Below are 57671 nucleotides of genomic sequence, written 5' to 3' on the forward strand. Positions count from 1 at the left end.
GCCCTGAATTTCCCCCACCCCCGCAATCCGATGCAACGACTCACCCAACCCGCATCACTCGCTTCAGGAGCCTTCGATGGAATGGTTGCATGAGATTTTCCAGAAGTCGCCCGAATCGGCGCTGTTCCTTACGCTGTCGGTCGGCTACGCCATCGGCAAGATCACCTTCGGGCGCTTCCAGCTAGGCGGCGTGGCTGGCTCGCTGCTCGCCGCGGTGGTGATCAGCCAGGTCGGCGTCGAGATCGACAACGGCGTCAAGGCCGTGATGTTCGCGGTGTTCATCTACGCGGTGGGCTATGAAAGCGGTCCGCAGTTCTTCAACTCGCTGAACCGCGGCTCGCTGCGCGAGATCGCCATGGCGGTGTTCATGGCGGTGTGCGGCCTGGTCACGGTGGTGGTGCTGGCCAGGCTGTTCCACCTCGACAAGGGCCTGGCCGCTGGCCTGGCCGCCGGCGGCATGACCCAGTCGGCGATCATCGGCACTGCGGGTGATGCCATCACCAAGCTGGGCTTGCCGCCCGACCAGGTCAAGACGCTGCAGGCCAATGTGGCGATCGGCTATGCCGTGACCTATGTGTTCGGCTCGCTGGGCGCGATCATCGTGTGCGTGAATATCCTGCCGCGCTTCATGAAGTCGGACCTGAAGACCGACGCCAAGAAGATGGAAGCCCAGCTCAGCGGCGGCCTGCCGCAGTACGGGCCGGGCCAGCGCGGCGCCCTGCCGCGCCTGGTGGGCCGGATCTTCCGCGTGACGGGTGCGGCCGGCAAGACCGTGTCGCAGATCGAGATCGGCGGCGAGGACCTGGTCACCGTGGAAAAGGTGCAGCGTGGCGGCAAGCCGCTGGACGTCAAGCAGGACCTGGTGCTGCAGGCCGACGACCTGGTGCTGCTGGTGGGCCGGCGCGATGCCATGGTGCCGACTGCCGCGCAAATCGGCGAGGAAGTGGCCGATGCCGAGGGCATGGGCGTGGTGATGCAGTCGCGCAACCTGGTGTTCACGGCCAAGGGCATGAACAACATGACCGTGGCCGAGATCGTCGACACGGTCGGCCGCGACGTGCGCCACGGCGTGTACATCGAGCGTATCGAGCGCTTCGACCATCCGCTGCCACTGCTGCCGGACCTCAAGCTGCAGCACGGCGACATCATCACGCTCTACGGCACCCCCGCCGACACCAAGCGTGCCGCCGAGATCGCCGGCTATGAGCTGGTGCCCAGCGAGAAGACGGACTTCGTCTACTTCGGCGCCGGCGTGCTGGTGGGCCTGCTGATCGGCCTGCTGGTGTGGCGCGTGAGTGCGATCCCGCTGACGCTCGGCGCCGGCGGCGGCGCGCTGCTGTCGGGCCTGGTGTTTGGCTGGGCGCGGTCCAAGCACAAGATGTACGGAGCGATGCCGACCGCGGCCTGCCAGCTGCTGAAGGACTTCGGCCTGGCCGCGTTCGTGGCCATCGTCGGCATCAACTCCGGCCTGCAGGCGGTGACCACGCTGCGCCAGAGCGGCCTGACCATCTTCCTGCTGGGCGCGGTGGTGACGCTGCTGCCGCTGTTCCTGACCATGCTGTTCGGCCGCTACGTGCTGAAGTACGACAACGCCGCCGTGCTGGCTGGCGCGCTGTCAGGCTCGCGCAGCGCCAACCCGGCCTTCGGCGGCATCCTGGACAAGGCCGAAAGCCCGGTGCCGACGGTGCCGTTCGCCATCACCTATGCCCTGGCCAACGTGCTGCTGACGCTGCTGGGACCACTGGTGGTCGGGCTCGTCTAGCGCGCGTTTCCTTCGATATCCCTCCTGCTGCGCGGGCATTCCCTCTCCACCGGCCCGCCAGCCCTACCGACAAGCGTCCACACAGGAGCAAGCCATGAGCAAGTTCGATATCTCCAAGCTGTCCAGCCTCTCCCCCTTCGAGCTGAAGGACGAGCTGATCAAGCTGGCCAGCAGCGACGCGGAACGCCTGATGCTGAACGCCGGCCGCGGCAATCCCAACTTCCTCGCCACCGTGCCGCGCCACGGCTTCTGGCAACTGGGCCTGTTTGCCATGCGCGAGTCCGAGCGCTCGTTCTCCTACATGCCCGAGGGCGTGGGCGGTTTCCCACGCCGCGAAGGCATCGAGGAACGCTTCAACCTGTTTGCGCGCGAGTTTGCCGACACCCCGGGGGTGAAGTTCCTCGCCGGAGCGGTGTCGTATGTGCGCGACCAGCTCGGCCTGAGCGCGGGTGATTTCCTCTATGAAATGTGCGAAGGCATCCTGGCCTGCAACTACCCGGTGCCGGACCGCATGCTGAAGCTGTCTGAGGTCGTGGTCGGCCAGTACATCCGCAAGGAAATGATCGGCGACCATCCGTTCATCGGCGATTTCGACCTGTTCGCGGTTGAAGGCGGCACCGCGGCGATGACCTACCTGTTCAAGTCCATTCGCGAGAACCACCTGCTCACGGCCGGCGACACCATCGCGCTGGGCATGCCGATCTTCACGCCGTATATCGAGATCCCGGAACTGAACGACTACCAGCTGGTGGAAGTGTCGGTCAATGCCGATCCAGAGTCGCACTGGCAGTATTCGAAGAAGGAGCTCGACAAGCTGCGCGACCCCAAGGTCAAGGCCTTCTTCCTGGTCAACCCGAGCAACCCGCCCTCAGTGCGCATGAGCGACGAAAGCCTGGAGTACCTGGCCTCGATCGTCAAGGAGCGCCCGGACCTGATCATCCTGACCGACGACGTCTACGGCACCTTTGCCGACAACTTCGTCTCGCTGTTCGCGATGTGCCCGAAGAACACCATCCTGGTGTACTCGTTCTCCAAGTACTTCGGCGCGACCGGCTGGCGCCTGGGCGTGATCGCCACGCACCGCGACAATATCTTCGACCTGCAGCTCGGCAAGCTGCCCGACGTGCAACGCCAGCAGCTGAACCAGCGCTACAGCTCGATCACCACCGAGCCGCAGAAGCTCAAGTTCATCGACCGCCTGGTGGCCGACAGCCGCACGGTGGCGCTGAACCACACGGCCGGCCTGTCGACCCCGCAGCAGGTGCAGATGGTGCTGTTCTCGCTGTTCTCGCTGATGGATACGCCGGACAACTACAAGAACGCGATGAAGCGGCTGATCCGCAGCCGCAAGGCCGCGCTGTACCGCGAGATCGGCATCGCGCCGGAAAGCGACGACCCGAATGCCGTGGACTACTACACGCTGCTCGATATCGAGCAGCTGGGCGGCAAGGCGATCGGTCCGGACTTCGTCAAATGGGTGATGAACTCGGTCGAGCCGAACGAATTGCTGTTCCAGCTGGCCGATGAGGCAGGCGTGGTGCTGCTGCCGGGCCGCGGCTTCGGCACGCGCCACCCGTCAGGGCGGGTGTCGCTGGCCAACCTGAATGAAGCTGACTATGCCAAGATCGGGCGCTCGATCCGCAAGTTGTTCGAAGCGTATGTGGAGAAGTACAACGCGGCGACGGGGAGCAAGGCCGACAAGAATGTCGTGAAGAAATAGGCCTTCGCTGGCGTGGCTCGCAGCCCGGCTTCAGGCCGGGCTTTTTTGTTCAGTGTTGCGTTATGCCGGGGCCGAGATGCGATCAAACCCTCAAGCGGATCCTGCGCCCGATGACACCGCAACGTTTTCCAGAATCCCCAAGCGATAACCTGAGGTAAATCGGAGATTCGATCATTTGATTAGAAGCATATTCCAGCCATTGCTATAGTTGTCTCCACTTTCCTGCGCGCAGGCCATTGGCTCTGCAGCAGGCTCAAGCCGCATTCTGGTTGCGCGGCGCCGCCAATTACCCATTCCAATAAGATCACCGCCCTTTGAAAGGGCGGATGGAGACATTCGGTCATGCAAGCTGCTGTCCCACTCAGTTCAGGCGTATCACACGCGGCGCCGTTGCTGGCCGCCGCAACCGCCATCTAGCTGCGCCCGTCCCGCCAGACAAGGGTGACGGCACAACACCGGCCACAGCGTGTCGCCAGCACGCGGGCGATCCCGGTATAGCGAAACCTCGCCACCGCTATCCACCCTCTGTCCCATTCAAAGGAATTCTCCGCGCATCAGGAGATCGGAAATGCCACCTGCGCTTCCCGCGGCCGTGCGCCGGATATTGCCGCTCGGCCTCACGCTTTGCCTCTGCATTCTCGGCGCGCGGGCCGCGCCCGGCTGGCCCGCGCAATGGCTGAGCCGCCCGATTTCCGGTACCGCCGCCGCGCACCACGTCGTGCCCTGGGTAGCCTGGCATGGGCGCCTGATGGTGCTCAGCTGGGGACTATTGCTGCCGCTCGGCATCCTGGTCGCCCGCTTCTTCAAGGTGACGCCGTCGCAAGCCTGGCCTGCCGTGCTCGATCGCAAGACCTGGTGGCGCGCCCACTTGTGGATGCAGGGCAGCGGCGTTGCGCTGATGTCGGTGGGCGTGCTGCTGGTCCTGGGCCACGGCGGCGGCATGCCCGATACGCTGGCGCGCTGGCACCACCTCGGCGGCTGGGCACTGGTAGCCTGCGCCGCGCTGCAGGTGGGCGGCGGGCTGTTGCGCGGCAGCAAGGGCGGGCCCACCAGCAACTGCCTGCGCGGCGACCACTACGACATGAGCGCGCGCCGGGTGGTGTTCGAGTGGCTGCACAAAGTCATTGGCTGGAGTTCGCTGCCGCTTGCCATCGCAACCATCGGCATCGGCCTCGCGCTGGCCGATGCGCCGCGCTGGATGCCGCTGCTGCTGGGCGCCTGGTGGCTGACGCTGGCGGCGCTCGCGCTGGCATTGCAGCGCGCGGGCTTCTGCATCGACACGTATCAGGCGATCTGGGGCCCCGATCCCAGGCACCCGGGCAATCGACGACGGCCCATCGGCTGGGGCATCACCAGCTTTCCCTCACAGCCGGCATTGTCGTCCGGCACGCACCGGCCGCAGGCGTGGCCGGCTGAACACAAGGATTAGACGTGGCAATACTGATATTCGGCGGTGCGGCAGCGATCCTGCTGTTGCTCGCCCTGATCCTGATCGCAAAGCTGCACCCCTTCCTGGCACTGATCCTGGTGGCCACGGGCGTCGCCGTCGTGGCCGGCGTACCGGTGAGCCAGATTGCCGATGCGGTGGAAGGCGGCCTGGGCAAGACCCTGGGCCATGTCGCCGTGATCATCGCCTTCGGCGCGATGATCGGACGCATGATTGAATTGTCGGGCGGCGCGCAGGTGCTGGCCAACCGGTTGATCGAGCGCTTCGGCGACAAACGCGTGCCGCTGGCCATGGCCTGTACCGCATTCGGCGTCGGCATTCCGGTGTTCTTTGAAGTCGGCGTCATGATGCTGATGCCGCTGGTCTACGGGCTCACGCGCACCCGCGGCATTCCGCTGGTGGTGATTGGCCTGCCGGTGTGCGCCGTGTTGCTGGTGGTGCATGCCCTGCTGCCGCCGCACCCGGGCATGGTGGCAGTGGCCGGGGAACTCGGCATCGAGATCGGCCGCCTGCTGCTGATCGGCCTGCCGGTCGCGCTGGTCACTGGCCTGATGACTTTCCTGGCATCGCGGCGACTGACCAGGCGGCCGTTCCATATGGCAGCCGATATCGCCGCCGAAGTGGGCCAGGCCACAGGCAGCGCCCCAAAGGTCCACGCGGCATCCGCCAGCCTGGGCAGCGGTGCGCCGCCGGGCGCCCGTCTCGTCGCCGGGCTGATCGCGCTGCCGATCGTGCTGATCCTGGCCGGGACGCTGGCCCAGGTGCTGTTGCCGCAAGGCTTCTTCGGGCGCTCGGCGCTGATGTTTCTCGGCATCCCGTACGTCGCGCTGTTGCTGGGCCTGATGCTCTGTGCCTACCTGCTGGGCACCCGTCGCGGCGCGCCGCTGGCGACGGTGTCCGAGGTGGCCGGCGCCGCCATCCCGACCGTATCGGTGGTGATCCTGATCACCGGCGCCGGCGGCGCTTTCGCCAAGATCCTGGTGTCGACCGGAATCGGCCCCGCGCTGGCGACGTCGCTGCAGTCTTCGGGTCTGCCGCTGGCCGTCCTCGCGTTCCTGCTGGCGATGCTGTTGCGCGCGGCACAGGGGCCCACCACCGTGGCGCTGATGACCACGGCCGGCATCATCGCCCCGCTGGTCGCGCAGGCTTCGCCCGGTCCCAACCATCTGGCCCTGATCGGCCTGGCGATGGGCGCGGGCGGCATGGCGGTCTCCCACGTCAACGATGCGGGCTTCTGGATCGTGACCCGGATGCTGGGCCTGAGCGTCGGCGATGGACTAAGGAGCTGGACGGTGCTGACGACGCTTGCCGGTAGCGCAGCCCTTGGCCTGATCCTCTTGCTGTGGCAGTTCGTGTAAAGACTGCTTGGGTGTCTTTGCAACGGGATAAAGGAAGACCATGGATACAGTCCGGATATTCGATGAGCGCGCACGCGAGCTGCCGCTGGCGGGCGAACGGCTCGAGCAACTGGCATGCAGGGCAACCTGGAGCGAGGGGCCGGTGTGGTTGCCCGACGAGGATGCGGTGCTGTGGAGCGACATCCCCAACGACCGCATCCTGCGCTGGAGCGCCGCGGATGGCATGTCGGTCTGGCGTACGGGCGCCGGGTTCACCAACGGCCACGCACTGGAGGCGGACGGCTCGCTGCTGCATTGCTCGCACGGAAAGCGGGCCATCGTGCGGACGCATCGCAGCGGTGCCCGCCTTGGCGAGGACGAACTGGTCGTCAGCCACTATCAGGGGCGGCGCCTGAATTCGCCCAATGACATCGTGGTCAAGCGCGATGGCACCTTGTGGTTCACCGATCCGCCGTATGGGATCCTGTCGGACCGCGAAGGCCACCGGGCCGATCCCGAGCTGCGACACAACTATGTGTTTCGCTACGATCCCGCCGTCGGTGCGCTGGAAGTCGCCAGCGACTTGATCGAGGAGCCGAACGGGCTGGCATTCTCGCCCGATGAAGACGTGCTTTATGTCTCCGATACCTCGGCGGCATTGCGCGACGATGGTCATCACCATATCGTCGCCTTCGACGTCGTTGCGGGAAGGGTGCTGGCCAACCCGCGGGTCTTCGCCGTCATCGCGCCCGGACTGCCGGACGGATTTCGCGTGGACCGGCGCGGATGGCTCTTTACCAGCAGCGCCAGCGGCGTGCAGGTTTTCCATCCGGACGGGACGCGGCTTGCGCATATTCCCGTGCCGGAGAAGGTCGGCAACCTCGTTTTCGGCGGCGCCGAGGGCGATGCCTTGTTCATCGCCGCCAGCACTTCGCTCTACCGCCTGCGGCTTGGTCAGCGCTTGACGTGAGCTGGCAGCGCTGCGCGGCAGCCATCGTGCCGCGCCAGCGCCTTAGCGCGTTTCGACGAACTCCAGCACCGTCGCCAGCATCCCTCGCAAAGCCGGCTGCAACGCCGCCGCACGCGCCTCGTCGTAGGCGAACGGATACGTCTCGCTCATGTAGGCGACTTGCGACAGCTCGAGCTGCACCGCATGCACGCCGTCCTGCGGCTTGCCGTATTGGCGCGTGATATAGCCGCCCTTGAAGCGCCCGTTGAGCACCGCGGTATGGCCGGCCACCGCGCCAGCCTGCTCAAGCAGCTGATCCGCAAGCGACGCGTCGCAGCTCTCGCCGTTGGCCGTGCCGAGGTTGAAGTCGGGCAGCCTGCCTTCGAAGAAGCGCGGCAGCACCGAGCGGATCGAATGCGCATCCCACAGCGCGATGGTGCCGTGCTCCGCCTTCAGGCGGGCCAGTTCCGCGGCCAGCGCCTGGTGGTACGGGCGCCAGATCGCATCGCGGCGCGCGGCGATTTCGGCATCGTCGGGGCCGTTGCCGTCGACGTACAGCGGCGTCTTGTCGAAGGTGTCGACCGGGCACAAGCCCGTGGTGTCCTGGCCGGGATACAGGTTGGCGTTATCGGGCGGTCGGTTCAGGTCGACCACGTAGCGCGAATGCGTGGCCACCAGCACCGACGCACCCAGCTCGCGCGCGAAGCTGTAGAGGCGTTCCAGGTGCCAGTCGGTGTCGGGCACGGTGCGCGCTTCGGCCGTCAGGCGCTGCGAGACCGAAGCCGGCAGGTGCGTGCCGACGTGCGGCATCGATACCAGCAACGGGCGCGTGCCGCGATGCAGGGTGAAGGCGGGGGTATCGGTGGAGAAGGACATTGTCTTTGCGATGCAGTGGGCGTGCGCCCGGTTTCAGTCAGTCGGCCAGCAGGCTGGCGCGCGCCGCGATGAACAGGCGCCCCGCATCCGCCTGCAGCGGATGCGCGCCATGCTGCACGCGGCTGCGCCCGGCGGTGCGGACATCCGCTAGTGTCTCATGACCATGACAGGCAAACACATGCGTGGCCAGCGCCTGCGGCCCGTCGAGGCCCGCCAGCGTCGGATGGGCGCCATCCAGCACCACGAAATCGGCCTGCTGGCCTGGCACAAGCCCCGCCACGGCGCGGCCGCTGGCACGCGTGCCGCCAGCCACGGCTTCGAGATACAGCCGGTCGGCCACCTGTGCATGCGTGTCGGAGGCCAGCACATTGCGCCGCTGCAGGCCGAGCCGCTGGCCGTATTCGAACAAGCGCAGCTCCTCGGCCACGCTGACGCTGGCATGGCTGTCGGAGCCGATGCCCCATGCGCCCTGCTGCGCCAGGTAGGGCGCGGCCTCGAACACGCCGTCGCCCAGGTTGGCCTCGGTGGTCGGGCAGATGCCGGCCACCGCGCCGCTGTGCGCCAGGCGCCGGCGCTCGTCCCAGTCCATATGGGTGGCGTGCACCAGGCACCAGCGCGCGTCGACCTCTACATGGTCGAACAGCCAGGTCACCGGGCGCGTGCCCGACCACGCGATGCAATCGTCGACCTCTTTCTGCTGCTCGGCGATATGGATATGGATGGGCGCCTGCGGGTCGATCGCCTGCAGTCCCGCCAGTGCGTGGGCGAGGCTTTCCTCCGGCACCGCGCGCAGCGAGTGCGGTGCCAGCCCCAGCCTCGCGCCGGACTGCGCGCACGCGGGGGCCAGCCGTTCCAGCAGCCGCAGCATCGCGTCGGTGTCGTGCAGGAAGCGGCGCTGCTCGGCCAGCGGCGGCTTGCCGCCAAAGCCGGCGGTCTGGTACAGCACCGGCAGCAGCGTCATGCCGATGCCAGTACGCTGGGCCGCGCGCAGCAGCCGCAGCGACATCTCGGCGGCATCGGCATAGGGCGTGCCGCCGGCATCGTGATGGACGTAGTGGAACTCGCACACGCTGGTGTAGCCCGCACGCAGCATCTCGATATAGAGCTGGGTGGCGATGGCCTCCAGCGTGTCGGGCGAGAGCCGCTGCGCGAAGCGGTACATCAGCGTGCGCCAGCTCCAGAATGAATCGGCACCCGCCGGATCGTCGCCCTGCGGGCGGCTGCGGAATTCCGTCAGGCCGGCAAAGCCGCGCTGGAACGCATGCGAGTGCAGGTTGGGCATGCCGGGCAGCACGGGACCGGCCGCATGCGGCACGCCTGCAGCTGGCTCCGTGCCGGGCTGCACGGTGGTGAAGCGGCCCTGCTCATCCCAGGCCAGCAGCACATCGCGCGCCCAGCCGGCCGGCAGCAGCGCAAACGGAGCGAAGAGTTGCGAGCCACTCATGCCGAGGCTCCTTCGTGCGCATGCACACGCCCTTGCCGCACCACCGTCGCGACCGGGTTGCGGCCGAACCAGTACGCCAGCTCGGCGGGCGAATCGATGCGCCACAGCGCGAAGTCGGCCACGCGCCCTGCTTCCAGCCGCCCGTGGCGATCCGATGCGCCCAGCGCACGCGCGGCGTGCACGGTCACGCCGGCAAGCGCTTCGGGCACGGTCAGGCGGAACAGGGTGCAGGCCATATTCATCATCAGCAGCAGCGAAGTGACCGGCGACGTACCCGGATTGTGATCGGTCGAGATTGCCATCGGCACGCCGTACTGGCGTAGCAGCGCGATCGGCGGCAGGTTGGTGTCGCGCAGGAAGTAGTAGGCGCCGGGCAGCAGCACCGCCACCGTGCCGGCCTCCGCCATCGCCGCGACGCCGGCCTCGTCGAGATGCTCGAGGTGATCGGCGGACAAGGCGCGGTGGCGAGCGGCGAGCGCGGCGCCGCCGAGGTTGCTCAGTTGCTCGGCATGCAGCTTGACGCGCACGCCATGGCGCGCCGCCGCCTCGAACACGCGCCCGGTCTGTGCAATCGAGAAACCGATCGATTCGCAGAAGGCATCGACGGCGTCGACCAGTCCTTCCCCGGCCAGTGCCGGCAGCATGGTGTTGCAGACCAGGTCGATATAGTCGTCGGCACGGCCCGCGTACTCCGGCGGCAATGCGTGCGCGCCCAGGAAGGTCGTGTAGACCGAAATCCCGAAGTGCTCGCCAAGCCGGCGCGCCACGCGCAGCTGCTTGCGCTCGGCTTCCAGGCTCAGCCCGTAGCCCGACTTGATCTCGATGGCGGTGACGCCCTCGGCCAGCAGCGGCTGCAGGCGCGCGGCGGCCTGGGCAAACAGCGTGTCTTCATCTGCGACACGCGTGGCGCGCACGGTCGAGACGATGCCGCCGCCGGCGCGCGCAATCTCTTCGTAGCCGGCGCCGGCCAGCCGCATCGCGAACTCGTCGGCGCGCTGGCCGCCGTAGACCAGGTGCGTATGGCAGTCGACCAGCCCGGGCGTGATCCATGCCCCGTGTGCATCATGGCGCGCCGCGCCGCGATAGGCATCCGGCAGGTCCGCCGTGGCACCCAGCCAGGCGATGCGCCCATGCTCCACCACCAGCGCGGCATCGCGGATCGCGTGCGCCGGATCGGCATCGGGCAGCAGGTGGCAGTTGTGCCAGACGCCGTCCGCGCTGGGCGCGGACGATACAGAGGGCAGCGTCATTGACCGGGCTCCGTCTCAAGGGTGACGCACAGGCACAGGGCCGCGTCACCCACAGGTTCAAACGATGGCGTGGATGGGGGTTCCGCAGCGCCGCAGAGCGCTCCTTCGCCCGCTTGCAGCAGCAGGCCGGCATCCTGCGCCTGCCATGCGCCGCTGACGGCCAGCAGGCAGACGGCATGGCCGCCGGTGCCAGGCACGAACCCCTGCCGGAACACCTCGACGCGCGCGCGGCAGTGGCCGCGCCGCGTCATCACGTTGAAGTCGCGCGTGACGCCGTCGATCAGCGTCGCCTGCAGGCTGGTATCGCCGGAGAAGGCGAACGGCTCGCCGATATGGTCAAGGCGATGGCTGAAGCTGGCGTCGTCCGCACGCAGCGTCACGCCGGCGCCCTCCAGCAGCACGATCTGGCGATCGATGCCGGGAAACGCCGAGAACGGCCCGTCCTGCCCGATATCGGCCACGCTCAGGCGCCACATGAAGTCATCCATGCCGGCGCCCGGCGGCCACACCGCGATCTCGCGCGTGTTGCCGCCGCCGTTCTTCCAGCGCGTGGGCGCGATCTCGGCCAGCGCGAACCGTTGAAATAGCGTCAGGCTCATGCGCCCTTCACCATCGGCAGGTTCAGGCCCTTCTCGTGCGCGCATTCGATGGCGATGTCATAGCCCGCGTCCGCATGGCGCATCACGCCGGTGGCCGGGTCGTTCCACAGCACGCGCTCGATGCGCCTGGCCGCGGCATCGGTGCCGTCGCACACGATCACCACGCCCGAATGCTGCGAGAAGCCCATGCCGACGCCGCCGCCGTGGTGCAGGCTGACCCAGGTGGCGCCGCCCGCGGTGTTCAGCAGCGCGTTGAGCAGCGGCCAGTCCGACACCGCATCCGAGCCGTCGCGCATGGCCTCGGTCTCGCGGTTGGGCGAAGCCACCGAGCCGCAGTCCAGGTGATCGCGGCCGATCACCACCGGCGCCTTCAGCTCGCCCGACTTGACCATCTCGTTGAAGGCCAGGCCGGCGCGGTGGCGTTCATCCAGCCCCACCCAGCAGATGCGCGCGGGCAGGCCCTGGAAGGCGATGCGGTCGTGCGCCATGTCGAGCCAGCGGTGCAGGTGCTTGTCCTCGGGGAACAGCTCCTTCATCTTGGCATCGGTCTTGTAGATATCTTCCGGATCGCCCGACAGCGCGACCCAGCGGAACGGGCCCTTGCCGCGGCAGAACAGCGGACGGATATAGGCCGGCACGAAGCCCGGGAAATCAAAGGCGTTCTTCACGCCCTCGTCGAACGCGACCTGGCGGATATTGTTGCCATAGTCGACCGTCGGCACGCCCATCTTCTGGAAGTCGAGCATGGCCTGCACGTGCTTGACGATGGATGGGCGCGCGGCGGCTTCCACCGACTTGGGATCCTGCGTGCGCGCCGCTTCCCATTGAGCGACGGTCCAACCGGCCGGCAGGTAGCCGTTGACCAGGTCGTGCGCCGAGGTCTGGTCGGTAACGATGTCCGGGCGCATGCCGCCGGCCTGCGCGCGCTTGACCAGTTCCGGCAGGATCTCGGCGGCGTTGCCGAGCAGGCCGACCGAGATCGCTTCCCTCTTCTGCGTGGCCTCGGCGATCATCGCCAGCGCTTCATCCAGCGTGGTGGCCTTCTTGTCGACATAACGCGTGCGCAGGCGGAAATCGATGCGCGACTCCTGGCACTCGATCGCCAGCACGCAGGCGCCGGCGAGCACGCCCGCCAGCGGCTGCGCGCCGCCCATGCCGCCCAGGCCGGCGGTCAGGATCCACTTGCCCGACAGGTCGCCGTTGTAGTGCTGGCGGCCGGCCTCGACAAAGGTCTCGTAGGTGCCCTGCACGATGCCCTGCGTGCCGATGTAGATCCACGAGCCCGCCGTCATCTGGCCGTACATCATCAGGCCGGCGCGGTCCAGCTCGTTGAACTTGTCCCAGTTGGCCCAGTGCGGCACCAGGTTGGAGTTGGCGATCAGCACGCGCGGCGCATCGGCATGGGTGCGGAACACGCCCACCGGCTTGCCCGACTGCACCAGCAGCGACTCGTCCTCACCCAGGCGGCGCAGGCTGTCCAGGATGGCGTCGAAGCACTCCCAGTTGCGCGCCGCCTTGCCAATACCGCCGTAGACCACCAGGTCCTGCGGACGCTCGGCCACGTCCGGGTCGAGGTTGTTCTGGATCATGCGGTAGGCGGCTTCGATCAGCCAGTTCTTGCAGTGCAGCTGGCTGCCGCGCGGGGCGCGGATTTCGCGCTGGCCGCGCTGGATGAATTGGTTTTCGTTGGCGTTCATGTCTTGTTCTCCTGCTGCGGGTCTGGTCTGGCAGTGTCGGCGCGGGGCGCGTTACGACAGGTTGGTCGGCAGGATCGCGCGCACGGCATCGGGCCAGCCGGCGCCGGCATCGCCCTGCACCACCCATTGCTTCATCGCTTCGATATCCGGTGCCAGGTAGCGGTCCTCTTCGACAAAGGCCACGCGCGCACGGATGCGGGCCAGTTCCTGCTCCACCAGCGGCGACGACTTCAGCGGGCGGTGGAACTCGATGCCCTGCGCCGCGGCCATGGCCTCGATGCCGACCACGACTGCGGTGTTGGCGGCCATCTCGCCCAGGCGGCGCGCACCGTAGGTGGCCATCGACACATGGTCTTCCTGGTTGGCCGAGGTCGGCAGGCTGTCGACGCTGGACGGATGCGCCAGCGCCTTGTTCTCGGAGGCCAGCGCGGCCGCGGTTACCTGCGCAATCATGAAGCCCGAGTTCAGGCCGCCGTCGCGCACCAGGAACGGCGGCAGGCCCGACAGCCCGGTATCGAGCAGCAGCGCCAGGCGGCGTTCGGAAATCGCGCCGATCTCGGCAATCGCCAGCGCGATGATGTCGGCGGCAAATGCCACCGGCTCGGCGTGGAAGTTGCCGCCCGAGACCACGTCGCCCTGCGCGGAGAACACCAGCGGGTTGTCCGAGGCGGCGTTGGACTCGATCTGCAGGATGCGCGCGGCGTGCTGCAGGTTGTCCAGGCACGCGCCCATCACCTGCGGCTGGCAGCGGATCGAGTACGGGTCCTGCACGCGGCCGCAGGTCTTGTGCGAGTCGACGATCTCGCTGCCGTCCAGCATCGCGCGCACGGCGCCGGCCACGGCGATCTGGCCGGCCTGGCCGCGCGCCTCATGGATGCGGGCGTCGAACGGCTTGACCGAGCCCTTGATCGCTTCCAGCGACAGCGCGCCCGCCACCAGTCCGGCGGCAAAGGCGTCTTCGGCGGCGAACAGGCCGGCCAGCGCCAGCGCGGTCGACACCTGGGTGCCGTTGAGCAGCGCCAGGCCTTCCTTGGGGCCCAGCTCGAAGGCCTGCAGGCCGGCGTGCGCCAGGCCCTCGGCGGCGGGCACGCGCTTGCCGTCGACCAGCACGTCGCCCACGCCGATCAGCGTGCACGACATATGCGCCAGCGGCGCCAGGTCGCCCGAGGCGCCGACCGACCCCTTGGCCGGGATGCACGGCGTCACGCCGTGGTTGGCCAGCGCCAGCAGCGCCTCGATCAGTTCCGGGCGCACACCCGAATGGCCGCGCGCCAGACTCACGGCCTTGATCGCCAGGATCAGGCGCACCGTGTCTTCGGCCAGGTCCGGGCCGGTGCCGACGCTGTGCGACAGCACCAGGTTGCGCTGCAGCTGCGCCAGCTTGTCATTGGGGATGCGGGTCTGCGCCAGCTTGCCGAAGCCGGTATTGATGCCGTAGACCACGGCATCGGCGTCGATGATGTCCTGCACCGTGGCCTGCGCGGCGCGCACGCCGGCCCAGGCCGATTCGGCCATGGCCAGGCGCACTTCGCCGCGGTAGATGCGGCGCAGGTCGGCCAGGGTGACTTGGCCCGGCTGCAGGGTCAGCAGCGGGCGGGAAGCTTGGTCGTCGTGTTGGCTGGCGCTCATTTGTATGTTCCTGTCTATACAGCTTAGAGTAAAAAGTTGAACCATGCGGCCGGATCCTGTGGATTCAGCCGAAAGCAGGGTTGCCGTCGGCGCGGAAGCGGCTGCCGAGGCGGTAGCGGTTGCCCGGATGCAGGCAGCGCACAAAGGTCACCGGCACGCCGTTGGTCCAGGTGCGGCGCGTCAGCATCAGGCAAGGTTGCGTGGGCGGCATTTCCAGTTGCGCGGCCTGCTCCGGCGTCGCGGCAATGGCATCGACCACGTGCTCTACCTGATCGTAGGGCACATGGCGCAGCAGGTATTCGCCGGGCTGGGTCTCGCTGAAGTCCTGGCTGATGAAGTCCGGCGCCACGCGCGCATTGACGTAGCGGTCCTCCAGCTGCACCGGCACGCCGTCCTCGCGATGCACGCAGACCGAGTGGTACACCGACTCGCCGGTGCGCAGCTCCAGCGCGGCGGCCACCTCGATCGATGCCGACACACGCTCCACCAGGATCACGTCGCAGGCATAGTCATGGCCGCGCATGCGGATCTCGTCCTGCAGGTTGACCACGGACAGCAGCGTCGACTGCGGCTTGTGCTCCGCCACGAAGGTGCCCACGCCGGCAACCCGCACCACCCGGCCCTGCTCCTGCAGCTCGCGCAGCGCCCGGTTGACGGTCATGCGCGAGACGCCGAAGCGGTTCACCAGCTCCTGCTCCGACGGCACCCGGTCGCCCGGCTGCCACGCGCCGCTCTGGATCTGGCGGGCAATGTACTCCTTCACCTGCTGGTAGAGCGCGGTGGGAGAGGCAGAAGCGGAAGAGGCGGTGCCGGCGGCGTGGTTCATGGCGTTGGTTGGATGCCTAGTGCTCGGCCGAGGCCATGGCCTCGGCGCGGATCTCCTCGGTCAGCCGCGCCTTGAGCGCGGAGAACTCCGGAGTGGTCTTGACGGTGTAATGGCGCGGATGCGGGAAATCCACCGCGATCTCGCTCTTGATCCGACCCGGCCTGGCAGAAAACACCGCCACCCGGTTGGCCATGAAAATGGCCTCGTCGATATCATGGGTCACGAATAATACCGTCTTGCGCGACGCCTCCCATATTCCCAGCAGCAACTCCTGCATCAGCACGCGGGTCTGGTTGTCGAGCGCGCCGAAGGGTTCGTCGAGCAGCAGGATCTTGGGATCGTTGGCCAGCGCGCGCGCAATCGCGGTGCGCTGCTGCATGCCGCCCGACAGCTGCTTGGGGAAATGGTGCTCGAAGCCGCGCAGTCCCACACGCTGGATAAAGAAGTCGCTGCGCTCCTTCTGCTCGGCGGCGCTCATGCCGCGCTCGCGCAAGCCGAAGCGCACGTTCTGCTCGATCGTCAGCCACGGGAACAGCGTGTACGACTGGAACACCATGCCGCGGTCCGCGCCGGGGGCGGACACCGGCTGGCCGTCCAGCAGCACGCGGCCGCTGGAGGGCGTATCCAGCCCCGCGACGATGCGCAGCAGCGTGGACTTGCCGCAGCCCGAAGGCCCGAGGATGGTGACGAAGTCATTGTCGCGGACCTCGAAGTCGACCGGCTGCAGCGCCAGGGTCTGGCCGCCGCGCGGGTTGGAGAAGGTGCGCGAGACCTGCTGGATGGACAGTGCGCTCATTGGATCGAACTCCACGGGAACAGGCGCTGGTTGGCGCGCTTGAAGACAAGGTCCGAGACCAGGCCGATGCAGCCGATCACGATGATGCCGAAGATGATCTGCCCGGTATTGAGCAGCGCCTGGCTGTCGGTGATCATGTGCCCGATGCCCGACGACGAGCCGATCAGCTCGGCCACGATCACGTAGGTCCAGGCCCAGCCCAGCACCAGCCGCAGGATCTCGGCAATCTCGGGCGCGGCGCCGGGGATCAGCACGCGCCGCACGATGCCGGCGCTGTTGGCGCCCAGCGTGTAGGCCGCCTCCACCAGGTCCTTGCGCGCGCCGCCGACGGCCACCGCCACCATCAGCACGATCTGAAAGAACGAGCCGATGAAGATCACCAGCAGCTTCTGGGTCTCGCCGATGCCGGCCCACAGGATCAGCAGCGGGATAAAGGCCGACGCGGGCAGGTAGCGGCAGAACGACACGAAGGGCTCGAAGAACGCCTCGGCCGCCTTGTACGCGCCCATGAAGATGCCCAGCGGCACCGCCAGCACCGCCGCCAGCACGAAGCCGCCGACCACGCGCCACACGGTCATGCCGATGTCGCCGATGAAGTTGTGCTCGGTGAACAGGATGAAGCCCTCTTTGGCCATCGTCATCGGATCGGCCAGGAACGTGCGCGGCACGAAGCCGCCCAGCGTTACCACGGCCCAGATGCCGAAGAACAGCACGAAGAAGGACAGGCCCAGCATCCAGCGCGTGTTGGGCGCCACCGGCACCAGCGGGGCCAGCCACGGGTGGCGCCGGCGCACCGGCGCCGCCGCTGCGGCAGGGACCGCCGCGGCAGCGGCCGGGGCGGGTGTTCCAAGTCTGGCTTGCGTCATGACGTCACGCCTCCTGAAGACTGTCGGTTACTTGAGGAAACGCGCGTCATACAGCGCCGTCACGTCCGGCACCTGGCGGATCACGCCGATTTCCAGCAGCACCGCCGCAGCTTCCTTGCTGAAGCTGGCAAGCTCGCCGGCAAAGAACTTGCGGTTGGCCTCGCGGTCCTGCCAGCGCAGGTAGGCGGAGGACTTGGCGAACTGCTCGCCGGTCTGCTTGACCGCAGCGCCCATGATGTCGTTGGCCTTGGCCGGCTCCTTCCGGATCATCTCCAGGGCCTCGAAGTAGCTGTCGACCAGCGCCTGCGCGGCCTTGGGATTCTCTTTAAGCCACTTCGGCGCGCAGCCCAGCGTATCGGTCACCATCGGGTAGTCGAGCGTGGTCGCCAGGATCTTGCCCTTGTCCGGGTTCTGGCGCACCGTCGACAGATACGGCTCATAGGTCATGGCGCCGTCGTTCTGGCCGGCCACGAAGGCCTGCGCGGCCGCCTGCGGCGACAGCGTGGTGGTCTTGATGTCCTTGAGCGTCATGCCGTTCTTCTTCAGCATCCAGGCCAGGCCGAAATACGGCGCGGTGCCCGGCGCATCGACGCCGATGGTCTTGCCCTTCAGGTCGGCAAAGCTCTTGACGTCGCTGCGCACGGCCAGGCCGTCGGCGCCGTAGGACTTGTCGAGCTGCACGATCTGGGTGATGGGCACGCCGTTGGCGTTCCAGGCCACATGCGTTTCCACCGTGGTGGCCGCGCACTGGATCGCGCCCGAGGCCAGCGCCAGGTGGCGGTCCTTCTGCGGGATCATCTTGATGTCGACGTCCACGCCATGCTTCTTGAAGATGCCGGCCTTGTCGGCCAGCGTCAGCGGCGCGAAACCGGTCCAGCCGCTCATGCCCAGCGTGACCTGGGCATTCTGCGCCTGGGCCGCACCGGCCCCCAATGCCGCAACCAGCACCGCGGCCTGCACTGCCATCCGACCGCGAATCCTGCTGTGATTCCTCATCTGTACGCTCCTTTGGTGTGTCCGTCGACGGCAGGCCATGCGTGTGGCCGCGCTCGTTTTCGGACATTAAACAGTACCTGTATATACAAGTCAACGTAGGGCTTCCACCAAGCATCCAGGCGGATAAACACCTTGAAAGGCGCTTTCCAGCGGAGATTTCTCAACAGACCTCGCACCGGTCCGGTTCACGGATGGTGGTGCCGGCACCAGGCCGGGGCAGCGAAAGTGTTGTTGTATAGACAGGAGTAAAACGACGCACAGGGGCAGCAAGCCCCGTGCCAGCGGCACGAGCCCATTGGCCAGGTGGTCAGGCGTCGAAGAAGGAAGTGACGGTGGGATAACGCAGCCGCAGGCGCAGCTCGCGTTTCAGGCGGCGGTTGTCAAGGCGGCGCGATTCGCTCATGAAGCTCAGCAGCGTCTTGTCGATCACTTCACGCGCCTCGCCACGCGTGATCCGCGGCGGGCGCGGCAGGCCGCGGCGGTCCGCGACCAGGTCGAAGTAATCGGCCATGCGCAGCTCGGTGTCGTCGCTGGCATGGACCACGCGCTGCGCGCGGCCGCGGAACAGCGCCGCGACCATGGTGCGCGCCAGGTCGTCGGCATGGATATGGCTGGTGTAGACATCGTCCTGCGGCACCAGCGCGGGCGTGCCGCGGTGCAGGCGCGCCAGCGGCAGGCGGTCTTCGGCATAAATGCCGGGGATGCGCACGATGCTGGCACGCCAGCCGGCATCGCGGCCGAAGCCGCGCACTGCCTGCTCGGCGGCCACGCGGCGGCGCGCGCGGGCGGTCTGGGGCCGCACGGCGTGGAATTCCGAGACCCGGGCGCCCTGCCGGTCGCCGTACACGCCCGACGTGCTGGCGTAGACAAACGCAGCGCGGGGCCTGCCCCGGTCGGGTAGAATGGCGGGCTCGCCGGGAAGCATGCCGGCCGACGTCCTGGCCTTGCGCCAGGCCGCCCGGCGCAAGGCGGCGAGCAAGGCACGCGTGCGCGGATCGCCTTCGCCCTGCCCGGGCGGCGGCGCCAGGTCCAGCACCTGCGTGGCCAGCCCATGCAGCCGTGCCAGCGTGGCCGGCCGGTCCAGGTCCGCCACCAGCGGCACCGCGCCGGCGGCGCGCAGTTCAGCCCGGCGCGCCGGCTGTGAGGTCACGGCAAAGACACGCATGCGCGACGACAGGATTCGCAGGCAGCGCGTCCCCACATCCCCGCAGCCGACGATCAACAGGCGCGGGCGGCCCAGCCGGCGCGAAGGCGCCGGCAGCCGCGGGACTTGTGGGAGGCGCGAGGGCTGCAGCTTCGACAGAATTTGGCTCATAGACCGATTATGGCTTATCAAGTAACCGTCATGCCCAGCGGCCACAAGTTTGAAGTGGCAGCGGACGAAACCATCCTCGGCGCGGCCCTGCGCCACAGCATCGGGCTGCCCTACGGCTGCAAGAACGGCGCCTGCGGCTCGTGCAAGGGCCGCGTGCTCGAAGGCACCATCGTGCAGGGCGACCACGCCCCGGCGGCACTGACCGCGCAGGAGAAAACCGAGGGCCGCGCCCTGTTCTGCTGCGCCAACGCCGCCTCGGACGTCACCATCGAGTGCCGCGAGGTCCACGGCGCGGGCGACATCCCGATCAAGAAGGTGCCGTGCCGCGTGACCGCGATCGAGCGCCTGGCCGACGACGTGATCGCCATCAAGCTGCAGCTGCCGGCGACCGAGCGCATGCAGTACCTGGCCGGCCAGTACGTGGAATTCCTGCTGCGCGACGGCAAGCGCCGCAGCTATTCGATCGCCACGCCGCCGCATGAAGACGGCCCGATCGAACTGCATATCCGCCATATGCCCGGCGGCGCCTTCACCGACTATGTTTTCGGCGCCAGGGAAGGCCAGCCGGCCATGAAGGAGCGCGACATCCTGCGCTTCGAGGGCCCGCTGGGCAGCTTCTTCCTGCGCGAGGAGTCCGAGGCCCCGATTATCCTGCTGGCTTCCGGCACCGGCTTTGCGCCGATCAAGGCCATCGTCGAGCACGCCGCCTACACCGGCATCCAGCGCCCGATGACCCTGTACTGGGGCGGCCGCCGGCCCAAGGACCTGTACATGCACGCGCTGTGTGAGCAGTGGGCGCGCGAGCTGCCCAACTTCCGCTACGTGCCGGTGATCTCCGACGCGCTGCCTGAAGACAACTGGCAGGGCCGCACCGGCTTTGTCCACCAGGCCGTGATCGCCGACCATCCCGACCTGTCGGGCCACGAGGTCTATGCCTGCGGCGCCCCGGTGATGATCAATGCCGCGCGCGGCGACTTCACTCGCCAGTGCAAGCTGCACGAGGACGCGTTCTTCGCCGACTCGTTCACCTCCGAGGCCGACATGCACCCGGCCACTCCCGCGGCCTGAGGCCGCCCGAGAGCCGTTCCCTCAGCGCAACAATGCCCGGGCCAGCCAAAATTCGTTTTGACACCCGGGCGCATGCGCCTTATATTTGCCCGCATGCACATGACCTTCAACCGACGCCGCAGCTTCCGTACGTCGCTCCCCGCTGGGGTGCCGCGCGGCTGACCGTCGACTGCGTCTGTTCATGTCAACGAGCCACGGGCAACCCCCGTGGCTTTTTGTTTTTGTCCCGGTTGTTACGCCCGTCCGTCCATCGTTTAAAGCCGACCCCTGGAGTCCGCCATGGCATTTGCTGAGTATCCCGTCCAATCCCTGATGTACATCACCAACCGGCCCGAGCTCGTGTTCACCGAGGGCAAGGGCTCCTGGCTGACGGATCACAACGGCAAGCGATACCTGGACTTCGTGCAGGGCTGGGCAGTGAACTGTCTGGGCCATTCCAACCAGGGCATGATCGACGCGCTGGTGGCCCAGTCGCACCGGCTGATCAACCCGAGCCCGGCCTTCTACAACGAGCCGATGCTCAAGCTGGCCCGGCAGCTGACCGACCACAGCTGCTTCGACAAGGTCTTCTTCGCCAACAGCGGCGCCGAGGCCAACGAAGGCGCGATCAAGCTGGCGCGCAAATGGGGCCGCAAGCACAAGGACGGCGCCTTCGAGATCATCACCATGGACCACAGCTTCCATGGCCGCACGCTCGCCACCATGAGCGCGTCGGGCAAGGCCGGCTGGGACACCATCTTTGCGCCGCAGGTGCCGGGCTTCCCGCGCGCCGATCTCAACGACCTGGCCTCGGTGGAGAAGCTGATCACCGACAAGACCGTCGGCATCATGCTGGAACCGGTGCAGGGCGAAGGCGGCGTGATCCCCGCCACGCGCGAGTTCATGCAGGGCCTGCGCGCGCTGGCCGACAAGCACAGGCTGCTGCTGATCGTCGATGAAGTGCAAACCGGCTGCGGCCGCTGCGGCACCCTGTTCGCCTACGAGCTGGCAGGCGTGGAGCCGGACATCATGACGCTGGGCAAGGGCATCGGCGGCGGCGTGCCGCTGTCGGCGCTGCTGTGCAAGGCCGAGGTCGCCAGCTTCGAGGCCGGCGACCAGGGCGGCACCTACAACGGCAACCCGCTGATGACCGCGGTGGGCAGCGCCGTGATCGAGCAGCTGACCGCGCCGGGGTTCCTCGACGACGTCAAGGCCAAGGGCGAATACCTGCGGGAACAGCTGCTGGCGCTGTCCGCCGAGTTCGGCCTGGCCGGCGAACGCGGCGACGGCCTGCTGCGCGCGCTGATGCTGGGCAAGGACATCGGCCCGCAACTGGTGGAAGAAGCCCGCGACATGGTGCCGCAAGGCCTGCTGCTGAACGCACCGCGCGCCAACCTGCTGCGCTTCATGCCCGCGCTGAACGTGACGCGTGAAGAGATCGACCAGATGATCGGCATGCTGCGCACGCTGCTGAAGAAGCTGGCCTGAGTCCTGGTCATTCGCCAGACGGAAAAAAAGCCTCGCGCGCGCGAGGCTTTTTTCTTTGTGGTGCCGCAGAGGAGTGAGGGAGAGAGCCAGCGCCGCAGAACCCGCGCACACCAGCCTGAGCAGGCGTTGCGCGGGGCCCCGCGGCAAGGGGAAAGGCCTTGCGCCTGCGTGCGCCTGCCCTCTCCCTCACCCCTCTTGCGGCGGGGTGGGAGGCGGCAGCGCGCCTTACTCGCCCAGGTAGGCGGCCCGCACCTTGGGATCGTCGAGCATCTGCTTGGCGTCCCCGCTCATGGTGATCAGGCCCGACTCCATCACGTAGCCGCGGTGGGCAGCCTGCAGCGCCAGGCGCGCGTTCTGCTCCACCAGCAGCACGGTCACGCCCTGTGCCGAGATGTCGCGCACGACCTCGAAGATCTTCTCGACCATGATCGGCGACAGGCCCATCGACGGCTCGTCCAGCAGCAGCACCTTGGGCTGGCTCATCAGCGCGCGCGCCATTGCCAGCATCTGCTGCTCGCCGCCGGACATGGTGCCCGCCAGCTGGTTGGCGCGTTCCTTCAGGCGCGGGAAGATGCCGAACATGCGCTCGACGTCGGCCTTGATGCCGGCGTCGTCGTTGCGCGTGTAGGCGCCCATCTGCAGGTTCTCGGTGATGGTCATGCGCGCGAACACGCCGCGGCCTTCCGGCACCATCGCCAGGCCCTGCTTGAGCAGCGCGTAGCTGGGCACGCCCTTGATCGACTTGCCCATGTATTCCACGTCGCCGCTGGCCCAGCCCTGCAGGCCGGTGATGGCCTTCATGGTGGTGGTCTTGCCGGCGCCGTTGGCGCCGATCAGCGTCACCAGCTCGCCGTCCCGGATTTCCAGGTCAATGCCCTTGACGGCCTGGATGCCGCCGTACGCGACCTTGAGGCCGGAGATCTTCAGTACTGTCTGTGTCATTGCTTGTCCTCCGGCCATCAGTGTGCCGATGCGCCGAGGTAGGCCTCGATCACCGCGGGGTTGTTCTGCACTTCGTGCGGCAGGCCCTGGGCAATCACCTTGCCGTAGTCCAGCACCGTCATGCGGTTGCACAGGCCCATCACCAGCTTCACGTCGTGCTCGATCAGCAGGATGGTCTTGCCATCGTTGCGGATCTTGTCGAGCAGTCCGCGCAGCTCCACCTTCTCGGTCGCGTTCATGCCCGCGGCCGGTTCGTCCAGTGCCAGCAGCTTGGGCTCGGTCGCCAGCGCCCGCGCGATCTCGAGCCGGCGCTGGTGGCCGTAGGAGAGGTTGCGCGCGGTGAAGTTGGCGTACTTGCCGATGCCGACATAGTCGAGCAGGTCGTGCGCCATGTCCTCGATGCCCTCTTCCTCGCGGCGCACCGCGGGCGGGCGGAAGATCGCGCCGAACACGCCGGCCTTGGAGCGCACGTGGCGCCCCACCATCACGTTCTCGAGCGCAGTCATCTCGCCGAACAGGCGGATGTTCTGGAACGTGCGCGCGATGCCGGCCCTGGCGACCTCATGCACGGCGGTCGGCTGGTAGGGCTTGCCGCCCAGCACGAACTCGCCTGAATCCGGCGTGTACAGGCCGGTGATCACGTTGAAGAAGGTGGTCTTGCCGGCGCCGTTGGGGCCGATCAGCCCGTAGATCTCGCCCGGCTTGATCTGCAGGCCCACCTCGGACAGTGCCTGCAGGCCGCCGAAACGCTTGTTGACCCCCTGTACCGACAGGAGGAAATCGTTGTTGCTCATGTTGTCCTCCTGGTCAGAAACGGCCCACGCTGCCCGCACGGCGCACCACCGGGCGGTCTTCCTTGCGCGGCGACGGCCAGATGCCCGCCGGGCGATACAGCATGACGCCGACCAGGGCCAGGCCGAACAGCAGCTGGCGCAGCACTTCGGCATCGACGATGACATGGCCGAACAAACCGGTCTGCATCGGCTCCGCCACCACGCGCAGCAACTCCTGGAAGCCCACCAGCAGGACGCCGCCCAGGATCACGCCCGGGATATGGCCCATGCCGCCAAGCACCACGATGGCCAGCACGTAGATCGATTCCCACAGCGTGAACGATTCCGGCGACACGAAGCCCTGGAACGCGCCGAACACCGCGCCCGAGGCGCCGCCGAACGAAGCGCCCATGGCAAAGGCCAGCAGCTTGATGTTGCGGGTGTTGATGCCCATCGCCTTGGCGGCGATCTCGTCTTCGCGGATGGCCACGAAAGCGCGGCCGATACGCGAGGTCTGCAGCCGCAGGCTCACGAACACGATCACGATGACCAGGAACACCAGCAGGTAGTAGTACATGAATACCGGCGTGAACTTGAGTCCGAAGATCTCGTGCGACTTCGAGAAGTCGAAGCCGAAGATATGGACCGGGTCCACCGCGGTGATGCCCTTGGGCCCGTTGGTGATGTTGACCGGGCGGTCAAGGTTGTTCATGAAGATGCGGACGATCTCGCCGAAGCCCAGCGTCACGATGGCGAGGTAGTCGCCGCGCAGCTTCAGCGTTGGCGCCCCGAGCAGCACGCCGAAGGTGGCGGCTACCAGGATCGCGATCGGCAACACGAACCACATCGACAGGTGGATGCCGGTGGGGAACAGTTGCTGGATCCACTCGAACTGGTTCGCCAGGTGGGGCGAGCCCAGCAGCGCCATCAGGTAGGCGCCGACCGCGTAGAACGCGATATAGCCCAGGTCAAGCAGGCCGGCAAAGCCCACCACGATGTTCAGGCCCAGCGCCAGCATGATGTACAGCAGCGCGAAGTCCAGCACGCGGACCCAGTAGTTGCCGCCCAGGGTCTGGACGAAGAACGGTGCGCACAGGGCGATCACCAGGAAGCCAATCAGTGCGGCCAGGGTCTTGGCCGGCACCTTGGTGGGCGCCGCGACGGCTGCCGTGGATGGAATCGGAGTATTCATGGATTCGCTCTCCTCAGGCGCGATCCGCCACGCGTTCGCCCATGATGCCGGACGGACGGAAGACGAGCACGGTGATCAGCACGATAAAGGCAAAGACGTCCTGGTAGTTCGAACCGAAGACGCCGTTGGTCAGGTCGCCGATATAGCCGGCGCCGAGCGCTTCGATCAGGCCCAGCAGCATGCCGCCGACCATGGCGCCAGCCAGGTTGCCGATGCCGCCCAGCACCGCGGCGGTAAACGCCTTCAGGCCGGGGATGAAGCCCATGTAGAAGTGGGCATTGCCGTAGTTGGTGGCCATCATCACGCCGGCCAGCGCGGCCAGCGTGGCGCCGATCATGAAGGTGGCGGAAATGACGAAATTGGGGTTCACGCCCATCAGGCCGGCCACCTTCTGGTTCTCGGCGGTGGCGCGCATGGCGCGGCCGAGCTTGGTGCGGTTGACCAGGGCCAGCAGGCCGGACATCACCATCACGGCCATGCCGATGATGACCATTTCCTTGCCGGTGATGGTGGCGCCGGTCGTGCCGATGTCGATCGGCTCGGACGGCAGCAGCTGCGGGAAGGTCAGCGGGTTGCGCGACCAGATCAGCATGCCCATCGTCTGCAGGATGATGGAGACGCCGATGGCGGTGATCAGCGGGGCCAGCCGTGGCGCATTGCGCAAGGGCCGGTAGGCGATCCGCTCGATCGAATAGGACAGGATCGCGCAGACTGGCATCGCGACCAGCGTGGCGATCACCAGCGTCAGCCATTCAGGCAGGCCGGGGGCGAACTTCTGCAATCCGAGGATGGCTGACAGGGCGGTCAGCGCGCCGATCATCAGCACATCGCCGTGGGCGAAGTTGATGATGCCGAGAATACCGTAGACCATGGTGTAGCCCAGTGCGATCAGCGCATAGATGCTGCCGAGCACCAGACCGTTCACGATCTGCTGGATAAGGATATCCATGAAAACTCCTGCTTCAGTCCCGGACCTTGCGGCATGGTGTGGATGCCGGGGGCGGGACCATGGTGTGTAATGGGTAACGTTGCGGTGGTTGGTTTGCTGGTAAGCGACCTGCCCTGCTCCATCCATGGTAAGGATGCTTCTACATTAGGCGAGGCTAAAAAGAACGGCACCGCAAAATACTCACGGTGCCGTTCGGATGGGCCGGTAAGCCCAGATTACATCTTCACGACGTCGAGGACGGACTTCTTCTTGTCCTTGTACTCGTACAGCGTGATGGTGCCTTCCTTCATGTCGCCCTTCTCGTCGAAGGCGATATTGCCGATCACGCCCTTGTAGTTGGTCTTGGGCATTTCGGCCAGGATGGCAGCCGGTTCGGTCGAGTTGGCGCGCTTCATGGCGTCGACGACGACCATCACGGCGTCATACGTGAACGGTGCATAGATCTGCACCGGGGCGTTGAAGCGAGCCTGGTAGCGCTTGGAGAAGTCCGCGCCCTGCTCCATCTTCGACAGGGCCAGGCCGGCCTCGGAGCAGATGATGTTGGTCACGGCGTCGCCCGCCAGTTCGGCCACCTTGTCGGTACAGACGCCGTCGCCGCCGACGATCTTGGCACCGATGCCCAGTTCCTTGGCCTGCTTGGCGAACGGGCCGCCGGTGGCGTCCATGCCGCCGTACATGATCACGTCAGGCTTCTTGCCCTTGATCTTGGTGAGAATGGCCTTGAAGTCGGTGGCCTTGTCGTTGGTGGCCTCGCGCGCCACCACGTTCACGCCGGCCGCCTTGGCGGTCTTCTCGAACTCGTCGGCCAGGCCCTTGCCGTAGGCGGTGGCGTCGTCGACGATCGCCACGCTCTTGGCATGGAGCGTCTTGCTGGCATAGTTGGCCAGTGCCGGGCCCTGCTGGGCATCGGTGGCCACCACGCGGTAGGTGGTCTTGAAGCCCTGCTTGGTGTAGTCCGGGTTGGTGGACGAGGGCGAGATCTGCACGATGCCGGCATCGCTATAGATCTTGGAGGCCGGGATCGACGTGCCCGAGTTCAGGTGGCCGACCACGGCCACCACCTTGGCGTCGACCAGCTTCTGCGCCACGGAGGTGCCCGTCTTGGGGTCGGCGGCATCGTCTTCGCCAACCAGTTCCAGCTTGATCTTCTTGCCACCGATCTCCAGGCCGGTCTTGTTGACTTCTTCCACGGCCAGGCGGGCGCCGTTTTCGTTGTCCTTGCCAAGGTGCGCGATGCCGCCGGTCAGCGGGGCCGCGTGGCCGATCTTGACGACGACTTCACCGCCGCCCGCTGCAGGAGCGGCTGCCGCCGGCGCCGAAGGCGCCGCATCAGCCGGCTTCTCTTCCTTCTTGCCGCAAGCGGCTACCAGCGCCACTGCGGCCGCAATCGGCAGAATCTTGGCAAACGTGATTTGCATGAGTGATCTCCTAGGATTCACGAAGACAGGGATTTTCAACGCCTCCCGGACGTTTCCCTGGACCGCCTTTGTTTAGTTTCAATTTGAAACGCGCGCATTGTATCCCCTTTCTTAGTCGATGCAATACGCGACGCAACATCCTTAACCATTTACCGGTCAAATGAGCTAGGGAATTTCCCCAATGCACAGATTGCGGCAATTCCCACTCACATGACGCGGCCGCCTCACCTACTTACAAGAATCGTGCCTGCGCCGCCCGGTGGCGCGGATAAGCATCGCCGGCACCACCTATAATGCGCCTTTATTAATTAGGTGTTTCATTTAAATTCAGCTGCACTGTTCTCTAATGTGCAGAATGTAGCGCCGCACCATAATAGGGAAAACCCCAAACCGGGGGATTACCCTGATTTGTCTGATCAGCAGGACAGCCATGTATTACCTGCACCATCGCCGTGCATTATTCGCGCCGGCCGGCTGCAAATCGGGCGTACCAAAGACAAAGGGCGCCGCATCAAGCGGCGCCCTTGTAAAAGGCGGGGCTGGCAGGCGGGCACGGCCCGCACCGGGTCAGGCGGCGGCGCTGGCCGGCAGCAGCCCACGCGGCAGCGGGAAGGCCATGTTCTCTTCGATGCCGTCAAGCGGGCGCACCTGGCTCGCGCCAAGCTCACGCAGGCGCTCGACGATGGACTGGGCTAGCGCCTCGGGCGCCGAAGCGCCGGCGGTCAGGCCGATGCGGCGCTTGCCGGCGATCCATTCGGGGCGCACCTGCTCGGGGGCGTCCACCATATAGGCCGGCACGCCCAGGCGCTCGGCCAGCTCGCGCAGGCGGTTGGAGTTGGAGCTGTTGGGGCTGCCCACCACGATCACCACCTCCACCTGCGGCGCCATGAACTTCACCGCGTCCTGGCGGTTCTGCGTGGCATAGCAGATGTCCTGCTTCTTGGGCTCGCGGATTTGCGGAAAGCGCGCCTTGAGCGCGGCCACGATCTCGCGGGTCTCATCCACCGACAGCGTGGTCTGGGTCACGTAGGCAAGCCGCGACGGGTCGGTAACCTGCAGCGTGGCGACGTCGGCCACCGACTCCACCAGCAGCATGCCGCTGCTGGCCTGGCCCATGGTGCCCTCCACTTCCGGATGGCCGCGATGCCCGATCATCACGATCTCGCAGCCCTCGGCGCGCATCTTGCTCACCTCGACATGCACCTTGGTCACCAGCGGGCAGGTGGCATCGAACACGTGCAGCCCGCGCGCGGCGGCGTCGGCACGCACTTCGCGCGACACGCCATGGGCGCTGAAGATGACGGTGGCGCCCGCGGGCACCTCGTCGAGCTCGCGCACGAACACCGCGCCCTTGCGGCGCAGGCCGGCCACCACATAGGCGTTGTGGACGATCTCGTGGCGCACGTAGATGGGCGCGCCGAAGCGCTCGAGCGCACGCTCGACGATCTCGATGGCACGGTCCACGCCGGCGCAGAAGCCGCGCGGCTGCGCCATCAGGATTTCTGCGTCGGGTGCGGGAGTCAGGTCAGGCATGCTGCGGTATCAGGATGGTTCGGCACACGTGCGGCGCGCTCAGAGAATGCCGATCAGCTGCACGTCGAACAGGATGGTCTGCCCGGCCAGCGGATGGTTGAAGTCAAAGAGCGCGGCGGTCTCGCCGAACTCCTTGAGCACACCGGCGTACTTGCCGCCGCCGGGCGCGTTGAACTCCACCAGGTCGCCAGGGCTGTAGTCCTCTTCGAAGGAACTGTTCTCGCGCAGCGTGGCCAGCGACACCCACTGCAGCAGCTCGGGGTTGCGCGGGCCAAAGGCCTGCTCCGGCGCCAGCCGGTAGGTCATGCGCTCGCCTTCGGGCATGCCGAGCAGCGCCTGCTCCAGCGTCGGCGCGAACTGGCCCTGGCCGAGCAGCAGCGTGGCGGGCTTCTCCTCGAACGTGCTGACGACCTCGGTGCCGTTCTCGAGCGCGATGCTGTAGTGCAGGGTCAGGAAAGAGTCGGCCTGGACAGTCTTGCGGCCAGCCGTGCCGCCGTCGGTTTCCGACGCGAAAGTTTGCAAATTCATGGGTGATCAACCGGTCAACAACCCGTATTGTATTCGACTGGCCCATTGCCCGCCGCCCCCGGACCCGGCCTCACCCTCATCACGGCGTGACTACCCTGGAGTGCTCATGACCATTGCCAACTGGCCCGCCTGCGAGCGGCCCCGCGAGAAACTGATGGAAAGCGGCGCCGCCGCCCTGTCAGACGCCGAGCTGCTGGCCATCCTGCTGCGCGTGGGCGCTGCCGGCAAAAGTGCCGTGGACCTCGCACGCGAGCTGTTGCACTGCTTCGGCTCGCTGACAGCCCTGTTCGCGGCAGAGGGGCGCGCACTGACAAGCGTCCGGGGCATGGGCGAAACCAAGTATGCCCAACTGCAGGCCATTCCGGAGCTGGCACGGCGTGCGCTGGCCGAATCGCTGCGCCTGCCCACCGGCTTCGACGGCCCGGCGGCGGTGCGCAACTACCTGCGCCTGACGCTGGCGCCGCTGCCGCACGAGGTCTTCCTGTGCCTGTTCCTGGATCCGCGCAACCGCATGGTGGCCAGTGAAGAAATGTTCCGCGGCACGCTGACGCGCACCGCCGTCTACCCGCGCGAGGTGGCGCGCCAGGCGCTCGTGCATAATGCGGCCGGCATCATCGTGGCGCACAACCACCCGCGCGGCACCACCGCGCCGAGCCACAGCGACATCCGCCTGACCCACGAACTGGCGCGCACCCTCGATCTGATCGACGTGCGGCTGCTCGACCATTTCATCGTGGCCGGCCAGGAAATCCGCTCGCTGGCCGACTGCTGCGACCGCCTGCCCGGGCTGTGACGCCAACGCCACGGCACATACAGCGCAGCAACACCGGATAACGCCAAAGCACAGAAGGCATTGATTCGGCGAGGGAATCCAGTCTATAATGCCCGTTTTGCTGAAGTCTCAACCGCTGCAGTCCGGGCCCGCGCGCCTTTTGTTGATCTGTTGCGAACATTGTCCACGAATAGAAGATTTAGGAGTGCTTCATGGCACGCGTCTGTCAAGTGACCGGGAAAGCGCCGATGGTCGGCAACAACGTTTCCCACGCAAACAACAAGACCAAGCGCCGTTTTCTGCCCAACCTGCAGAATCGTCGTTTCTTCGTTGAATCCGAAAACCGCTGGGTGAGCCTGCGCGTCTCGAACGCCGGCCTGCGCCTGATCGACAAGAAAGGCATCGACTCCGTGCTCGCCGACCTGCGCGCACGCGGCGAAGTCTAATTAGGAGCACATCATGGCAAGCAAGGGCGGCCGCGACAAGATCAAGCTGGAATCGACCGCAGGTACGGGTCATTTCTACACGACCACCAAGAACAAGCGCACCATGCCGGAAAAGATGGAGATCATGAAGTTCGATCCCGTCGCCCGCAAGCACGTCGCTTACAAGGAAACCAAGATCAAGTAATTGATCCCGGTTCCCGCCAGAAAGCCCCGCCATGCCGCGGGGCTTTTTGTTGCCTGCGCGCCGCGCAGGCCTGCGGGGCGATAAGCGCCCACCCCCACGCGACGCGCTGATGCGCGGGATGGCGCTTCAGGTGTAGACTTTCCCGTTTCCTCCTTTTTGCCTGGCGCCCCCCAGCGCACTCCGCACCATGAATTTCGACGTCGCCATCGTCGGCAGCGGCCTGGCCGGCCTTACGGTCGCGCTGCAACTGGCCGACACCCACCGGGTGGCCATCCTCAGCAAGCGCGCCATGACCCAGGGCGCCAGCGACTGGGCGCAGGGCGGTATTGCCGCCGTGCTGGATTCCGGCGACAGCCATGACGAGCATACGCAGGACACGCTCGTCGCCGGTGCGGGGTTGTGCGACGAAGAGGCCACGCGCTTCATCGTGGAGCATGGGCGCGAGGCCATCCAGTGGCTGATCGACCGCGGCGTGCCGTTCACGCGCGACGAACAGGCCGAACTGGGCTTCCACCTGACGCGCGAAGGCGGCCACAGCCGCCGGCGCATCATCCACGCCGCCGACGCCACCGGCCATGCCGTGGTCAGCACGCTGCTGCAGCAGGCCATGCAGCACCCGAACATCACCATCCTGGAAGACCACTTCGCAATCGACCTGATCACCTCGCGCAAGCTGGGGCTGCCGGGCAACCGCTGCTACGGCCTGTACGTACTGGACGACAGCACCGGCGCGGTGCGCACCCTCACCGCCACGCACACCGTGCTGGCCGCGGGCGGTGCCGGCAAGGTCTACCTGTACACCACCAACCCGGATACAGCCACCGGCGACGGCATCGCCATGGCCTGGCGCGCGGGCTGCCGGGTTTCGAACATGGAGTTCATCCAGTTCCACCCGACCTGCCTGTACCACCCCTACGCCAAGTCCTTCCTGATCTCCGAAGCGGTGCGCGGCGAAGGCGGCCTGCTCAAGCTGCCCGATGGCACCCGCTTCATGCCCGAACACGATGCGCGCGCCGAACTGGCGCCGCGCGACGTGGTGGCGCGCGCGATCGACTTCGAGATGAAGAAGCGCGGCCTGGACTGCGTCTACCTGGATATCAGCCACCAGCCCGAATCCTTCCTGAAAGAACACTTCCCGACCATCCACGCGCGCTGCCTGGAGCTCGGCATCGACATCACGCGCGAGCCGATTCCCGTGGTGCCGGCCGCCCACTACACCTGCGGCGGCGTGGTCACCGACACCTCCGGACGCACCGATATCGGCAATCTGTACGCCGTGGGCGAAACCGCCTGCACCGGCCTGCATGGTGCCAACCGGCTGGCCTCCAACTCGCTGCTCGAATGCATGGTGATCGGCCGCGCCGCGGCCGAGGACATCGCTTCCAAGGACAAGGCCGGGCTGCCTGACATCACGCTGCCGGCCTGGGATGAAAGCCGCGTCTCCGATGCCGACGAGGAAGTGGTGGTGTCGCACAACTGGGACGAGCTGCGCCGCATGATGTGGAACTACGTCGGCATCGTGCGCACCAGCAAGCGGCTGGAGCGCGCCCAGCACCGCATCGGCCTGCTGCGCGAGGAAATCGCTGAGTACTACGCCAACTTCCGCGTCACCAGCGACCTGCTGGAGCTGCGCAACCTGGTCGAAGTGGCCTCGCTGATCGTGGACAGCGCCTATTCGCGCCACGAAAGCCGGGGCCTGCACTTCAGCCGGGACTATCCGGATACCCTGCCCAAGGCGCTGCCGACGGTGATTCAGCCGCCAGCCACAAGGAAGCGCTGACGGCTGGCCAGGCAAAGCAAAACGGGGTGGCGCCGCAAGGCCCCACCCCGTTTTTCTGGTATCGCGCGAAGCGTCAGCCGATGATCCGCAGCGAATAGTCCGTCGCCCGCACGTCCTTGGTCAGCGCACCAACCGAGATCCGGTCCACGCCGGTTTCGGCAAAGGTGCGGATAGTATCGGCATTGACGCCGCCCGACACCTCCAGCAGCGCCCTGCCCCGATTGATCCTGACCGCATCCTGCATCATCGGCACGGTGAAGTTATCGATCAGCACCGACTTCGCACCGGCCGCAAGCGCTTCTTCCAGTTCGGCCAGCGTTTCCACCTCGATCTGCACCGACGCCCTGGTATCGAGCGCCAGCGCCGCCTGCATGGCCGCGCTGATGCTGCCAGCCGCGGCGATATGGTTTTCCTTGATCAGGATGCCGTCGTACAGCGCCAGCCGCTGGTTCTCGCCGCCGCCGATGCGGACCGCGTACTTCTGCGCCAGGCGCAGGCCCGGCAGCGTCTTGCGCGTATCCAGCACGCGCGCGCGGGTGCCGGCGATCAGGTCGGCATAGCGGCGCGTGGCGGTGGCCACGCCCGACAGCAGCTGCAGGAAATTCAGCGACGGGCGCTCCGCCGTCAGCAGCGAGCGCGCCGGGCCTGTGATCTCGCAGACCACCGAATCGTGCGCCATGCGGGCACCTTCCTGCTGCAGCCAGTGCACCTCGAGCGCCGGGTCGACCGCGCGCATGCAGGCATCGAACCACGGCTGGCCGCACAGCACTGCGGACTCGCGCACGATCACGCGCGCGCGTGCCGCCTTGGCCGCAGGCACCAGCAGGCCGGTCAGGTCGCCGCTGCCGACATCCTCGTCAATGGCGGCCTGCACATTGGCTTGCAGCGCTGCCTGCAGCGCCGGACCGTAGCTGTCGAAAATCGAATTCACGCTCATGCCGGGCCAATCCCCCTGAACAGCGCCTGTTCCTTGGCCAGGTCTGCCGACGGACGCACATTGCGCTTCTGCGCGGCGGCGAAGTCCAGCATGCGGTTGATGCAGGTCACCGCCTGGCGCCCGATCACCGGGTCGACATGGATCTCGTTGCGGCCGGTTTCCAGCACCTCGGCCAGGTTGGTGAGCGCGTTCATGGCCATCCACGGGCAGTGCGCGCAGCTCTTGCAGGTCGCGCTGTTGCCGGCCGTGGGTGCTTCAATGAAGTGCTTGCCGGGCGCCGCCATGCGCATCTTGTGCAGGATGCCGTTGTCGGTGGCGACGATGAACTCGGTCGCGTCCAGCTTCTGTGCGGCCTCGATCAGCTGCGAGGTCGAGCCGACCACATCGGCCTGCGCCACCACGTTTTCCGGCGACTCAGGGTGCACCAGGATCTTGGCGTTGGGGAATTCGCGGCGCAGCAGGTCCAGCTCGATGCCCTTGAACTCGTCGTGCACCAGGCACGAGCCCTGCCACAGCAGCATGTCGGCACCGGTCTGCTTCTGGATATAGCTGCCCAGGTGCTTGTCCGGCGCCCACAGGATCTTCTTGCCCTGCGCATGCAGGTGCTCGACGATCTTCAGGCCGATGCTGGAGGTCACCATCCAGTCCGCGCGCGCCTTCACGGCGGCGCTGGTGTTGGCGTAGACCACCACGGTGCGGTCCGGGTGCGCATCGCAGAAGGCGGCGAACTCATCGGCCGGGCAACCCAGGTCGAGCGAGCAGGTCGCGTCCAGGTCCGGCATCAGCACGGTCTTCTCGGGGCTCAGGATCTTGGCGGTCTCGCCCATGAAGCGCACGCCCGCCACCACCAGGGTCCGGGCCTCGTGGTCGCGGCCGAAGCGGGCCATTTCCAGGGAGTCGGAGACACAGCCGCCGGTTTCCTCGGCCAGGTCCTGCAGGTCGGCGTCGACGTAATAGTGCGCCACCAGCACCGCATTGCGTTCCTTGAGCAGGCGGCGAATACGCGTCTTCAGGGACTGGCGCTCGTCGGGTGTCAGCACCGGCGGCACCTTGGCCCAGGCATGGGCCACGCAGCTGCTGCCAGTGGCGTTTTCGGCATCCGCCAGGTTCGGCTTTTCGAACTCGACGGTCTTGATCGATTGTGGGGTCATCTCCGGTACTCCTCTAGACCTTCGCCAGCAAGGATGCGGCCCGGCCAGAATATTGGGGAGTTTATCTAAAACAAAAGCCCCGCCATGGGCGGGGCTTTGTCAAACCATAAGGCGCGGCCGGATTGTATCAGGCGTAGCGGCGCAGGCGCAGCGAGAAATCTTGCAGCGCCTGGATGCCACTGGCCTCGGCACGATGGCACCAGGCCTGCAGCTGCTGCAGCAGCTGCTCGCGCGTCAGGTTGGAACGGCCCCAGATGGCGGCCAGTTCACGGCGCATTTCGACGAAGGTCTGCAGCGCCTTGTTCTGTTCAACGATGCTTGCCAGCTGTTCGCGCTGCGGCGCGGCCAGCTTGGTTTCCTCGCGGTGGAACCACTTGCTGGCGGGCTTGAAGCTGCGGTACTCGGCCACGCGGCCTTCCTTGAGCTTTTCCAGTTCCTGGCGGAACGCGCCCTTGACGGCCTTGGCATAGCGCGCCATCACGTCATAGCGGTTGGCGATGATCGCTTCCAGCGTGTTGTGGTCAACCGGGCGGGCTTCCACCAGGCGTGCCTTGGGCGGAGTCTTCTTGACCTTGGCCAGGCCGACTGCCTGCATCGCGCGGATATAGCCCCAGCCCACATCGAACTCATACCACTTGATCGAGAACTTGGCCGAGGTCGGGTACGTGTGGTGGTTGTTGTGCAGCTCTTCGCCACCAATGATCAGGCCCCACGGCGACACGTTGGTCGAGGCGTCCTCGCAATCGTAGTTGCGATAGCCCCACCAGTGGCCCAGGCCATTGATGATGCCGGCGGCATGGATCGGGATCCACAGCATCTGCACGGCCCAAACGGTCATGCCGATCACGCCGAACAGCGCGAGGTCGATGATCAGCATCAGGCCGACACCCTGCCAGCCGAAGCGCGAGTACACGTTGCGCTCGATCCAGTCATTGGGGCAGCCATGGCCAAACTTGGCGATGGTTTCCTTGTTCTTGGATTCGGCACGATACAGCTCCGCTCCCTCCAGCAGCACCTTGCGGATGCCGCGGGTCTGCGGGCTGTGCGGATCTTCTTCGGTTTCGCACTTGGCGTGGTGCTTGCGGTGGATGGCGGTCCACTCGCGCGTGACCATGCCCGTGGTCAGCCAGAGCCAGAAGCGGAAGAAATGCTGGGCGATCGGGTGCAGATCCAGCGACCGGTGCGCCATGCAGCGGTGCAGGAAAATGGTGACACTGGCGATCGTGATATGCGTCATCACGAGCGTGTAGATGACGATCTCCCACCAGGTCCAGTTGGCAAGGCCGTTGGCGGCCCAGTCAAGAATAGTGTCGAACAAACTGTTCTCCGTCGGTTAAACAGGGACTTTCCCGTGCAGCCCGGCGGGGCCGGTGCACGCAACGCGCAGAAAAAAGGCTGCGAATCCAAGTGATTGCGATAGCTTTCTGGCGCCTGCCACGGGACCCGAAGTCATACCGGGCTCCCAGGCACACGAGTCTCGCGCCGGCGCCGGGATGGCCTGCGCTGGCGGGACAAGGTACGAGCCGCTGCAATCTGGCGGCTGTCTGATGTGGGAGCGTGCGCTGCAACCTGAAGCTGCAACCCGCGACAACCCGGCATTCTACCGGATCGCGCGACGCGCAAGCATACGCTATTTCCCGGATTTGGACGGAGCGCCACAGTTTTCGTTCCGTGGGTGGCGCATGCTGCGCCCATCTTGCGGTCTATGCGGCACTCGCCGCATTCGCTGCATCCGCTACGGTCTTAGATGGGGGCAGATCGTTGCCGGGCAAGGGTGCCTCGCCCAGCACGCGGAGTTCACGCTGCGGATAGGGGATGGAAATCCCATGCTCGCGCAGCGTGCGCCAGATCGCGCGGTTCATCGCCGACTGCACCCCCAGCTTGCCGTTCTGCGGATCGGCCACGAAGACCGCAACCTCGTACTCGATGCCGCTATCGGCAAACAGCACCAGGAAAGCGGCGGGCTCCGGGTCGGGCAGCACGCGCGGCAGGTCGCGCACGCATGCGGTCAGCAGCGCGATCACCGTTTCCGGATCGGCGTTGTAGTCTGCCTGCACCCGGGTGGCCACGCGCACATTGGTGTTGGAGAACGAATGGTTCTGCACCGGCTGCGCCACCAGCTGCTCGTTCGGCACCAGGGTTTCGCCATCGCCGTTGCGCACCACCGTATAGCGGGTGCGGATCTGCGACACGATGCCGGTGTACTTGTCCACCGTGATCTGGTCGCCCAGCTTGACCGAGCGGTCCAGCAGGATGATGAAGCCGGAGATGTAGTTGCTGGCGATCTTCTGCAAACCCAGCCCCAGGCCCACGCCCAGCGCGCCGCCGAACACCGACAGCACGGTCAGGTCGATCCCCACCAGCGACAGGCTCAGCAGCAGCGACACCAGCAGTAGCAAGGCCTTGGAGATGCGCGTCAGCACCACCTTCAGGTTGCCGTCGAGGTTGGCCGAGCGCATCAGCCGCTCTTCCAGCCAGGAACCGAACCACAGCGCCACCAGCACCGTCAGCAGGATCCAGACCACCGCCATCAGGGTCTCGGCCAGGCTGATCTTCTGCTTGCCGCCGATCGCAAAGCGCACGCCCTGCATCCACGCCACCACGTCCGCCAGCACGCCCAGCACGTACAGCGCCATGCCGGCCCACACCAGCGTGGTCAGCACCTTCTCCACCAGCAGCAGCATGCCATGCAGCTGGCCACTGCCCGACATCACCCGGCGCAGCACATAGAAGGTGGAATTCAGGAAGGTGATGCCGAACAGCGGCACCAGCGCCAGGCGCAGCACGCTGATCGGGATCAGCGGCTCCAGCGCAAAGCGGGCGATCAGCACCAGCACCCATCCGGCCAGGGGGAACATGGCGCGCTCGAGGCTGGCGGCGGCAAAGCGCACGGAGAAGCTTGAGCCTTGGTAGCGCGCTTCAAGGCGCCGCACCACGAAGCGCGCCAGCGGCCAGGCCACCAGCAGGCAGCCGGCCAGCACCAGCAGCTGCCAGAAGAAGCCCGGCCCGCCTGCGTCGCGGATCAGGTCGTCCAGCATCTTGCCGAACATGGAGTGGGAGGCCTTCAGGTCTTTCAGGCCACCCAGGTCGGACAGGGTCTCACCGTTCATCGAGGAAACTCAGGGTTGGCGCGGCCGCCCGCGCGATCGGCAGGCGGCCCGGCAGGCACCGGCGCTCAGCTGGTGCGTTCCAGCACCGCGGCAAAGAAGCCGTCGGTCTGGTGCAGGTGCGGATACAGGGCAAACATGCCGTTGTCCGGCAGCCCGGTCACTTCGATCTTCTGCTCGGCCAGCACTTCGGCGGCCGGCACCAGGCGGAAGTTGGGGTGCGCAGCCAGGAAGTCGCGCACGATCTGCTCGTTTTCGGCTTCCAGCACGCTGCAGGTCGCGTAGACCACGCGGCCGCCGCCCTTCACCAGCCGCGCGGCCGAATCCAGAATCGCGCTCTGCTTGGCAGTCAGTTCCAGCACCGACTCCGGCGATTGCCGCCATTTCAGGTCGGGGTTGCGGCGCAGCGTGCCCAGGCCGCTGCAGGGCGCGTCGACCAGCACGCGGTCGGCCTTGCCGGCCAGGCGCTTGATCTTGGCGTCGCGCTCGGAGTCGATCAGCACCGGATGGACGTTGGACAGCCCGCTGCGCGCCAGCCGCGGCTTCAGGTTGGCCAGGCGCTTTTCCGATACGTCGAAGGCATAGAGCCGGCCGGTCGAGCGCATCGCCGCGCCCAGCGCCAGGGTCTTGCCGCCCGCGCCGGCACAGAAGTCGACCACCATCTCGCCGCGCCTGGGTGCGACCAGGTTGCACAGCAGCTGGCTGCCCTCGTCCTGCACCTCGACCAGGCCGTTGACGAAGACCGGCAACTGGTTCAGTGCCGGCTTGCCGGCCATGCGGATGCCGGCCGGCGCCATCGGCGTCGGCTCGGCGCCCAGGCCGGCGGCGTGCAGCTCGGCCAGCGCGGCCTCGCGGCTGGTCTTGGCCAGGTTGACGCGCAGGTCCAGCGGCGCCGGGCGCAGCAGCGCGTCGCCCAGGGCCGCGGCGAAGGCCTCGCCGTGGCCGCGCACCAGTTCGTCGTACAGCCACTCGGGCAGGTTGGCGCGCACGCGCGGCGCCAGGCTGGAGCGCTCGATCGTGGTCAGACGGTCCAGCCACTCGGCTTCTTCGGGATGCAGGAACGGCGTCAGCGTGTCGCGGCCCAGGGTCGCGGCCAGGCCCAGCAGCGCCAGCCGGCGCGAGGTCGCGCCCGTGCCGCTTTCGGCAAACTGGGCAAACTCGACGCGCCGGCGCAGCACCGCGTAGATGGCCTCGGCGATGATGCCGCGCTCGCGGTGGCCAAGCTTGCTGTTCTCGCGGAAGTAATAGCTCACCACGGCATCGGCCGGGCGCGCAAACAGCATGACCTTGCCCAGCAGGCGGTCGATATGCTGGATATGGGTGGCATGGAGGCCGCCATGCGAGCGGACCGGGGCACCGTTGGCATTGGGCGACTTGCGGATGGGGCTGCCCTTGCCCTTGCCCTTGCTGCGCGCGGGGGCATGTCCTTCGCTGCGCGGGGATCGGGTTCCTGCCTGGGTGCGACTCATGCCTTGACTCCTCCCGCCGGGGTATCGGCGGAGATGGCCATCAGCAATTGCGATTCGGCCGGGTTGATAACGTTGACTACGCCGTCCTGAAGTTGCAGGCGGTCCTCTACGAACCATTGCACGGCGCGGGGATAGATCACGTGCTCGCATTCGAGCAGGCGCGCGGCCAGGCTCTCGGGCGTGTCCGCCGGCCGCACATCAAGTGCAGCCTGAATCACGATCGGGCCATGGTCGAGTTCTGGGGTGACAAAGTGCACGGTGGCGCCATGCAGCTTGACGCCGGCGTCGAGCGCCTGCTTGTGGGTGTTCAGGCCCGGGAAGCATGGCAGCAGCGACGGATGGATATTCAGCAGCCGGCCCGCATAGCGGTCGACGAAGCCGGGCGTGAGTATACGCATGAAACCGGCCAATACCACCAGGTCGGGCGCGTGGGCGTCGATGGCCTCGGCCAAAGCCGCATCAAAAGCGGCACGGTCAGGGTGCTGGCGATGGTCGACCACGCCGGTTTCGATGCCATGCTGCTGCGCGAATTGCAGCCCGGCGGCGTCCGGCCGGTTCGACAGTACTGCCGCCACCCGGGCGGGCCAGCCGCCACCCGCGCAGGCACGGACGATGGCTTCCATATTGGAGCCTCGTCCGGAAATCAAGATGACAATTTTTTTCATCGCGCAATTCTACCAAGGCAAGGCGCTAAACTCTGGTAAAGCCAACGCATTACGTGCTTAATTCACGAGATTCGGACAGGGCGCGATGTCTCTAACATGTGACGGCATGCCCGTATACCCCCGATTGATGGATTGTGACGCTTCGCCCCCTCTGCTAGAGTGGGCGCTACGTCCACGCGCCAACCCTGTGCATGACACAGTGCTCGCCAAGAGCTGGTGACAACAAGGACGAAACGGGAATTTGAACGGGAATTCGCATGTCGAACGCTGCACCGACGTTGTTGGTGGTCGATGATCATCCTATGGCTTTGTCAGGCACTACGGCTTTCCTCGCCGAAGTCATGCCGGATGTGGCAGTCCATGCCGCCGGCAGTGCCCGCGAAGCCCTGACAAGCCTGCAGCAGGGTCTGCGCCCCGATATCGTGCTGCTCGATATCTGGCTGAACGATGGCACCGGCTTCGATGCCATGCAGTCGTTCAAGACCGTCATCCCCGGCGCACGCTTCATCTTCATGTCCGCCGAGGCCACCCCCGAGATCGTCGGCCGCGCCCGCGCGCTGTCGGCCTGCGGCTTCGTCGGCAAGCACCTTGATGCCAATGCCTTCACCGCCGCGGTGCGCAAGGTGCTGGCAGGCGACACCTCCTTCCCCACCGATGAGGCCCTGAACGGCCGCGCGCAGTCGTTCGGGCCCGCCCACGGCATTCCGGTCACGCCGGCCGAGCTCGGCCTGACGCCGCGCCAGGGCTCGGTGCTGGCGCTGGTGCTGGAAGGCCTGCCGAACAAGGTGATCGCGCGCCGCCTGGGGCTGACCGAGAACACCGTCAAGGAGCACGTGTCAGCCATCCTGCAGCGCCTGGGCGTGCGCACGCGCATGCAGGTGATGTCGCGCATGGAGCGGTTCCGCCTGCGCCAGTAACGCAGGCCGGTACCCTACGCCGGCCGCAGCCAGCGGCGCAGCAGCAGCCGCAGCGAAGCCGGGTCCACCGGCTTGGGCAGCACGAAATATCCCGCCTCTTCTGCCGCCGCCAGCGCGGCGGATTTCAGGTCGCCGGTCAGCAGCGCGCTGCGCGCCTGCGGCTGCGTGTTCTGCCAGCGCTCGAGCAAATCCAGTCCGTTCTCGCTGCCGGGCAGGCGCAGGTCGCAGAAGATGATGTCCGGGCGCAGGCCCTTGGCAAACAGCTTGTCGGCCTCGGCGCCGTGCGCGGCGCAGGCCACGCGGATGCCCCAGGCCTCCATCAGCGCGATCCAGGCCTTGCGGATCTGGCTGTCGTCGTCGACCACCAGCACCGTGCCCTGCAGGCGGTCGGGCTTGGCCTCTTCCGCCTGCGCCATCGCGCGCATCTCGCGCACGCTGGCCACGGTCTCGGCCGGCACCGTCGCCAGCGCGAACCAGAACACCGAACCCTTGCCCGGCACCGAGCGCACGCCATAGGTGCCGCGCATCAGGCGCACGCATTCCTTGAAGATGGCCAGCCCCAGGCCCAGGCCCTGCGACGGGTCGCGCTGCGGGTTATGGACCTGGTAATACGGCGAAAAGATGTCGGGCAGGTGCTCGGGTGTCACGCCGGCGCCGGTATCCCAGACTTCCAGCCGCACATGCTTGCGGCGCTGGCGCGCGGTCACCAGCACACCGCCGCGCTGGGTGTAGCGCAGCGCGTTCTGCACCAGGTTGAACAGGGCCCGGCGCAACAGCACCGGCTCGGCCATGGCGTAGAGCTCGTCGGGCACGCGCGGGGTCAGGGTCAGGCCGCTTTCGCGCGCATCGGCGGCAAACTGGCTCATCACGTCGCGAATCAGCGCGCCCAGCTCGCATGGCTCCAGCGTCGGCAACACCTTGCGCCCTTCCAGCTTGGACAGGTCCAGCAGCGAACGGAACAGGAGGTCGATGGTCTGGGTGCCCGCCGCCACCTGCTCCACCAGCGGATGCAGCGCCGACGACTGGTTGCGCGCGCGCAGCGCCTCCACCAGCATCACCAGCGCATGCACCGGCTGGCGCAGGTCGTGGCTGGCGGCAGCCAGGAAGCGCGACTTCTCCTCGCTGGCATGCAGCGCGCGCTCCTTTTCCTCCTGGAACTGCTTGGCCAGGCGGCGGCTGTCGCCCTCGAGCTGGATGGCGCGCACCAGCGTGACCTGCAGGTGCAAGGCATGGCGCGACAGCATCAGACCATAGATCACCAGCAGCACCTGCACATAGACGCCATGGCCGGGGAAGGCGAATTCCGCCATCAGGATATTGGGCACCAGGATCGGCACGCCGGCATAGACCAGGTTCGACGGCACCGGCGCCTGCGACACCGCGCCGCCTGCCAGCACCCCAAGGGTCAGCAGGTACAGCACGCTGGAGAACACGGCCGAGCCCGTATACAAATGCAGCAGCGCCGAACTGCCCCAGGTCACGCCGGTCAGGAAGGCAACCGCGCGCATATTGTTCCACCACTTGCGCGTGTGCGCGGAGCGGCTCATCGAGGCATGGTCGCGCTGGTAGCCGACATAGAACCACAGGCCGCCGACCGTCAGCAGCAGCATCACCGCGCACCAGCCGAGCAAGGCCGCGCGGCTCACGTCGTTCCAGAATCCCAGCGTGGTCAGCGCGGGCAGCAGCACCGAGGCCACGATCGCCGTGGGCGAGTTCTTGTGCACGATGGCCATCAGCTTGGCGCGCGTCTCGACGTCGAGCTGGGCGGTCGCCTGAGGCAGGACTCGGGGCAGGAGCCGGGAAAAGAACCGGTTGGGCAGCGCTTTCAAGTGTGGCTGGCTTGGAATGGGCGGATGTCGGGGGCAGCAGGTGCCAGCGCCGAAGTGAAGCCGAAGTGGGCCATATCATGCCGCCTTTTGCGGCATTGCGCCATGCCGCGAGGGCCGGTTGCGGCACAAAAACAGCAGCGCGGCACCGGCCGCGGGCGGCGGGAGCGGCAAGCGGACCCATTCGCCTTATAATGCTCGCTTTACCTGAAACGTTTCCCGCCGTCCCCGTGAAAGTCTTCCGCGGCCTGCCCAACGCCGAAAGCCGGGCGCCCTGCGCGCTCACCATCGGCAATTTCGACGGTGTGCATCGCGGCCACCAGTCGCTGCTCGCGCGTGCGCGTGCAGCCGCCGACGCACGCGGCCTGCCGCTGTGCGTGATGACCTTCGAGCCGCATCCGCGCGAGTTCTTCACCCCGGACAAGGCCCCCACCCGCATCGCGCTGCTGCGCGACAAGCTGGAAAGCCTGCGCCGCAACGGCGTGGACCGGGTGGTGGTGGAACACTTCAACGCCCACTTTGCCGCCCAGTCGCCGCAGGCGTTCGTTGAGAACGTGCTGTGGCACGGCCTGCACGCGCGTTGGGTGCTGGTCGGCGACGACTTCCGCTTCGGCGCCAGGCGCGCCGGCGACTTTACCTACCTGCAGGAAGCCGGGCGCCGCTACGGCTTCGATGTCGAGCAGATGGGATCGGTGTCCGAAGGCGGCATCCGCATCTCCAGCTCTGCCGTGCGCCAGGCGCTGGCCGACGGCGATCTGGAGCATGCCCGGCGCCTGCTCGGCCACGGCTATGCCATCAGCGGCCACGTGATCCACGGCCGCAAGCTGGGCCGCGACCTGGGCTTCCCGACGCTGAACCTGCGCATCTCGCACAAGCGGCCGGCAGTCAGCGGCATCTTCGTGGTGCAGGTGCACGGCATCGCCGACCAGCCCCTGCCGGGCGTGGCCAGCATCGGCGTGCGCCCCACCATCGAGGACGCCGGCCGGGTGCTGCTGGAAGTCCACCTGTTCGATTTCAAAGAGAACCTGTACGGCAAGCTGGTGCGGGTTGAATTCATGAAGAAGCTGCGCGACGAAGCGCGCTTCGACAACCTGGACGAGCTCACCGCCGCCATCGCCAAGGACAGCGCCGATGCGCGCGCCTTCTTCGGCCTGACCGCCCCGGGCGCGGCCGAAGGCAGCGGCGGGCGCGACTTCGCCACCTCCGCCACCGACCGAATTAGGTAGCGGCCGGCGCCCGCCCGCACGCCAGTGGCGCGGGCCCGGCACGCACGCCGCCGCCCCAGTCTTTCCGCGCGCCCGCCGGCCTGCCGCCGCCCGCGCGCCAACCCGAATTGCCCTGAGAATCGAAATGCCTGACGACAAACGCGCCAAGCCCGAGAAAAGCAAATATCCGGTCAACCTGCTCGACACGCCCTTCCCGATGCGTGGCGACCTGCCCAAGCGCGAGCCGCAGTGGGTCAAGCAGTGGCAGGACAAGCAGCTCTACAAGAAGATCCGCGCGGCACGCAAGGGCGCGAAGAAGTTCGTGCTGCACGACGGCCCGCCGTATGCCAACGGCGACATCCATATCGGCCACGCCGTCAACAAGGTGCTCAAGGACATGATCATCAAGGCGCGCGGCCTGACCGGGCTGGACGCCGTCTACGTGCCGGGCTGGGACTGCCACGGCATGCCGATCGAGATCCAGATCGAGAAGAAATTCGGCAAGGGCCTGCCGGTGCAGGAGGTCCAGGCCAAGGCGCGCGCCTACGCCACCGAGCAGATCAAGCGCCAGATGGTGGATTTCGAACGCCTGGGCGTGCTGGGCGACTGGGACCACCCCTACCTGACCATGAACTACAGCAACGAGGCGGATGAACTGCGCGCACTCGGCAAGATCATGGAGAAGGGCTATGTGTTCCGCGGCCTGAAGCCGGTGAACTGGTGTTTCGACTGCGGCTCGGCGCTAGCCGAGGCCGAGGTCGAATACAAGGACAAGGTCGACCTGTCGATCGACGTGGGCTTCCCGTTCGCGCAAGCCGACAAGCTGGCACACGCCTTCAAGGTGCCCTTCGAGCAGCTCGACGGCAAGCCCGGCTGGATCGTGATCTGGACCACCACGCCATGGACCATCCCGAGCAACCAGGCGCTGAACGTGCACCCGGAAGTGGAATACGCGCTGGTCGAGACCCCGCGCGGCTACCTGATCCTGGCCACCGAGCGCGTCGAGGAGCAGCTCAAGGTCTACGGCCTGGAAGGCAAGGTCGTGGCCACCACCACCGGCGCGGCATTGTCGGAAATCCGCTTCCACCACCCGCTGGCCAGGATGGACGCGGGCTATGACCGCCTGTCGCCGGTCTACCTGGGCGACTATGTCACCACCGACACCGGTTCGGGCATCGTGCACTCGGCGCCGGCCTACGGCGTGGAAGACTTCCAGTCGTGCAAGGCGCACGGCATGGCCGATTCCGACATCATCAGCCCGGTGATGGGCAACGGCGTCTATGCCGGCACGCTGCCGCTCTTTGGCGGGCTGTCGATCTGGGACGCCAACCCGAAGATCGTCGAGGTGCTGCAGGCCTCGGGCAACCTGTTCAATTCGCACAAGTACACCCACAGCTACATGCACTGCTGGCGCCACAAGACGCCGATCATCTACCGTGCCACCTCGCAGTGGTTCGCGGGCATGGACGTGGACCCGGCCGACGAGAACGGCAAGACCGGCCCCACCCTGCGCGAGACCGCGCTGGCCGGCATCGACGCCACCGAGTTCTTCCCGGCCTGGGGCAAGCAGCGCCTGCACAACATGATCGCCAACCGGCCGGACTGGACGCTGTCGCGCCAGCGCCAGTGGGGCGTGCCGATGGCCTTCTTCCTGCACAAGGAAACCGGAGCGCTGCACCCGCGCACGCCGCAGTTGCTGGAAGAAGTGGCCAGGCGCGTCGAGCAGCATGGCATCGAGGCCTGGCAGACGCTGGACCCGGCCGAGCTGCTGGGCGACGAGGCCAGCCAGTACGAGAAGAACCGCGACACGCTGGACGTGTGGTTCGACTCCGGCACCACGCACTGGTCCGTGATCCGCGGCTCGCACCGCGACGACCTGTACGATCCGTCCGCCGATGAAGCCGATGGCCGCCTCGCCGACCTGTACCTGGAAGGCTCGGACCAGCACCGCGGCTGGTTCCACTCGTCGCTGCTGACCGCGTCGATGCTGTACGGCAAGCCGCCCTACAAGGCGCTGCTGACGCACGGCTTCACCGTCGACGGCGAAGGCCGCAAGATGTCCAAGTCGATCGGCAACACCGTGTCGCCGCAGGACATCTCGAACAAGATGGGCGCCGAGATCATCCGCCTGTGGGTAGCCTCGACCGACTACTCCGGCGAGCTGTCGATCTCGGACGAGATCCTCAAGCGCGTGGTGGAAGGCTACCGCCGCATCCGCAACACGCTGCGCTTCCTGCTGTCCAACCTGTCCGACTACGACCACGCCAGGCACGCGCTGCCGGCGTCGGAATGGCTGGAGATCGACCGCTACGCAGTGGCGCTGACCGCGCAGCTGCAAAAGGAAGTGCTGTCGCACTATGAGGCGTATGAATTCCACCCGGTGGTGTCCAAGCTGCAGACCTTCTGCTCCGAGGACCTGGGCGGGTTCTACCTCGATGTGCTGAAGGACCGCCTGTACACCACCGCGCCGGACTCCAAGGCCCGCCGCGCGGCGCAGAACGCGCTGTACCACATCACCCAGGCGATGCTGCACTGGATGGCGCCGTTCCTGTCGTTCACCGCCGAGGAAGCGTGGCAGATCTTCGCCCACGGCACCGAGCACACCGACACCATCTTCACCAGCACCTACTACGCGATACCGGAAGTCGACGATGGCGCCGACGATCTGCTGCAGAAGTGGCACACGCTGCGCGAAGTGCGCGCCGAGGTCACCAAGCAGCTGGAAGCGGTGCGCGTGGAAGGCGAGATCGGCTCGTCGCTGCAGGCCGAGCTGACCATCCAGGCCGGCGGCCCGGTGCTGGACGCGCTGCAGAGCCTGGGCGACGACCTGCGCTTCGTGCTGCTGACCTCATCGGCCAAGGTAACGCACGCGCCCGAGGCCGGCGACCTGCTGGTCACGGTGACCCCGTCGACCCATGCCAAGTGCGAGCGCTGCTGGCACTACCGCGCCGATGTCGGCCACAACCCGGACCATCCGACCCTCTGCGGGCGCTGCGACAGCAACCTGTTCGGCGCCGGTGAACACAGGAGCCATGCCTGATGGCATCGACCACGTCCCGTTCCGCGCGCCCGGCACGCCGCAACAACAAGGCCGCCAGCACCACCCCGCTGCTGTGGATGGCCTTCGCGCTGCTGGTGGTGGTGCTCGACCAGTTCTTCAAGATCGTCATCGTGCGCACCTTCACCTATGGTGAATCGCGCCCGGTGACCGGCTTCTTCAACCTGGTGCTGGTCTACAACAAGGGCGCGGCGTTCAGCTTCCTGGCCGATGCCGGCGGCTGGCAGCGCTGGTTCTTCACCGGGCTGGGCATCGTGGTGGGCGCGTTCATCGTGTGGCTGCTGTATCGCCACACCGGACAGCGGCTGTTCTGCTTCGCAGTGTCGCTGATCCTGGGCGGCGCGGTCGGCAACGTGATCGACCGCGTGGTCTACGGGCACGTGGTCGATTTCCTGGATTTCTATGTGCGCAACTACCACTGGCCGGCCTTCAACGTGGCCGACTGCGCGATCACGGTCGGCGCGGTGCTGCTGATCGTGGACGAGCTGCGCAGGGTGCGGCGCCACTGAGCGCCCTGATTGTGTTCCGCTCTCCCCTCACGGGGAGAGGCCAGGGTGAGGGGCGGTTCAGCAAGGCACCACGCCACCAGAACCGCCCGCCCTCACCCCCGGCCCCACTCCCGCCGTGCGGGAGTGGGGAGCCAACCCTCAGCCGGCTTCCCCGGTATCATTTCCCTTTCTCCCCAGCCAGGTTCCCCACCATGGATTTGCGCGGCAAGCACATCGTTCTCGGCCTGACCGGCGGCATCGCCTGCTACAAGTCGGCCGAACTGGTCCGCCTGCTGACCAAGGCCGGCGCCACCGTGCAGGTGGCCATGACCGAGGCGGCGACGCACTTCATCACGCCGGTGACGATGCAGGCGCTGTCCGGCCGTCCGGTCTTCCTGTCGCAGTGGGATGCCCGCATCGACAACAACATGGCGCACATCGACCTGTCGCGCGAGGCCGATGCCATCGTCATCGCTCCGGCCTCGACCGATTTCATGGCGCGCCTGGCCAACGGGCTGTGCGACGACCTGCTCAGCACCCTGTGCATCGCGCGCGACTGCCCGCTGCTGGTGGCACCGGCGATGAACCGCCAGATGTGGGCCGCCCCCGCCACCCAGCGCAACGCCGCGCAACTGCGCGCCGACGGCGTGATGATCCTGGGCCCCGGCAGCGGCGACCAGGCCTGCGGCGAGGTCGGCGACGGCCGCATGCTGGAGCCCGAAGAACTGCTCGACGACATCATCGCCTTCTTCCAGCCCAAGCCGCTGCAAGGCAAGCGCGTGCTGATCACCGCCGGCCCGACCTTCGAGGCGATCGACCCGGTGCGCGGCATCACCAACCTGTCGTCCGGCAAGATGGGCTTCTCGATCGCGCGCGCGGCGCGCGAGGCCGGCGCCGAGGTGCTGCTGGTGGCCGGCCCCACCGGCCTGCCCACCCCGCGCGGCGTGCTCCGCACCGACGTGCGCAGCGCGCAGCAGATGCATGACGCGGTGATCGCGCAGCTGCACGGCGTGGATGTCTTTGTCGCCGTGGCCGCGGTGGCAGACTGGCGCCCGGCTGAAGTCGCGCAGCAGAAGCTGAAGAAGGCCAACGATACCGACACCCCCACGCTGCAGTTCGTGCAGAACCCCGACATCCTGGCCACGGTCGCGGCGCGGGCCGACGCACCCTACTGCGTCGGCTTTGCCGCCGAGAGCGAGAACCTGGAGCGGTACGGCGAGCAGAAGCGCCAGCGCAAGGGCGTACCGCTGCTGGTCGGCAATATCGGCCACCATACCTTCGGCCTGGACGACAACGAAATCGTGCTGTTCGACGCCGCCGGCATGACGCGGCTGCCGCGCGCCGACAAGCTGTCACTGGCGCGCCAGCTGGTGGCGGCGATCGGCCAGCGCCTGCCCGGGCGCACACGGCCCTGATGGCGGGCGCGCGTCCGGTATCATGCGCGGCCGCCACCTATTCCGTTGAACCGATTTCCCCCAGAATTCCCATGACCCAGCCACTGAACCCAACCGTCGAAATCAAGGTGCTCGATGCGCGCCTGAATGAATGGGGCCTGCCCGCCTACCAGAGCGAAATGGCCGCCGCCATCGACCTCCATGCCTGCGTCGACGCCCCGGTATCGATCGCGCCGGGCACGCCCGCGCAACTGGTGCCGGCCGGCATCGCCGTGCACATGGGCAACCCGTACATGGCCGCGACCATCGTGCCGCGCTCGGGCCTGGGCCACAAGAAGGGCCTGGTGCTGGGCAATTCGATCGGCGTGATCGATGCCGACTACCAGGGCCAGATCATGGTCAGCGTGTGGAACCGCAACGCGCCCGGCACCGAGCCGATCGTGATCCAGCCGGGCGAGCGCATCGCGCAGATGATGTTCGTGCCGGTGCTGCGGCCGGTGTTTTCGACGGTGGCAGAATTCAGCGAAGACAGCGAACGCGGCGCGGGCGGCTTTGGCTCGACCGGCGTGCACCACGCCAAGGCCAGCGCCTGACGCAGCCTCTGGCCGCACAAGACACTGGCGCCCCGCGGGGCGCCAGTTTGCTTTTCAGCCCTGCTGCTCGAACAGCAGCGCCACGCCGCTGGCGGCATCCGCCAGCACCAGGGTCTCGCGCGGGCCCAGGTCGTGGGTCGGCACACCCTGTTCGCGCCAGCCGGCACGTGCCGCCGCCAGGTCATCGGTGCGCAGGCGGATTGCAGCGTAGCCCGGCCCCTCGCGCCGGACATGCGCGGTGCCGGTGGCCGAAGCCAGCGCCTGCGGCGTGCTGACCACCAGCGTGGCATCGTCCAGCGCCAGGCTGCAGACATGTTCGCTCAGCTGCGTCAGCTCGCCGCCGGTCAGCTCCGCGTAGGCGTGCGCGGCGGCGTCCACCAGCGCGGGCGCCACCACCAGGAACATGGTGGCGATGCTGTGCGCGCCGTTGGCATGGCGGGTCCATTCGGGCCGCCACAGCAGTTCGGGCGTACGGTGCTCGCAGACGAAGTAGCGCGCGCCCGGCGCATCGTCAAGCGCGGTCACGCGGAAGGTGGCCGGGTGCTCGCTGCCGTCATCCAGCCGCACCGGACGCGAGAACTCGATCGGGTCCGAGGTGTGCCAGCCCGCCGCACGCAGCCGTGCCGCGGTGGCAAAGGCATCGGCGCTCTTGCACGACATCGCCGCGCAGCCGCCGCCGTGCGCCTGCGCATCCCAGTAGTACTGGCGGCTTGGGCTGGGCGCGGTCACGTGCAGCAACTCAAGGTAGTCCCGCCGCAGCATGATGCAGTGGTTCTGCGAGCCGAGCGTGTGGTAGCCGCGCGGCGTCAGCGTAAAGCCGAGCCGGCGCCATGCCCGGGCCCCGGCATCGAGGTCTGGGCACACCACCACCGCGTGGTCGAACATTTCCGCTTGCGTTGCCATCGGCATCCTCTCGGTTTCACGGCGCACCCGCGCCGGACATCGTCATTCGAACTGGATATTGGCCTTGCGCGCCACGGCCTGCCATTTGTCATGCTCGCGGCGCACCAGGTTGCCGAGGTCGGCCGGGCTGCCGCCCACGATCTCGAAGCCCTGCGCGGCCAGCGCATCGAGCACGCGCGGCTGGCGCAGCGATTCGACCAGCGCGTCGTGGATGCGCGTGACCGTGGATGCCGGCAGGCCGGCCGGGCCGAACACGCCGATCCAGGAGTAGGCCTCGAAGCCCTTGAGCCCCTGCTCTGCCACCGTCGGCACCTGCGGCAGCTGGCGCAGCCGGCTGGTGCCGGTCACGCCCAGCACCTTGATGGTGCGTGCGGCCACGTGCGCCTGCACGGCGGCGTAGCTGCTGAAGAAAATATCGACCTCGTTGGACAGCACCGCCTGCACGGCCGGGCCGCCGCCCTTGTAGGGCACATGCAGCATGCGTACGCCGGCTTCGGTCGCCAGCGCCTCTGCCGCCAGCTGGTTCAGGCTGCCGATGCCGGACGAGGCATAGCGCACGCCGTCGGGCCTGGCCTTGGCCAGCTCCACCAGCTCGCGCACATTGGCCACGGGCAGCGCGGGATTGGCGGCAATCACCAGCGGAAAGCGCACCAGCTGCGAGATTGGCGAGAAATCGCGGAAGGTGTCGTAGGGCAGCTGCTTGTAGGCGAAAGGGTTGATGGCGTGGGTGTCGAAGGCCATCAACAGGGTGGTGCCGTCCGGCTTCGCGCGCGCCACGGTGCTCGATGCGATCAGGCCGCCGGCACCCGGCTTGTTGTCGACCACCGCGGCCTGCCCCAGCGTCGCCTTCAGCCCAGGCTGCAGCTGCCGGGCCACGATGTCGACGCTCCCGCCAGGCGGGAACGGCAGCACCAGCGCGATCGGGCGGTTGCCCGCCAGCGGTTCGGCGCCGGCGGCTGCAGCGACGTGGAGCATCGGGACGGGCATGGCACCCAGCGGCAGGATCTTGAGCAGCAGGCGGCGGCGCCGCGTGCGTTCGGCAGAGGACATCAGGGTTTTCAGGCTGGATTCCTGGCCGGTTGCGCGGCCAGCTGCGGCCGCAAACCCGTGCCCCGACGGGCATGGCCGGCGGCCGCCGGGACAAAAAGAAAAGGGGCGGCATGACTGCCGCCCCCGTATTTTGCCCGATGACCGGCCACGTTGCTGGCAACGCGGCCGATAACCGCTCAGGCTTCTGCGCGCTGTTCCTCGGGCGCCTCGGGCGGTTCCGGCTCGATCTCGGAGAAATCGAGCTTGATCTGGTCCTGCTCGTCCAGGTCCACCACCACCTTGCCGCCCGAAACCAGCCTGCCGAACAGCAGTTCGTCGGCCAGGGCCTTGCGGATCATGTCCTGGATCAGGCGCTGCATCGGGCGCGCGCCCATCAGCGGATCGAACCCCTTGTGCGCCAGGAACTTGCGCAGCTTCTCGGTAAAGCTGGCTTCCACCTTCTTCTCGTGCAGCTGCTCTTCCAGCTGCATCAGGAACTTGTCGACCACGCGCAGGATGATTTCCTCGTCCAGCGAGCGGAAGCTGATCATGGCATCCAGCCGGTTGCGGAACTCCGGCGTGAACATGCGCTTGATGTCAGCCATCTCGTCGCCCTGCTCGCGCGAGCTGGTGAAGCCGATGGTGGCGCGGTTCATGGTCTCCGCTCCCGCGTTGGTGGTCATGATGATGATCACGTTGCGGAAGTCGGCGCGCCGGCCGTTGTTGTCGGTCAGCGAACCATGGTCCATCACCTGCAGCAGGATATTGAAGATATCCGGATGTGCCTTCTCGATTTCGTCCAGCAGCAGCACGCAGTGCGGCTTCTTGGTGACGGCCTCGGTCAGCAGGCCACCCTGGTCGAAGCCGACGTATCCCGGCGGCGCGCCGATCAGGCGGCTCACCGCGTGGCGTTCCATGTACTCGGACATGTCGAAGCGCAGCAGCTCGATGCCCATGATGAAGGCGAGCTGCTTGGCGACTTCGGTCTTGCCCACGCCGGTGGGGCCGGAGAACAGGAACGAGCCGATCGGCTTGTCGGTCTTGCCCAGGCCGGCGCGCGACATCTTGATCGCCGAGGCCAGTGCCTCGATCGCCGGGTCCTGGCCGAACACCACCGACTTCAGGTCGCGGTCCAGCGTCTGCAGCTTGCTGCGGTCGTCCTGGTTCACGCTCTGCGGCGGGATGCGTGCGATGCGCGAGACGATGTCCTCGATCTCGCCCTTGCCGATGGTCTTCTTCTGCTTGGACTTCGGCAGGATGCGCTGCGCCGCGCCGGCTTCGTCGATCACGTCGATCGCCTTGTCGGGCAGGTGACGGTCGGTGATGAAGCGGGCCGACAGCTCCGCTGCCGCGGTCAGCGCCGAGGCCGCGTACTTGACGCCGTGGTGCTCCTCGAAGCGCGACTTCAGGCCGCGCAGGATCTGCACGGTCTGGTCGACCGAAGGCTCGACCACGTCGATCTTCTGGAAGCGCCGCGACAGCGCCGCGTCCTTCTCGAAGATGCCGCGATATTCCGTGAAGGTGGTCGCGCCGATGCACTTGAGCTGGCCCGACGACAGCGCCGGCTTGAGCAGGTTGCTGGCGTCCAGCGTCCCGCCCGAGGCAGCGCCCGCGCCGATCAGCGTGTGGATCTCGTCGATGAACAGGATCGCGTTCGGATTATCCTTGAGCGACTTGAGCACGCCCTTCAGGCGCTGCTCGAAGTCGCCGCGGTACTTGGTGCCGGCCAGCAGCGCGCCCATGTCGAGCGAGTAGACGGTCGCCTTTTCCAGGATGTCCGGCACCTCGTTCTTGGTGATGCGCCACGCCAGGCCCTCGGCGATCGCGGTCTTGCCGACGCCGGCCTCGCCCACCAGCAGCGGGTTGTTCTTGCGCCGGCGGCACAGCACCTGGACCACGCGCTCGACTTCGCTCTCGCGGCCGATCAGCGGGTCGATCTTGCCGGCCTTGGCCAGCGTGTTCAGGTTCTGGGTGTATTGCTCGAGCGGGCTTTCCTTGCCGTCGCCGCCCTCGCCTTCGCCGGCGGCATCGCCATGCTTGGCGGGCTCGGACTGGTCCTTGCGGATGCCGTGGCTGATGAAATTGACCACGTCCAGCCGCGTCACGCCCTGCTGCTGCAGGTAATAGACCGCGTGCGAATCCTTCTCGCCGAAAATCGCGACCAGCACGTTGGCACCCGTCACTTCCTTCTTGCCGTTGGAAGTGGACTGGACGTGCATGATCGCGCGCTGGATCACGCGCTGGAAACCGAGCGTGGGCTGGGTATCGACCTCGTCGGTACCCGGCACTACCGGCGTGTTATCCGCGATGAAGTTCTTAAGGCTGGTGCGCAGGTCTTCTATATTGGCCGCGCAGGCGCGCAAGACTTCCGCTGCCGTGGGATTGTCGAGCAATGCCAGCAGCAGGTGCTCCACGGTAATGAACTCGTGGCGTGCCTGCCTGGCTTCGACAAACGCCATATGCAGGCTCACTTCCAATTCTTGCGCAATCATGCTTCCTCCATCACGCACTGCAGGGGATGCCCCGCCTGCCGCGCGTGCGTTGACACCAGCTCGACCTTGGTCGCTGCAATATCCCTGGTGTAGATACCGCAGACGCCCTTTCCTTCCCGGTGCACGGTGAGCATGATCTGCGTCGCCGTTTCCCGGTCCCTGCTGAAATACTGCTGCAGGATCATCACTACAAACTCCATCGGAGTGTAGTCGTCATTAAGCAGCACCACCTTGAACATGGCGGGCGGTTTAAGCGCCTGCTCTTTCCGCTCCAGGATGGTGCCCGCTTCGCGTTGTGGGACATTCGCAAGCCGTGTAGCCATGGCTTTATTCTAACCCTTACTCGCAACTCTGCAATTTGGGGAAAAGGCGCCGGATTCAAGAGCCGGGCCACCTGTTTCCGGTGGTGGAAGGACGCGGGATTTCACGCGGGAGGCATTGCAAGGCACGTGGCCGGCGCGGGCGGGACAGCAAGCACGGCAGCCCTGGCGCATGCCGCCAAGGTACCACCAGGTGCCGTCCCATTCCCGCCACACCCTGCTGGCAGTGGGGAATCCGCCAACTTGACAGTATCCTGCTTTGCCAGAAGAATCGTTCGCACACCTGCCGACGGCCAACGAGCCAAAGCAACAGCCGAGACAGGTGATCCGTGAGCAGGGAGGCCACGGCCGCCGCGGCGGCGAGTCAGCATCGAGACTGTCCGCCACGCGATTGCACCTCGCCGCGCGTCATCGCCGGCCGCGCCTCAGGACGCGGCAGGTCATGGCGCCGCAGTCCGTGCCGTCTGGCCGGCAAGGCTTCCCCGCTTTGAAATCTGCTATTTCGTGGGGGAGTATATGGCAAGCGGTATCGTCAAATGGTTCAATGACGCCAAGGGCTTCGGGTTCATCAAGCCGGACGAGGGCGAAGAAGAACTGTTTGCGCACTTTTCGGCTATCCAGATGTCCGGCTTCAAGACGCTGAAGGAAGGTCAACGCGTCTCGTTCGAGGTGGTCCAGGGCCCCAAGGGCAAGCAAGCCACCAATATCCAGGACGCCAGCTAAAGCGCGCCGCGACCGCATCCCGGCCGCAGAGCCGCGGAGCGGTCAACCAGGGTGTGGGGGGAGCTCCCCCGGGACGGGATCGATGCCAGCGCCCCGCGTTGCCGCCACGGCGGCGCGGCGGGTGCCGGCGCGGATCAGCTGCACGCACCACATCCGACTGAAAGCCCGGCTTCGCGCCGGGCTTTCTGCTTTCCGGGCCCCCGGGTCCGGACCATCAGGCCCAGCCGTCGATCTTCAGCCCGCTGGCCTGCTCGGCCTCTTCCCTGGTGACCTTGCGCACAGTCTGGCCGAAGGTCCAGACATGGCCCTCCGCGTCCCGGGCCGTGTAGGTCCGGTCGCCGTAGAACTCGTCCTGCGGCTCGCGCAGGATCACGGCGCCGGCGGCGCGGGCGCGCTCGCAATGCTGGTCCAGCCCTTCCTGCAGGTGCACGTGCAGGGTCTGGGTATTCTTGCCCCCGATCGAGGCCGGGCTGGCGGTAAAGTCCGCCCACTCGCTGCCCACCATCAGGTAGCTGTCGCCGAAACGCATTTCAGAATGCACCAGCTGGTCCTGCTGGTCGCGGATCACCATGACCCGCTCAAAGCCGAAGGCGCGCTCCAGCCAGTCCAGGGCCGCCAGCGGGTCCTTGTAGAAGAGGGCCGCACCGAACGCGGTGCGGCGGAAGGGATCGTCCATGCCTGTCTCCTCGGGCCGCCAGGCCCGTCAGTCCAACCCCTGACGTTCTAGGCAACAGTGGCGCCCGGGGCAAGAAAAAACCCCGGCGCCGACCAGACGGCACCGGGGTTTTCCTTGGCAGGTCGCCCGCCGCAGCGGGAGTCCGTGCTTACATATTGTCGATCATCACCTGGCCAAAGCCCGAGCACGACACTTGCGTCGCGCCTTCCAGCAGGCGGGCGAAGTCATACGTCACCTTCTTGGACAGGATCGACTGCTCCATCGACGAGATGATCAGATCCGCGGCTTCGGTCCAGCCCATGTGACGCAGCATCATTTCGGCCGACAGGATTTCCGAGCCCGGGTTGACGTAGTCCTTGCCGGCGTACTTCGGCGCGGTGCCGTGGGTGGCCTCGAACATGGCAACCGAGTCAGACATATTGGCGCCCGGGGCGATGCCGATGCCGCCGACCTGTGCGGCCAGCGCGTCGGAGACATAGTCGCCGTTCAGGTTCAGCGTGGCGATCACCGAGTATTCGGCCGGACGCAGCAGGATCTGCTGCAGGAAGGCGTCGGCAATGGCGTCCTTGATCACGATGTCCTTGCCGGTCTTCGGGTTCTTGAACTTGCACCACGGGCCGCCGTCGACCAGCTCGGCGCCGAATTCCTTTTGCGCCAGCTCGTAGCCCCAGTCACGGAAGCCACCTTCGGTGAACTTCATGATGTTGCCCTTGTGCACCAGCGTCACCGACGGCTTGTCGTTGTCGATGGCGTACTGGATCGCCTTGCGCACCAGACGCTCGGTGCCCTCGCGCGAGACCGGCTTGATGCCGATGCCCGAGGTCGCCGGGAAGCGGATCTTCTTCACGCCCATCTCGTCCTGCAGGAACTTGATGAGCTTCTTCGCCTGCTCGCTTTCCGCCGCCCATTCGATGCCGGCGTAGATGTCTTCCGAGTTCTCGCGGAAGATCACCATGTCGGTCTTTTCCGGCTCACGCACCGGCGAGGGCACGCCCTTGAAGTAGCGCACCGGGCGCAGGCAGACGTACAGGTCCAGCTGCTGGCGCAGTGCCACGTTCAGCGAGCGGATGCCGCCGCCCACCGGCGTGGTCAGCGGACCCTTGATCGAGACCACGTAATCCTTGAGCACCTCCAGGGTTTCGTCCGGCAGCCACACGTCCGGGCCGTAGACCTTGGTGGACTTCTCGCCGGCGTAGATCTCCATCCAGGCGATCTTGCGCTTGCCGCCATAGGCCTTGGCCACAGCCGCGTCGACCACCTTGATCATCACCGGGGTGATATCGAGGCCCGTACCGTCGCCTTCGATGTAAGGAATGATCGGATTGTCCGGGACATTCAGCGAAAAGTCCTGGTTGACCGTGATCTTTTCGCCGGCCGGAACCTTGATATGTTGGTACATGACGTCTCCAGTACGGAACGGTTGTGACTGCCGCCGGTTCATGGCCGGTCGGCGAGATTCGGGGAGATGGCGCTGTGGCATTGTAGCGGGCCTTGCTGCGCGCCCGTGCTGCATTGCATCACCCTGGCGCCATCCTGGGCTGCCTTCAGTCTTATATAAGACACAAGACTAATTTCGTATTATGCAGCAATTTTTCATCATCCGCCAATCGGGCCGGACCCCAGATCCGCCGATTTCCCGGCCCGGCGCGCCGCTGCGGCATACTTGCGCCCCATGACCCTGATTGCCCTGAACAAGCCGTTTGGCACCATGAGCCAGTTCTCGGAACACCCGACGCGCCCGACGCTGGCCGCGTGCGTGAGCGTGCCCGGCGTCTACCCGGCCGGGCGGCTCGATGCCGACAGCGAGGGCCTGCTGCTGCTGACCGACGACGGCGCGCTGCAGGCGCGCATCGCCGACCCGCGCCACAAGCTGGAGAAGACTTACCTGGCCCAGGTCGAAGGCATTCCCGATGCCGCCGCGCTGGCCCGGCTGCGCGCCGGGGTAGACCTCGGCGACTTCGTGACCCAGCCCGCCAGGGTACGCGCCATCGACGCGCCCGACTGGCTGTGGCCGCGCCAGCCGCCGGTGCGCTTTCGCGCGGCGATCCCGACCGCGTGGCTGGAGCTGAAGATCCGCGAGGGCAAGAACCGGCAGGTGCGCCGCATGACCGCCGCGGTCGGCTTTCCCACATTGCGGCTGGTGCGCGTCGGGATCGG

Annotated in this window: 50 protein-coding genes (1 of these 50 running past the window's edge); 19 read left to right on the forward strand and 31 right to left on the reverse strand. The window is 66.7% G+C overall.

Translation table 11 applies throughout. The features are described 5' to 3' along the window. Positions 1–76 precede the first annotated feature (76 nt). The 5 genes from aspT (at position 77) to AC3WRR_RS21325 (ending at position 7236) form a co-directional block, all read left to right on the forward strand. The gene (gene aspT, locus AC3WRR_RS21305) at positions 77–1762 is read left to right on the forward strand and encodes an aspartate-alanine antiporter (RefSeq protein ID WP_492298076.1); all 1686 of its coding nucleotides are present in this window, start codon (positions 77–79) and stop codon (positions 1760–1762) included. A gap of 94 nt (positions 1763–1856) precedes the next feature. After that, a complete protein-coding gene (locus AC3WRR_RS21310; protein ID WP_492298078.1) occupies positions 1857–3482 on the forward strand; it encodes a bifunctional aspartate transaminase/aspartate 4-decarboxylase in 1626 nt (541 codons plus the stop codon). 568 nt (positions 3483–4050) lie between these two features. Beyond that, entirely contained in the window at positions 4051–4911 is an 861-nt protein-coding gene (locus tag AC3WRR_RS21315) for a cytochrome b561 domain-containing protein (RefSeq protein WP_492298080.1), read from the forward strand. A 2-nt stretch (positions 4912–4913) separates the two neighbouring features. Then, positions 4914–6287 carry a GntT/GntP/DsdX family permease gene (locus tag AC3WRR_RS21320; RefSeq protein WP_492298082.1) on the forward strand — a complete coding sequence of 458 codons (1374 nt, stop codon included), beginning with the start codon at positions 4914–4916 and terminating at the stop codon, positions 6285–6287. A gap of 40 nt (positions 6288–6327) precedes the next feature. Further along, positions 6328–7236: an SMP-30/gluconolactonase/LRE family protein gene (locus tag AC3WRR_RS21325; protein WP_010814958.1), complete on the forward strand. Its 909-nt coding sequence runs from the start codon at positions 6328–6330 to the stop codon at positions 7234–7236. A 42-nt stretch (positions 7237–7278) separates the two neighbouring features. Here AC3WRR_RS21325 and hutG read toward each other — a convergent pair whose 3' ends face one another. The 11 genes from hutG to AC3WRR_RS21380 all read right to left on the reverse strand — a co-directional run bounded on the left by hutG (position 7279) and on the right by AC3WRR_RS21380 (position 19509). Continuing rightward, positions 7279–8091 (reverse strand): N-formylglutamate deformylase, encoded by an 813-nt coding sequence (hutG, locus tag AC3WRR_RS21330; RefSeq protein WP_492298084.1) that lies wholly within the window; start codon positions 8089–8091, stop codon positions 7279–7281. Positions 8092–8128: 37 nt separating this feature from the next. Further along, positions 8129–9535 carry a formimidoylglutamate deiminase gene (locus AC3WRR_RS21335; protein WP_492298085.1) on the reverse strand — a complete coding sequence of 469 codons (1407 nt, stop codon included), beginning with the start codon at positions 9533–9535 and terminating at the stop codon, positions 8129–8131. Further along, the gene (hutI, locus tag AC3WRR_RS21340) at positions 9532–10785 is read right to left on the reverse strand and encodes an imidazolonepropionase (protein WP_492298087.1); all 1254 of its coding nucleotides are present in this window, start codon (positions 10783–10785) and stop codon (positions 9532–9534) included. The genes AC3WRR_RS21335 and hutI overlap by 4 nt, the downstream gene beginning before the upstream one ends. Beyond that, entirely contained in the window at positions 10782–11384 is a 603-nt protein-coding gene (locus tag AC3WRR_RS21345; protein WP_010814962.1) for a HutD/Ves family protein, read from the reverse strand. The genes hutI and AC3WRR_RS21345 overlap by 4 nt, the downstream gene beginning before the upstream one ends. Continuing rightward, on the reverse strand, positions 11381–13081 hold the full coding sequence (hutU, locus tag AC3WRR_RS21350; RefSeq protein ID WP_492298089.1) for a urocanate hydratase: 1701 nt from the start codon (positions 13079–13081) through the stop codon (positions 11381–11383). The genes AC3WRR_RS21345 and hutU overlap by 4 nt, the downstream gene beginning before the upstream one ends. A 51-nt stretch (positions 13082–13132) precedes the next feature. Then, positions 13133–14710 (reverse strand): histidine ammonia-lyase, encoded by a 1578-nt coding sequence (gene hutH, locus AC3WRR_RS21355; protein WP_010814964.1) that lies wholly within the window; start codon positions 14708–14710, stop codon positions 13133–13135. A 64-nt stretch (positions 14711–14774) separates the two neighbouring features. Further along, positions 14775–15536 (reverse strand): histidine utilization transcriptional repressor HutC, encoded by a 762-nt coding sequence (gene hutC, locus AC3WRR_RS21360; RefSeq protein WP_010814965.1) that lies wholly within the window; start codon positions 15534–15536, stop codon positions 14775–14777. Positions 15537–15552: 16 nt separating this feature from the next. Continuing rightward, positions 15553–16332, reverse strand: a complete 780-nt coding sequence (locus tag AC3WRR_RS21365; RefSeq protein WP_010814966.1) for an ABC transporter ATP-binding protein — start codon at positions 16330–16332, stop codon at positions 15553–15555. Continuing rightward, entirely contained in the window at positions 16329–17198 is an 870-nt protein-coding gene (locus tag AC3WRR_RS21370; protein WP_010814967.1) for an ABC transporter permease, read from the reverse strand. Before AC3WRR_RS21370 ends, AC3WRR_RS21365 begins: the two co-directional genes overlap by 4 nt. Before the next feature lie 27 nt (positions 17199–17225). After that, on the reverse strand, positions 17226–18194 hold the full coding sequence (locus AC3WRR_RS21375) for an ABC transporter substrate-binding protein (protein ID WP_037023534.1): 969 nt from the start codon (positions 18192–18194) through the stop codon (positions 17226–17228). Positions 18195–18501: 307 nt separating this feature from the next. After that, positions 18502–19509: an NAD-dependent epimerase/dehydratase family protein gene (locus AC3WRR_RS21380; protein WP_010814969.1), complete on the reverse strand. Its 1008-nt coding sequence runs from the start codon at positions 19507–19509 to the stop codon at positions 18502–18504. Between the two features lie 9 nt (positions 19510–19518). On the opposite strand from AC3WRR_RS21380, the gene AC3WRR_RS21385 reads away from it, so the two are divergent. Further along, positions 19519–20577: a CDP-6-deoxy-delta-3,4-glucoseen reductase gene (locus AC3WRR_RS21385; protein ID WP_010814970.1), complete on the forward strand. Its 1059-nt coding sequence runs from the start codon at positions 19519–19521 to the stop codon at positions 20575–20577. A 279-nt stretch (positions 20578–20856) separates the two neighbouring features. Beyond that, positions 20857–22044 carry an acetylornithine transaminase gene (locus tag AC3WRR_RS21390; RefSeq protein ID WP_010814971.1) on the forward strand — a complete coding sequence of 396 codons (1188 nt, stop codon included), beginning with the start codon at positions 20857–20859 and terminating at the stop codon, positions 22042–22044. Between the two features lie 225 nt (positions 22045–22269). Here the strand turns inward: AC3WRR_RS21390 and AC3WRR_RS21395 are convergent, their stop codons facing one another. From AC3WRR_RS21395 to AC3WRR_RS21425, 7 genes are all read right to left on the reverse strand, one after another. Beyond that, positions 22270–22986: an ABC transporter ATP-binding protein gene (locus AC3WRR_RS21395; RefSeq protein ID WP_010814972.1), complete on the reverse strand. Its 717-nt coding sequence runs from the start codon at positions 22984–22986 to the stop codon at positions 22270–22272. A 17-nt stretch (positions 22987–23003) separates the two neighbouring features. Further along, entirely contained in the window at positions 23004–23780 is a 777-nt protein-coding gene (locus AC3WRR_RS21400; protein ID WP_010814973.1) for an ABC transporter ATP-binding protein, read from the reverse strand. 13 nt (positions 23781–23793) lie between these two features. After that, entirely contained in the window at positions 23794–24951 is a 1158-nt protein-coding gene (locus AC3WRR_RS21405; protein WP_010814974.1) for an ABC transporter permease subunit, read from the reverse strand. A gap of 13 nt (positions 24952–24964) precedes the next feature. Beyond that, positions 24965–25900 (reverse strand): branched-chain amino acid ABC transporter permease, encoded by a 936-nt coding sequence (locus AC3WRR_RS21410; RefSeq protein WP_010814975.1) that lies wholly within the window; start codon positions 25898–25900, stop codon positions 24965–24967. Positions 25901–26115: 215 nt separating this feature from the next. Continuing rightward, positions 26116–27318, reverse strand: coding sequence for a branched-chain amino acid ABC transporter substrate-binding protein (locus AC3WRR_RS21415; RefSeq protein ID WP_010814976.1), 1203 nt, complete (start codon positions 27316–27318; stop codon positions 26116–26118). Positions 27319–27885: 567 nt separating this feature from the next. Continuing rightward, positions 27886–28851 (reverse strand): 4-hydroxy-3-methylbut-2-enyl diphosphate reductase, encoded by a 966-nt coding sequence (gene ispH / locus AC3WRR_RS21420; RefSeq protein ID WP_010814977.1) that lies wholly within the window; start codon positions 28849–28851, stop codon positions 27886–27888. Positions 28852–28890: 39 nt separating this feature from the next. Then, positions 28891–29379 carry an FKBP-type peptidyl-prolyl cis-trans isomerase gene (locus AC3WRR_RS21425; RefSeq protein WP_010814978.1) on the reverse strand — a complete coding sequence of 163 codons (489 nt, stop codon included), beginning with the start codon at positions 29377–29379 and terminating at the stop codon, positions 28891–28893. A 106-nt stretch (positions 29380–29485) separates the two neighbouring features. Between AC3WRR_RS21425 and radC the strand changes: the two genes are divergently transcribed. The 4 genes from radC to nadB all read left to right on the forward strand — a co-directional run bounded on the left by radC (position 29486) and on the right by nadB (position 32561). After that, a complete protein-coding gene (gene radC, locus AC3WRR_RS21430; protein ID WP_492298093.1) occupies positions 29486–30172 on the forward strand; it encodes a RadC family protein in 687 nt (228 codons plus the stop codon). A 191-nt stretch (positions 30173–30363) separates the two neighbouring features. Beyond that, entirely contained in the window at positions 30364–30597 is a 234-nt protein-coding gene (gene rpmB, locus AC3WRR_RS21435; protein WP_006575661.1) for a 50S ribosomal protein L28, read from the forward strand. A gap of 13 nt (positions 30598–30610) precedes the next feature. Further along, on the forward strand, positions 30611–30781 hold the full coding sequence (gene rpmG / locus AC3WRR_RS21440; RefSeq protein ID WP_010814980.1) for a 50S ribosomal protein L33: 171 nt from the start codon (positions 30611–30613) through the stop codon (positions 30779–30781). Positions 30782–30968: 187 nt separating this feature from the next. Beyond that, positions 30969–32561: an L-aspartate oxidase gene (gene nadB / locus AC3WRR_RS21445; RefSeq protein WP_010814981.1), complete on the forward strand. Its 1593-nt coding sequence runs from the start codon at positions 30969–30971 to the stop codon at positions 32559–32561. A gap of 73 nt (positions 32562–32634) precedes the next feature. Here nadB and nadC read toward each other — a convergent pair whose 3' ends face one another. The 6 genes from nadC to purN all read right to left on the reverse strand — a co-directional run bounded on the left by nadC (position 32635) and on the right by purN (position 39890). Continuing rightward, a complete protein-coding gene (gene nadC, locus AC3WRR_RS21450; RefSeq protein ID WP_439668226.1) occupies positions 32635–33498 on the reverse strand; it encodes a carboxylating nicotinate-nucleotide diphosphorylase in 864 nt (287 codons plus the stop codon). Beyond that, entirely contained in the window at positions 33495–34649 is a 1155-nt protein-coding gene (gene nadA, locus AC3WRR_RS21455) for a quinolinate synthase NadA (RefSeq protein WP_492298095.1), read from the reverse strand. The genes nadC and nadA overlap by 4 nt, the downstream gene beginning before the upstream one ends. 127 nt (positions 34650–34776) lie before the next feature. Continuing rightward, the gene (locus AC3WRR_RS21460; RefSeq protein ID WP_010814984.1) at positions 34777–35967 is read right to left on the reverse strand and encodes a DesA family fatty acid desaturase; all 1191 of its coding nucleotides are present in this window, start codon (positions 35965–35967) and stop codon (positions 34777–34779) included. Positions 35968–36352: 385 nt separating this feature from the next. After that, complete coding sequence (locus AC3WRR_RS21465) at positions 36353–37759, reverse strand: mechanosensitive ion channel family protein (RefSeq protein WP_010814985.1); 1407 nt, start codon at positions 37757–37759, stop codon at positions 36353–36355. A 65-nt stretch (positions 37760–37824) separates the two neighbouring features. Beyond that, positions 37825–39225, reverse strand: coding sequence for an RsmB/NOP family class I SAM-dependent RNA methyltransferase (locus AC3WRR_RS21470; protein ID WP_439670974.1), 1401 nt, complete (start codon positions 39223–39225; stop codon positions 37825–37827). Next, positions 39222–39890, reverse strand: coding sequence for a phosphoribosylglycinamide formyltransferase (gene purN / locus AC3WRR_RS21475; protein WP_037023529.1), 669 nt, complete (start codon positions 39888–39890; stop codon positions 39222–39224). The genes AC3WRR_RS21470 and purN overlap by 4 nt, the downstream gene beginning before the upstream one ends. A 257-nt stretch (positions 39891–40147) precedes the next feature. On the opposite strand from purN, the gene AC3WRR_RS21480 reads away from it, so the two are divergent. Further along, the gene (locus AC3WRR_RS21480) at positions 40148–40807 is read left to right on the forward strand and encodes a response regulator (RefSeq protein ID WP_011615962.1); all 660 of its coding nucleotides are present in this window, start codon (positions 40148–40150) and stop codon (positions 40805–40807) included. Between the two features lie 14 nt (positions 40808–40821). On the opposite strand, the gene AC3WRR_RS21485 is transcribed toward AC3WRR_RS21480, so the two are convergent. After that, positions 40822–42636, reverse strand: a complete 1815-nt coding sequence (locus tag AC3WRR_RS21485) for a hybrid sensor histidine kinase/response regulator (protein WP_010814989.1) — start codon at positions 42634–42636, stop codon at positions 40822–40824. A 227-nt stretch (positions 42637–42863) separates the two neighbouring features. On the opposite strand from AC3WRR_RS21485, the gene AC3WRR_RS21490 reads away from it, so the two are divergent. From AC3WRR_RS21490 to dut, 5 genes are all read left to right on the forward strand, one after another. Further along, positions 42864–43859, forward strand: a complete 996-nt coding sequence (locus tag AC3WRR_RS21490; RefSeq protein WP_010814990.1) for a bifunctional riboflavin kinase/FAD synthetase — start codon at positions 42864–42866, stop codon at positions 43857–43859. Between the two features lie 124 nt (positions 43860–43983). Then, entirely contained in the window at positions 43984–46878 is a 2895-nt protein-coding gene (gene ileS, locus AC3WRR_RS21495) for an isoleucine--tRNA ligase (RefSeq protein ID WP_010814991.1), read from the forward strand. Further along, a complete protein-coding gene (gene lspA / locus AC3WRR_RS21500; RefSeq protein WP_010814992.1) occupies positions 46878–47405 on the forward strand; it encodes a signal peptidase II in 528 nt (175 codons plus the stop codon). The genes ileS and lspA overlap by 1 nt, the downstream gene beginning before the upstream one ends. Before the next feature lie 191 nt (positions 47406–47596). Continuing rightward, positions 47597–48799 carry a bifunctional phosphopantothenoylcysteine decarboxylase/phosphopantothenate--cysteine ligase CoaBC gene (gene coaBC, locus AC3WRR_RS21505; RefSeq protein WP_010814993.1) on the forward strand — a complete coding sequence of 401 codons (1203 nt, stop codon included), beginning with the start codon at positions 47597–47599 and terminating at the stop codon, positions 48797–48799. Positions 48800–48870: 71 nt separating this feature from the next. Next, positions 48871–49371 (forward strand): dUTP diphosphatase, encoded by a 501-nt coding sequence (gene dut / locus AC3WRR_RS21510; protein WP_011615967.1) that lies wholly within the window; start codon positions 48871–48873, stop codon positions 49369–49371. Between the two features lie 54 nt (positions 49372–49425). On the opposite strand, the gene AC3WRR_RS21515 is transcribed toward dut, so the two are convergent. From AC3WRR_RS21515 to clpS, 4 genes are all read right to left on the reverse strand, one after another. Then, positions 49426–50274, reverse strand: a complete 849-nt coding sequence (locus tag AC3WRR_RS21515) for a VOC family protein (protein ID WP_037023630.1) — start codon at positions 50272–50274, stop codon at positions 49426–49428. A 42-nt stretch (positions 50275–50316) separates the two neighbouring features. After that, positions 50317–51324 (reverse strand): tripartite tricarboxylate transporter substrate binding protein, encoded by a 1008-nt coding sequence (locus AC3WRR_RS21520; RefSeq protein ID WP_010814996.1) that lies wholly within the window; start codon positions 51322–51324, stop codon positions 50317–50319. Positions 51325–51500: 176 nt separating this feature from the next. Further along, complete coding sequence (gene clpA / locus AC3WRR_RS21525) at positions 51501–53795, reverse strand: ATP-dependent Clp protease ATP-binding subunit ClpA (protein WP_010814997.1); 2295 nt, start codon at positions 53793–53795, stop codon at positions 51501–51503. Then, positions 53792–54118 (reverse strand): ATP-dependent Clp protease adapter ClpS, encoded by a 327-nt coding sequence (gene clpS / locus AC3WRR_RS21530; RefSeq protein WP_010814998.1) that lies wholly within the window; start codon positions 54116–54118, stop codon positions 53792–53794. Before clpS ends, clpA begins: the two co-directional genes overlap by 4 nt. 513 nt (positions 54119–54631) lie before the next feature. On the opposite strand from clpS, the gene AC3WRR_RS21535 reads away from it, so the two are divergent. Then, positions 54632–54838 carry a cold-shock protein gene (locus tag AC3WRR_RS21535; RefSeq protein ID WP_010814999.1) on the forward strand — a complete coding sequence of 69 codons (207 nt, stop codon included), beginning with the start codon at positions 54632–54634 and terminating at the stop codon, positions 54836–54838. Between the two features lie 214 nt (positions 54839–55052). Here AC3WRR_RS21535 and AC3WRR_RS21540 read toward each other — a convergent pair whose 3' ends face one another. Beyond that, the gene (locus tag AC3WRR_RS21540) at positions 55053–55514 is read right to left on the reverse strand and encodes a VOC family protein (protein WP_010815000.1); all 462 of its coding nucleotides are present in this window, start codon (positions 55512–55514) and stop codon (positions 55053–55055) included. Positions 55515–55662: 148 nt separating this feature from the next. Then, on the reverse strand, positions 55663–56913 hold the full coding sequence (icd, locus tag AC3WRR_RS21545; RefSeq protein WP_010815001.1) for an NADP-dependent isocitrate dehydrogenase: 1251 nt from the start codon (positions 56911–56913) through the stop codon (positions 55663–55665). Positions 56914–57186: 273 nt separating this feature from the next. On the opposite strand from icd, the gene AC3WRR_RS21550 reads away from it, so the two are divergent. Beyond that, positions 57187–57671: the 5' portion of a pseudouridine synthase gene (locus AC3WRR_RS21550; protein WP_010815002.1), read on the forward strand. The gene runs 178 nt beyond the window's last position; 485 of the gene's 663 nt are visible here — the first part of the coding sequence; its start codon is at positions 57187–57189; its stop codon lies off the right edge, out of view.

It is taken from the genome of Cupriavidus sp. FW305-3-2-15-C-LB2, assembly GCF_058787575.1.

Coding starts and splice junctions, on each gene's coding strand:
- hutG (WP_492298084.1), bottom strand. CDS start 8,091: ATGTCCTTCTCCACCGATACCCCCGCCTTCACCCTGCATCGCGGCACG.
- nadA (WP_492298095.1), bottom strand. CDS start 34,649: ATGACCCCACAATCGATCAAGACCGTCGAGTTCGAAAAGCCGAACCTG.
- rpmG (WP_010814980.1), top strand. CDS start 30,611: ATGGCAAGCAAGGGCGGCCGCGACAAGATCAAGCTGGAATCGACCGCA.
- clpA (WP_010814997.1), bottom strand. CDS start 53,795: ATGATTGCGCAAGAATTGGAAGTGAGCCTGCATATGGCGTTTGTCGAA.
- AC3WRR_RS21400 (WP_010814973.1), bottom strand. CDS start 23,780: ATGAGCAACAACGATTTCCTCCTGTCGGTACAGGGGGTCAACAAGCGT.
- coaBC (WP_010814993.1), top strand. CDS start 47,597: ATGGATTTGCGCGGCAAGCACATCGTTCTCGGCCTGACCGGCGGCATC.
- AC3WRR_RS21335 (WP_492298085.1), bottom strand. CDS start 9,535: ATGAGTGGCTCGCAACTCTTCGCTCCGTTTGCGCTGCTGCCGGCCGGC.
- AC3WRR_RS21470 (WP_439670974.1), bottom strand. CDS start 39,225: ATGAGTCGCACCCAGGCAGGAACCCGATCCCCGCGCAGCGAAGGACAT.
- purN (WP_037023529.1), bottom strand. CDS start 39,890: ATGAAAAAAATTGTCATCTTGATTTCCGGACGAGGCTCCAATATGGAA.
- AC3WRR_RS21390 (WP_010814971.1), top strand. CDS start 20,857: ATGGCATTTGCTGAGTATCCCGTCCAATCCCTGATGTACATCACCAAC.
- AC3WRR_RS21365 (WP_010814966.1), bottom strand. CDS start 16,332: ATGAGCGCACTGTCCATCCAGCAGGTCTCGCGCACCTTCTCCAACCCG.
- hutI (WP_492298087.1), bottom strand. CDS start 10,785: ATGACGCTGCCCTCTGTATCGTCCGCGCCCAGCGCGGACGGCGTCTGG.
- AC3WRR_RS21380 (WP_010814969.1), bottom strand. CDS start 19,509: ATGAGCCAAATTCTGTCGAAGCTGCAGCCCTCGCGCCTCCCACAAGTC.
- hutU (WP_492298089.1), bottom strand. CDS start 13,081: ATGAACGCCAACGAAAACCAATTCATCCAGCGCGGCCAGCGCGAAATC.
- AC3WRR_RS21540 (WP_010815000.1), bottom strand. CDS start 55,514: ATGGACGATCCCTTCCGCCGCACCGCGTTCGGTGCGGCCCTCTTCTAC.
- AC3WRR_RS21515 (WP_037023630.1), bottom strand. CDS start 50,274: ATGGCAACGCAAGCGGAAATGTTCGACCACGCGGTGGTGGTGTGCCCA.
- lspA (WP_010814992.1), top strand. CDS start 46,878: ATGGCATCGACCACGTCCCGTTCCGCGCGCCCGGCACGCCGCAACAAC.
- hutC (WP_010814965.1), bottom strand. CDS start 15,536: ATGAACCACGCCGCCGGCACCGCCTCTTCCGCTTCTGCCTCTCCCACC.
- dut (WP_011615967.1), top strand. CDS start 48,871: ATGACCCAGCCACTGAACCCAACCGTCGAAATCAAGGTGCTCGATGCG.
- AC3WRR_RS21410 (WP_010814975.1), bottom strand. CDS start 25,900: ATGGATATCCTTATCCAGCAGATCGTGAACGGTCTGGTGCTCGGCAGC.
- AC3WRR_RS21415 (WP_010814976.1), bottom strand. CDS start 27,318: ATGCAAATCACGTTTGCCAAGATTCTGCCGATTGCGGCCGCAGTGGCG.
- AC3WRR_RS21520 (WP_010814996.1), bottom strand. CDS start 51,324: ATGTCCTCTGCCGAACGCACGCGGCGCCGCCGCCTGCTGCTCAAGATC.
- icd (WP_010815001.1), bottom strand. CDS start 56,913: ATGTACCAACATATCAAGGTTCCGGCCGGCGAAAAGATCACGGTCAAC.
- AC3WRR_RS21385 (WP_010814970.1), top strand. CDS start 19,519: ATGGCTTATCAAGTAACCGTCATGCCCAGCGGCCACAAGTTTGAAGTG.
- AC3WRR_RS21375 (WP_037023534.1), bottom strand. CDS start 18,194: ATGAGGAATCACAGCAGGATTCGCGGTCGGATGGCAGTGCAGGCCGCG.
- rpmB (WP_006575661.1), top strand. CDS start 30,364: ATGGCACGCGTCTGTCAAGTGACCGGGAAAGCGCCGATGGTCGGCAAC.
- AC3WRR_RS21310 (WP_492298078.1), top strand. CDS start 1,857: ATGAGCAAGTTCGATATCTCCAAGCTGTCCAGCCTCTCCCCCTTCGAG.
- AC3WRR_RS21325 (WP_010814958.1), top strand. CDS start 6,328: ATGGATACAGTCCGGATATTCGATGAGCGCGCACGCGAGCTGCCGCTG.
- AC3WRR_RS21535 (WP_010814999.1), top strand. CDS start 54,632: ATGGCAAGCGGTATCGTCAAATGGTTCAATGACGCCAAGGGCTTCGGG.
- AC3WRR_RS21315 (WP_492298080.1), top strand. CDS start 4,051: ATGCCACCTGCGCTTCCCGCGGCCGTGCGCCGGATATTGCCGCTCGGC.
- AC3WRR_RS21425 (WP_010814978.1), bottom strand. CDS start 29,379: ATGAATTTGCAAACTTTCGCGTCGGAAACCGACGGCGGCACGGCTGGC.
- AC3WRR_RS21395 (WP_010814972.1), bottom strand. CDS start 22,986: ATGACACAGACAGTACTGAAGATCTCCGGCCTCAAGGTCGCGTACGGC.
- AC3WRR_RS21465 (WP_010814985.1), bottom strand. CDS start 37,759: ATGAACGGTGAGACCCTGTCCGACCTGGGTGGCCTGAAAGACCTGAAG.
- AC3WRR_RS21345 (WP_010814962.1), bottom strand. CDS start 11,384: ATGAGCCTGACGCTATTTCAACGGTTCGCGCTGGCCGAGATCGCGCCC.
- ileS (WP_010814991.1), top strand. CDS start 43,984: ATGCCTGACGACAAACGCGCCAAGCCCGAGAAAAGCAAATATCCGGTC.
- AC3WRR_RS21480 (WP_011615962.1), top strand. CDS start 40,148: ATGTCGAACGCTGCACCGACGTTGTTGGTGGTCGATGATCATCCTATG.
- nadC (WP_439668226.1), bottom strand. CDS start 33,498: ATGAGCGTGAATTCGATTTTCGACAGCTACGGTCCGGCGCTGCAGGCA.
- hutH (WP_010814964.1), bottom strand. CDS start 14,710: ATGAGCGCCAGCCAACACGACGACCAAGCTTCCCGCCCGCTGCTGACC.
- aspT (WP_492298076.1), top strand. CDS start 77: ATGGAATGGTTGCATGAGATTTTCCAGAAGTCGCCCGAATCGGCGCTG.
- radC (WP_492298093.1), top strand. CDS start 29,486: ATGACCATTGCCAACTGGCCCGCCTGCGAGCGGCCCCGCGAGAAACTG.
- ispH (WP_010814977.1), bottom strand. CDS start 28,851: ATGCCTGACCTGACTCCCGCACCCGACGCAGAAATCCTGATGGCGCAG.
- AC3WRR_RS21405 (WP_010814974.1), bottom strand. CDS start 24,951: ATGAATACTCCGATTCCATCCACGGCAGCCGTCGCGGCGCCCACCAAG.
- nadB (WP_010814981.1), top strand. CDS start 30,969: ATGAATTTCGACGTCGCCATCGTCGGCAGCGGCCTGGCCGGCCTTACG.
- clpS (WP_010814998.1), bottom strand. CDS start 54,118: ATGGCTACACGGCTTGCGAATGTCCCACAACGCGAAGCGGGCACCATC.
- AC3WRR_RS21370 (WP_010814967.1), bottom strand. CDS start 17,198: ATGACGCAAGCCAGACTTGGAACACCCGCCCCGGCCGCTGCCGCGGCG.